41 protein-coding genes, 1 rRNA gene, 1 pseudogene and 2 riboswitches are annotated in these 41,733 nt (G+C 44.1%); of the genes and pseudogenes, 10 read left to right on the forward strand and 33 right to left on the reverse strand.

Features of this window, described 5'->3' with window-relative positions; all coding sequences use genetic code 11:
* Window positions 1-269: 269 nt before the first annotated feature.
* A complete protein-coding gene (locus tag AC1U9Z_RS15430; protein WP_479958241.1) occupies window positions 270-446 on the forward strand; it encodes a transposase domain-containing protein in 177 nt (58 codons plus the stop codon).
* A gap of 1 nt (window position 447) precedes the next feature.
* Window positions 448-729, forward strand: coding sequence for a hypothetical protein (locus AC1U9Z_RS15435; protein WP_479958242.1), 282 nt, complete (start codon window positions 448-450; stop codon window positions 727-729).
* Between the two features lie 324 nt (window positions 730-1,053).
* On the opposite strand, the gene AC1U9Z_RS15440 is transcribed toward AC1U9Z_RS15435, so the two are convergent.
* The 17 genes from AC1U9Z_RS15440 to menG form a co-directional block, all read right to left on the reverse strand.
* Window positions 1,054-3,426 carry an ATP-dependent nuclease gene (locus AC1U9Z_RS15440; protein ID WP_479958243.1) on the reverse strand — a complete coding sequence of 791 codons (2,373 nt, stop codon included), beginning with the start codon at window positions 3,424-3,426 and terminating at the stop codon, window positions 1,054-1,056.
* A gap of 301 nt (window positions 3,427-3,727) precedes the next feature.
* Window positions 3,728-4,396, reverse strand: a complete 669-nt coding sequence (locus AC1U9Z_RS15445) for an ABC transporter ATP-binding protein (RefSeq protein WP_479958244.1) — start codon at window positions 4,394-4,396, stop codon at window positions 3,728-3,730.
* Window positions 4,397-4,407: 11 nt separating this feature from the next.
* The gene (modB, locus tag AC1U9Z_RS15450; RefSeq protein ID WP_479958245.1) at window positions 4,408-5,076 is read right to left on the reverse strand and encodes a molybdate ABC transporter permease subunit; all 669 of its coding nucleotides are present in this window, start codon (window positions 5,074-5,076) and stop codon (window positions 4,408-4,410) included.
* 11 nt (window positions 5,077-5,087) lie between these two features.
* A complete protein-coding gene (gene modA / locus AC1U9Z_RS15455; protein ID WP_479958246.1) occupies window positions 5,088-5,885 on the reverse strand; it encodes a molybdate ABC transporter substrate-binding protein in 798 nt (265 codons plus the stop codon).
* A gap of 227 nt (window positions 5,886-6,112) precedes the next feature.
* Window positions 6,113-6,727: an alpha-ribazole phosphatase gene (cobC, locus tag AC1U9Z_RS15460; protein ID WP_479958247.1), complete on the reverse strand. Its 615-nt coding sequence runs from the start codon at window positions 6,725-6,727 to the stop codon at window positions 6,113-6,115.
* 19 nt (window positions 6,728-6,746) lie between these two features.
* Window positions 6,747-7,856 carry a DVU_1551 family NTP transferase gene (locus AC1U9Z_RS15465; protein ID WP_479958248.1) on the reverse strand — a complete coding sequence of 370 codons (1,110 nt, stop codon included), beginning with the start codon at window positions 7,854-7,856 and terminating at the stop codon, window positions 6,747-6,749.
* Window positions 7,856-8,896, reverse strand: coding sequence for an XdhC family aldehyde oxidoreductase maturation factor (locus AC1U9Z_RS15470; protein WP_479958249.1), 1,041 nt, complete (start codon window positions 8,894-8,896; stop codon window positions 7,856-7,858). Before AC1U9Z_RS15470 ends, AC1U9Z_RS15465 begins: the two co-directional genes overlap by 1 nt.
* 11 nt (window positions 8,897-8,907) lie before the next feature.
* On the reverse strand, window positions 8,908-10,221 hold the full coding sequence (locus tag AC1U9Z_RS15475; RefSeq protein WP_479958250.1) for a DVU_1553 family AMP-dependent CoA ligase: 1,314 nt from the start codon (window positions 10,219-10,221) through the stop codon (window positions 8,908-8,910).
* Window positions 10,212-11,582 (reverse strand): radical SAM (seleno)protein TrsS, encoded by a 1,371-nt coding sequence (gene trsS / locus AC1U9Z_RS15480; RefSeq protein WP_479958251.1) that lies wholly within the window; start codon window positions 11,580-11,582, stop codon window positions 10,212-10,214. Before trsS ends, AC1U9Z_RS15475 begins: the two co-directional genes overlap by 10 nt.
* Entirely contained in the window at window positions 11,579-12,031 is a 453-nt protein-coding gene (locus tag AC1U9Z_RS15485) for a DVU_1555 family C-GCAxxG-C-C protein (protein WP_479958252.1), read from the reverse strand. Before AC1U9Z_RS15485 ends, trsS begins: the two co-directional genes overlap by 4 nt.
* Window positions 12,032-12,050: 19 nt before the next feature.
* A complete protein-coding gene (trsM, locus tag AC1U9Z_RS15490) occupies window positions 12,051-12,794 on the reverse strand; it encodes a DVU_1556 family methyltransferase (RefSeq protein WP_479958253.1) in 744 nt (247 codons plus the stop codon).
* 24 nt (window positions 12,795-12,818) lie between these two features.
* The gene (locus tag AC1U9Z_RS15495) at window positions 12,819-13,007 is read right to left on the reverse strand and encodes a DVU_1557 family redox protein (RefSeq protein WP_479958254.1); all 189 of its coding nucleotides are present in this window, start codon (window positions 13,005-13,007) and stop codon (window positions 12,819-12,821) included.
* Window positions 13,004-15,331, reverse strand: a complete 2,328-nt coding sequence (locus AC1U9Z_RS15500) for a pyridine nucleotide-disulfide oxidoreductase/dicluster-binding protein (RefSeq protein WP_479958255.1) — start codon at window positions 15,329-15,331, stop codon at window positions 13,004-13,006. The genes AC1U9Z_RS15495 and AC1U9Z_RS15500 overlap by 4 nt, the downstream gene beginning before the upstream one ends.
* A 111-nt stretch (window positions 15,332-15,442) precedes the next feature.
* Window positions 15,443-18,220 carry a molybdopterin-dependent aldehyde oxidoreductase gene (locus AC1U9Z_RS15505; protein ID WP_479958256.1) on the reverse strand — a complete coding sequence of 926 codons (2,778 nt, stop codon included), beginning with the start codon at window positions 18,218-18,220 and terminating at the stop codon, window positions 15,443-15,445.
* A 24-nt stretch (window positions 18,221-18,244) separates the two neighbouring features.
* A complete protein-coding gene (locus AC1U9Z_RS15510; RefSeq protein WP_479958257.1) occupies window positions 18,245-19,270 on the reverse strand; it encodes a molybdopterin-binding protein in 1,026 nt (341 codons plus the stop codon).
* 70 nt (window positions 19,271-19,340) lie between these two features.
* Window positions 19,341-19,461, reverse strand: a riboswitch (molybdenum cofactor riboswitch).
* Between the two features lie 18 nt (window positions 19,462-19,479).
* Window positions 19,480-19,803 (reverse strand): hypothetical protein, encoded by a 324-nt coding sequence (locus AC1U9Z_RS15515; RefSeq protein ID WP_479958258.1) that lies wholly within the window; start codon window positions 19,801-19,803, stop codon window positions 19,480-19,482.
* A 77-nt stretch (window positions 19,804-19,880) separates the two neighbouring features.
* A riboswitch (molybdenum cofactor riboswitch) is annotated at window positions 19,881-19,995 on the reverse strand.
* A gap of 220 nt (window positions 19,996-20,215) precedes the next feature.
* A complete protein-coding gene (menG, locus tag AC1U9Z_RS15520) occupies window positions 20,216-20,932 on the reverse strand; it encodes a demethylmenaquinone methyltransferase (RefSeq protein WP_479958259.1) in 717 nt (238 codons plus the stop codon).
* Window positions 20,933-21,145: 213 nt separating this feature from the next.
* Between menG and AC1U9Z_RS15525 the strand changes: the two genes are divergently transcribed.
* Window positions 21,146-22,330 (forward strand): HD domain-containing phosphohydrolase, encoded by a 1,185-nt coding sequence (locus AC1U9Z_RS15525; RefSeq protein ID WP_479958260.1) that lies wholly within the window; start codon window positions 21,146-21,148, stop codon window positions 22,328-22,330.
* 75 nt (window positions 22,331-22,405) lie between these two features.
* On the opposite strand, the gene AC1U9Z_RS15530 is transcribed toward AC1U9Z_RS15525, so the two are convergent.
* The 6 genes from AC1U9Z_RS15530 to AC1U9Z_RS15555 all read right to left on the reverse strand — a co-directional run bounded on the left by AC1U9Z_RS15530 (window position 22,406) and on the right by AC1U9Z_RS15555 (window position 26,583).
* Window positions 22,406-23,263, reverse strand: a complete 858-nt coding sequence (locus AC1U9Z_RS15530; RefSeq protein ID WP_479958261.1) for a GGDEF domain-containing protein — start codon at window positions 23,261-23,263, stop codon at window positions 22,406-22,408.
* A gap of 245 nt (window positions 23,264-23,508) precedes the next feature.
* Entirely contained in the window at window positions 23,509-23,679 is a 171-nt protein-coding gene (locus tag AC1U9Z_RS15535) for a hypothetical protein (RefSeq protein WP_479958262.1), read from the reverse strand.
* Between the two features lie 151 nt (window positions 23,680-23,830).
* Window positions 23,831-24,724 (reverse strand): anti-sigma-V factor RsiV, encoded by an 894-nt coding sequence (gene rsiV / locus AC1U9Z_RS15540; RefSeq protein ID WP_479958263.1) that lies wholly within the window; start codon window positions 24,722-24,724, stop codon window positions 23,831-23,833.
* Window positions 24,721-25,224 carry an RNA polymerase sigma factor gene (locus AC1U9Z_RS15545; RefSeq protein WP_479958264.1) on the reverse strand — a complete coding sequence of 168 codons (504 nt, stop codon included), beginning with the start codon at window positions 25,222-25,224 and terminating at the stop codon, window positions 24,721-24,723. The genes rsiV and AC1U9Z_RS15545 overlap by 4 nt, the downstream gene beginning before the upstream one ends.
* Window positions 25,225-25,389: 165 nt before the next feature.
* Window positions 25,390-25,812 carry a universal stress protein gene (locus AC1U9Z_RS15550; RefSeq protein WP_479958265.1) on the reverse strand — a complete coding sequence of 141 codons (423 nt, stop codon included), beginning with the start codon at window positions 25,810-25,812 and terminating at the stop codon, window positions 25,390-25,392.
* Between the two features lie 105 nt (window positions 25,813-25,917).
* Window positions 25,918-26,583, reverse strand: coding sequence for an NAD(P)/FAD-dependent oxidoreductase (locus AC1U9Z_RS15555; protein ID WP_479958266.1), 666 nt, complete (start codon window positions 26,581-26,583; stop codon window positions 25,918-25,920).
* Between the two features lie 155 nt (window positions 26,584-26,738).
* Here AC1U9Z_RS15555 and AC1U9Z_RS15560 point away from each other — a divergent pair, with 155 nt between their 5' ends.
* Complete coding sequence (locus tag AC1U9Z_RS15560) at window positions 26,739-28,028, forward strand: amino acid permease (RefSeq protein ID WP_479958267.1); 1,290 nt, start codon at window positions 26,739-26,741, stop codon at window positions 28,026-28,028.
* Window positions 28,029-28,125: 97 nt separating this feature from the next.
* On the opposite strand, the gene tsaA is transcribed toward AC1U9Z_RS15560, so the two are convergent.
* On the reverse strand, window positions 28,126-28,620 hold the full coding sequence (gene tsaA / locus AC1U9Z_RS15565; RefSeq protein WP_479958268.1) for a tRNA (N6-threonylcarbamoyladenosine(37)-N6)-methyltransferase TrmO: 495 nt from the start codon (window positions 28,618-28,620) through the stop codon (window positions 28,126-28,128).
* 156 nt (window positions 28,621-28,776) lie between these two features.
* On the opposite strand from tsaA, the gene AC1U9Z_RS15570 reads away from it, so the two are divergent.
* The 4 genes from AC1U9Z_RS15570 to AC1U9Z_RS15585 all read left to right on the forward strand — a co-directional run bounded on the left by AC1U9Z_RS15570 (window position 28,777) and on the right by AC1U9Z_RS15585 (window position 31,364).
* Window positions 28,777-29,556: a hypothetical protein gene (locus AC1U9Z_RS15570; RefSeq protein ID WP_479958269.1), complete on the forward strand. Its 780-nt coding sequence runs from the start codon at window positions 28,777-28,779 to the stop codon at window positions 29,554-29,556.
* 3 nt (window positions 29,557-29,559) lie between these two features.
* Window positions 29,560-29,925: a GntR family transcriptional regulator gene (locus AC1U9Z_RS15575; RefSeq protein WP_479958270.1), complete on the forward strand. Its 366-nt coding sequence runs from the start codon at window positions 29,560-29,562 to the stop codon at window positions 29,923-29,925.
* A 13-nt stretch (window positions 29,926-29,938) separates the two neighbouring features.
* A complete protein-coding gene (locus tag AC1U9Z_RS15580) occupies window positions 29,939-30,637 on the forward strand; it encodes an ABC transporter ATP-binding protein (RefSeq protein WP_479958271.1) in 699 nt (232 codons plus the stop codon).
* 259 nt (window positions 30,638-30,896) lie between these two features.
* Window positions 30,897-31,364, forward strand: coding sequence for a hypothetical protein (locus tag AC1U9Z_RS15585; RefSeq protein WP_479958272.1), 468 nt, complete (start codon window positions 30,897-30,899; stop codon window positions 31,362-31,364).
* 275 nt (window positions 31,365-31,639) lie between these two features.
* Here the strand turns inward: AC1U9Z_RS15585 and AC1U9Z_RS15590 are convergent, their stop codons facing one another.
* From AC1U9Z_RS15590 to AC1U9Z_RS15600, 3 genes are all read right to left on the reverse strand, one after another.
* Window positions 31,640-32,419: an ABC transporter ATP-binding protein gene (locus tag AC1U9Z_RS15590; protein ID WP_479958273.1), complete on the reverse strand. Its 780-nt coding sequence runs from the start codon at window positions 32,417-32,419 to the stop codon at window positions 31,640-31,642.
* The gene (locus AC1U9Z_RS15595; RefSeq protein WP_333532520.1) at window positions 32,416-33,024 is read right to left on the reverse strand and encodes an ABC transporter permease; all 609 of its coding nucleotides are present in this window, start codon (window positions 33,022-33,024) and stop codon (window positions 32,416-32,418) included. The genes AC1U9Z_RS15590 and AC1U9Z_RS15595 overlap by 4 nt, the downstream gene beginning before the upstream one ends.
* A gap of 186 nt (window positions 33,025-33,210) precedes the next feature.
* Window positions 33,211-34,236, reverse strand: coding sequence for an ABC transporter substrate-binding protein (locus AC1U9Z_RS15600; RefSeq protein WP_333532521.1), 1,026 nt, complete (start codon window positions 34,234-34,236; stop codon window positions 33,211-33,213).
* A 224-nt stretch (window positions 34,237-34,460) separates the two neighbouring features.
* Here AC1U9Z_RS15600 and AC1U9Z_RS15605 point away from each other — a divergent pair, with 224 nt between their 5' ends.
* Entirely contained in the window at window positions 34,461-35,303 is an 843-nt protein-coding gene (locus AC1U9Z_RS15605; RefSeq protein ID WP_333532522.1) for a DMT family transporter, read from the forward strand.
* Window positions 35,304-35,387: 84 nt separating this feature from the next.
* Here the strand turns inward: AC1U9Z_RS15605 and AC1U9Z_RS15610 are convergent.
* A pseudogene (locus AC1U9Z_RS15610) lies at window positions 35,388-35,696 on the reverse strand (transposase); the annotation flags it as partial.
* A gap of 128 nt (window positions 35,697-35,824) precedes the next feature.
* Between AC1U9Z_RS15610 and AC1U9Z_RS15615 the strand changes: the two are divergent.
* Window positions 35,825-36,025, forward strand: a complete 201-nt coding sequence (locus tag AC1U9Z_RS15615; protein ID WP_479958274.1) for a hypothetical protein — start codon at window positions 35,825-35,827, stop codon at window positions 36,023-36,025.
* Window positions 36,026-36,277: 252 nt separating this feature from the next.
* Here AC1U9Z_RS15615 and mscL read toward each other — a convergent pair whose 3' ends face one another.
* From mscL to rrf, 5 genes are all read right to left on the reverse strand, one after another.
* Window positions 36,278-36,676 (reverse strand): large-conductance mechanosensitive channel protein MscL, encoded by a 399-nt coding sequence (mscL, locus tag AC1U9Z_RS15620; protein ID WP_479958275.1) that lies wholly within the window; start codon window positions 36,674-36,676, stop codon window positions 36,278-36,280.
* Window positions 36,677-37,218: 542 nt separating this feature from the next.
* Entirely contained in the window at window positions 37,219-38,997 is a 1,779-nt protein-coding gene (locus AC1U9Z_RS15625) for an NADH-dependent [FeFe] hydrogenase, group A6 (protein ID WP_333532531.1), read from the reverse strand.
* Window positions 38,998-39,013: 16 nt separating this feature from the next.
* The gene (locus AC1U9Z_RS15630; RefSeq protein WP_479958276.1) at window positions 39,014-40,741 is read right to left on the reverse strand and encodes an NADH-ubiquinone oxidoreductase-F iron-sulfur binding region domain-containing protein; all 1,728 of its coding nucleotides are present in this window, start codon (window positions 40,739-40,741) and stop codon (window positions 39,014-39,016) included.
* A complete protein-coding gene (locus tag AC1U9Z_RS15635; protein ID WP_333532526.1) occupies window positions 40,732-41,265 on the reverse strand; it encodes an NADH-quinone oxidoreductase subunit NuoE family protein in 534 nt (177 codons plus the stop codon). Before AC1U9Z_RS15635 ends, AC1U9Z_RS15630 begins: the two co-directional genes overlap by 10 nt.
* A 349-nt stretch (window positions 41,266-41,614) precedes the next feature.
* Window positions 41,615-41,731, reverse strand: a 5S ribosomal RNA gene (gene rrf, locus AC1U9Z_RS15640).
* Window positions 41,732-41,733 lie beyond the last annotated feature (2 nt).

Here is a 41,733-nt window from a genome sequence, read left to right on the forward strand (position 1 = left end):
ATGAAGCGTCAAACACTTGAAAAAATGAGTGAACCGGGTCAATCAACCTATCGTTTTGTCCCAAAAAATTCTGTCTTGGCGTTTCTTGATTCACTGTGACTGATCGCTTTATGTGCTGACTTTTTATGGAGAAGCTTCATGATGCAACTCGCTCCGCTTCGCCCCAGCACATAAATATACTCAGCACATAATTACGTTTATGTGTTCAAGAACATAAACGTAAAAATTGGTTGTTCTGCAATACTGTCAAAGGCGCTGCATCAAGCTCGGTGGTTTATTCAATCATAGAAACTGCCAAAGCAAACGGGTTGTTGCCCTTTGAATACATGAAATTCCTACTTGAAGCCGTTCCATCCGCATCAGTTGGGGAATTGGATGCCCTATTACCGTGGGGCGAAGCCATCCCCGAAAGATGCCGAATGCCATTGAAAAAGGAGAATGCCTAAGATGTCCTATGGCACCGCATCTAAATTTATGATGACCTTTGTCCAGGAATATCTGGACGGAAAGCGTAGCCGCTTAGATTTTGATCTTGATTTCAACCATTACCTGATAAAGCACTATGCAAAAATGGAACGAGAAAATCCCGATCTTGCGGAATGCTTTAATTTTTACCTAGCAGAGGAAGGATTTGACCAAGCGGTGGGCCTGTCGGATGACCGGCACAGAAGGCTAATTCAAAAACAATTTAACAAATTCAAAGCGGCCCTGCATGATGGATTTTTCTAGGGGGAGAAAGTTATCCATATCCCCTTCATCCATTCCCGGGCGCTTTTTTTATATGTTAGCATACCCGTGGTGCTGAAAACAGGTGATGTAGGGTTTGACGCTTACAAAACTCTGATAATTTTTAAATACATCGGGAAAGAAATGATTCAATCCCCATAGACATTGCATCTCTTCTGCGGTTTCGTGCTATCGAAATTATCCAAAGTTAGGCAAGATCGATTTTAAATGTAAACCCAAGCTTCTGAGCAGCTTGGGTTTTTTACGGCCTAACTTCGGATAATTTGCTATGGATAATGCGAACCATAGTAAAAAGCATACGGCATTTTAATCTGAAGCAATATCTTTTATACATTTCAATAGTTTCTTTATATCTTCATGTAGTTCATTTGTCATTATTTCATCAATCAAACTTAGAATAAAATTTTCTCGATTAGGCGTATTCCTCTTTATTGCATTTATTCTTATTTCATCAAGAATATCTTTCCCACACAATATATCTCTCTTTGAAGAGTTCTTAATGTATTCTTCTGCTTCCTTACGAACTTCAGCTTCGTCTTTTTTTACCATTTCAATATCTTCAAAGTTTAGCCCCGTTTCTTCTTTCATCTTCTGCATTTTTTTGCGTTGAAGTTCTTTTTCAAATTCAATTGTTATATTGTATTTCATTTTAGAATAATATTTTAGTATTACGTCTTCAATTATTTTACTATCTATGTCAGCATTGTATTTTTTCTTCAGCACTCTAATCAATAACGAATCAACTAATAAATAGTTTTCAAATTCCTTCTTTTGCCATTCAACAACCTTAAAACCTTTTTTAATAAGTTTTTTAGCTTCACTCTTTTGATCTTGTGGAAACCTATAATCCCTATCAAAAATGGCAAGCTTTTGTACGCTTTCCCACTCAGATGGAATATATTTTTCTAAGCGATTGGTCAATACACCAGTTCTTCCATCAAAATCAATGAAGTTTATCATTTCATAATATTTACTTTTATTTATCCCTACGTTTTCACATAACCTTTTTATATATTTAACATCATCATCACCTTCAACTAAAATAATTCTTTTGCCAATTCCAATGCCCACTAGTTCTTCCGTTGTTGCACCTATCGTTCTAAACAATTCAATAATCTCATCCGTTTGGTTGATTCTACCCAAATTACCATCTTTCAATGATAATACTTGACTTGGTGATACGCAATTTATAATATCCTTAGAGTGAGTTGCTATTAATAATGTAACATTATACTTTTCTGCTAGTTCATTAAAGAAAAGTATTACATCTTTTTGGAGTTTTGCATTTAAATGTGCATCTGGTTCGTCTAGTAATATTAAAAAGGGTTCCCCTATTAATGTTTGTGCAACTACTTGAATAAATTGAAGTGTACCCATCCCCAAGCTAGATATATCTAATGAGTATCCTTTATTATTACTATCAACAGTTTCATATTTTACACTGATATATTCATCTAAATCCTCAATAAAATTAACCCTAAGATTTTTAACACCAAATATCCGATCTAAATTGTCTTTTAATATATCATATTTATTTTCTTTAATGGTACTTTCCTTTTTTTCTTCAGTTTTATTTTTATTACTGATTTCCAAATCCTCTTCATGTGAATTTTTATCTGAGTTTTTCAAATCAAGTAGTATATTTCTAAATAACATATTATAGTTTCCGGACTTCATTAAACTATTATATCTTCCTTTATATTTTCTTTCTTCGTTTAGCGTAACTGTAAAAAAAGTTGGAATTAAAGTTACTGATTTTTTTAAGAACTTGTTTATTTTTTCTTTACTTATTCCATTAGAACAAGACCTGAGCCTTACTGAGAAATATTCACCTACTATACGCATGTCTAATTCTATAAAGATTTCATTTTGAAATTCGAATTTAGCAAATTTTACACCTTTACTATGTTCACTGGGAAATGTATTTATATTAAATAATTCCTTAAAATTATCAATAATAAACGGAACATTTTCCATCCTAGTACCTTCAACATTTTCTTTGTCTGCCATCATGAATCCATTTTTATTAAATTTAATTTTCTTCTCATTAATTAGCCTATATAATGCTCTATATGCGAATAATATTCCTTGAATCAAAGATGTTTTACCAGCATTATTGGCTCCAACTAAAACTTGTAATGGGTAGTTAAATTCAATTTTTGCATTTTTAATACTTTTAAAATGTTCTATTTCCATAGCTTTTAATTGTAAATCCTCTTTACAGCTAATAAAGTTCTCAATTTCTAAATATCTTTTAACGCAACCTATTAATAATTGGAAATTTTCTTTAAAGTCCTCAAATCCATTAAATTGAAAAATTTTATATGGAGAATAATTTAATAATAATCGCCAATCGCTATCTAACAAATAGCCAATATCTTGAATTTTCTTCATATTGTTTTCTGTACGTCTAATTAATTCAACTTGGGTATAACAAGTATCATGTGTCGTATCACAAATTATTATTAGTTTGAATAATCCAATTCCTTTATAATATACCAATCTTCTTGTATCAACTTTATCATGTTTACCATTATAGTGATAAAACGCAGCATTAGTACCCAGTGTCAAGTCAAACTCTGATAAATAATTAAAAATTATTTCTATCCATTTATTATCCTTAAAAGCTGCATACGTAAATTCACACTCATTTTTCCATTTTTTGAATTGTTCTTGCATTATTTCTTATCCTCCAACTTCCAATTATAGATATATTCGCCATTACTAAAAAAGAAACAACATAATAAATCTAATAATAGAATTTTATCATCCCAGGTATGAAAATGTTTAAGAAATATGTCGAATAATATTAACGCAACTCTGTATAGTACCTATCCTAATAATAACGAATGACCTCCAATCTTTCTTAAGGATGGAGGTCATTCTAAATGTATAGATACATTTTATTTTATTTAATATGATTGGTTTTTAGTACCCGCTTTATTTGCTAGTATACAACTGGATTTTTTAGTATCGAGCTTTATTTTCCAACAACATGGCTCACGGCTATTTCTTGCACTCTTCCTTTTTCTATAACGATTAGTTGGTCACCCAAATACTCTGCTTCTTCCTCATCATGTGTTACTAAGACAAAGGGAACCTGCCAGCTTTTGTGCAGGTTTTTTAGTTCTTGCCTTAGGGCAAGCCTGGTGTTCCTATCTAAAGCACTTAAGGGTTCATCCAGCAGGAGCAGCTTAGGCCGGGTGGCCAAGGCCCTGGCCAGGGCCACCCTTTGTTTTTCACCGCCGGAGAGCTGCCGGGGGTAACGGTTTAGCAAATGGCCTACCCCAAAGGAATCAAGCAATTCCACTGGGTTTACTTCCAGATCCGTCCCTGCCCGGCGGCTCTTGGGACCGTATAGTACATTGTCTTTCACCGTCAGATGAGGAAAGAGGGCATAGTCTTGAAACAGGTAACCAATGTCCCTGTGACGGGTGGGCACATTAATATTCTGTTCTGCTGAAAAAACTAGCTTGTCGTCAATTTTTATACTGCCTGCGCTTGGCTTTAGTAACCCGGCCAAGCATTGTAAGACCGTTGTTTTCCCGGAGCCAGAAGGCCCTAAGAGCACCACAATTTCATTGGCTGCCTTTAGCTTTAGCTCCAGGTTGAAATGCCATAGGTTTTTGACCAAATTTACTTCTAACAAAGACCCACCCCTTAGTATGTCTGCCGCCTAGCCCAGCGGTTAACCCAGAAAATGACTAGAAAACTGAAAACCGTAACAATCGCCACAAGGGTTCTGGCAGTCGTGTTGTCCCCAGCATCCACAGCAAAGAAAATAGCCACGGGTATCGTTTGGGTCTGCCCTGGTATATTGCCCGCCACCATTAAGGTAGCACCAAATTCCCCCAAGGCCCTGGCAAAGGCTAACACCAGGCCGGCTAACAGCCCCGGCCAGGCCAAGGGCAGACTGATGGTAAAGAATATTCTAAGCTCACTGGCCCCTAAAGTTCTGGCCGCCTTCTCAAAGCTTATATCGACACTTTTAAAGGCTGCCTTGGCACTCTGATACATCAAGGGAAAGGACACCACCGTGGCTGCCAGCACAGCGGACCACCAGGTAAAAATAACGGTTATGCCAGCTTCAGCCAATGCTCGGCCCACCATGCCGTTTTTGCCTATCAGTATCAGCAAACCATAGCCAATCACCGAGGGGGGCAACACCAAGGGCAACGTTATGCATGATTCCACCAAATCTTTGCCAGCAAACTCACCCCTGGCCATGAACCTAGCCAGAGGCACCCCCAAGCAGGTAACAATAACTACCGCAATGATTGCCACCCGCAGTGAAATAATTACTGGCGACCAGTCGTTAAGTGCAAACATAGGACTTCCCTTTACTTTTTAGCTATTTTAAAACCGTATTTTTCAAATATCCCTTGGGCCTCAGCACTGGCCAGAAAATCTGCATAGGCTTCTACGGCCGCTTGCTGTTTCGTATCCTTGATGATGGCCATGGGATAGACAATGGGTTTGTGGGATGCAGCCGGAGCGGTTGCCACGATTTTACTCTCTTTCGCAATCAAAGCATCCGAGCGATAAACCAGTCCCGCATCAACATTGCCGGTCTCCACATAATTTAATACCTGACGGACATCCTTGGCCAAAACCAGTTTGGGTTGCAGCTTATCCCATAAATTAAGAGAGGTTAGTGCTTCCTGGGCATATTTCCCTGCCGGAACAGACTCGGGCGTACCAATACTAATCTTACCAATCTCTGCTCCAGCCAGGTCGGTAAAATCCTGGATGGTACTATCCTTGGGAGCTACCAGTACCAATTCATTCTCTAACAGGTCCTGCCGGGAATTTTCAATAATTAGACCCTTTGCGGCCAAGTCATCCATTTGTTTCTTCCCTGCCGAAATAAAAAGATCCACCGGTGCCCCTTCTTCTATTTGCTTTTGCAGAGTCCCGGAGGCGCCGAAGTTATAGGCAATTTTTACCTCGGGCTGCTGCTTGGTATAGAGCACTTTTAATTCTTCCGCCGCTTCCTTTAAGCTCGCCGCTGCGGAGACGGTAAGCTCAACCTGTTCAACCTTAGCCAGGCTTTTTTCTTTGGCAGAATCATTGACACAACCAGCTAAACCAAACACCATAACCAATAACAGACTAAGTAGAACCAGCATTTTTTTCATTATTTTATCCTCCCCTAATAAAATTAAAACCGCTGCCCAAGGCAACGGTTTTAATTCATTACTTTATTTACTTGTTCACCTTGCCCTTGCGGACAGGTGTCCTTTCGTGCCCGAGCTAAAGCCTGCCATAGCACAGCGGCCAAGCCTCGTGACTGAGCAATGAATCCATCACACAGTCCTATACATATATTTACAAGGATACTAATTTTTTGATTAAAGGTCAATACCTAAACAGGCATCATCCGGTATAGTTTGTTCATTACGGTTACTCGGTACTTCTCGTTGCTATAACTAATCAAATTCAAGCAGCCGTAATCCTGGCTAATCCGAAACATATTTTCTATTGGCATGCCCAATACATGACAGAGGATGAGGCGGTTTACTCCCGCATGACCAACAATGAGGATATTGCCTGTGGTGGTCCTTAATATCTCTGCAAGCTTAGCTAGGACCCGCTGGTTACACTGATTAAAGCTTTCTCCCCCCGGGGTACAGAAATTGGCAATATCCTTACCCCTTTGAATAAACTCAGAAGGAAACCTGCGGCGGATTTCTTCAAAATACCTGCCTTCCCATTCCCCCAGATGTATTTCCCGTAATTCTGGACAAACATTCGGTGCCAGCTTGTGTTTAGCTGCAATCATTTCCGCCGTTTGACGAGATCTTTGTAAATCACTGCAAAAGATTTGTCTGAAACGAACATAACTAAGTTCTTGTCCCAAACGTTTCACTTGGGTAAGGCCATCTGCACTCATGGGCAAATCAATTTGCCCGATGAACCTTTTTCCCCCTTTCGTTTCCAGGGCCCCATGCCTAATTAAATAGATATATCTTTGTTCCATCTTTTATACCCCTTAAGTTTCATATGATGTTTGCCAATGGAACGGTCAGCACCTTCTCTATCTCCTGCTCAATCCTTTGGGCCTGCTGCAATCTCCGGATTACTGTATTTAAGGCAGCGTCCTCCGAACCATACTTTTGCAGACTATCTCGAAATCTTCGGGCTAGGGAAACAGGTCGATCCTCTTGCACTAACTTATCCGCTAGATAAACAACGGAGGTTTCGTTGATGTTGTCCTCACCTAAACTGAGTTCCATATGCTGCAGCACGATTTCTGCCACCCTGGGGTAACCCAGTTGTTGCAACAGCTGGGAGCCTGCCTGGGCATGACCCTTTTGGCCCCTGGCAATGTCGTGCAATAGGGCCGCAGCCACAATTAAATCAAGGTCAAGCTGATAGTCTGCGGCATTTAATGTCCGGGCTATTTTTTCAGCCACCTGCGCCACTGCCAGGCAGTGCCGTATCACTTGGGGGGTTACCCCGGCGTTATTAAGAATTACGAAGCATTCATCCTTGGAGGGAAGGTCACTGGCCATCATTTTACAGATCCTTTGATAATCGTCTGGGGTATCCATATCCAACAGCACCCCCTGGTCGCTGACCGCAACGTCCTTAGCAGCAGACTCAAACTCTGCCAACAAAGCCCTTAGCCCCCCCTCCCCTGACCAAGCTGCAATATTATCTTGATAGCTGGCCGAAATAAGGGGCGGGTGACCTCGTTCACCCTTTAAACAGGGATAAACAATACCTGCTGACTGGGCCTGATAGGCAGCCACCAGTTTGGCCACGGTGGTTGCTTGAACCAAAGGAATATCCCCTGGCAATAAAAAGAAGGCTTGGGTAAAAGGTTTAAGTCTGCTCACCCCTGCCTGGACTGAGGAAAACATCCCCGAGGCATAGGCATCATTAAGGACAATATTAACCCCTAGGGACTGCAGCACCTGTATCAGTTCCTGAGCCCTGTGACCTACCACCACATGGATATCCAGAATCCCAGCTTCCTTGAAAGTAGACACGGATTTCTCAATGACGGTGGTCTCTGCCAAAGGTAATAAAGGCTTAAAGGAACCCATCCGGGAGGAAAAACCTGCCGCCAAAATAATTGCCGCAATATTTCTTACTTCTTCCATTAGCCTTGTGCCGCCCGAACCTGAATTAATTCTGCGACGATGCTGACAGCAATCTCCTCCGGTGTCTCTGCCTTGATCTCTAATCCGATGGGGGAATAAACCCTTTTGATATCCTCCTCGGTGAAGCCTTCCTCCCGCAGGGCACGGTAAGTGGCATTCCGCTTGCTCTTACTGCCAATCATACCGATATACCGAGCCTTGGTGCCTAAAGCTTGGGCCAGCACAGTTTTGTCAAAGGCATGTCCCCTGGTTACAATGACCAAGTAGCTATCCTGATCAATGGTCAAATCTTTCAGGCACTGTTCAAAGCCAGCCAAAACCACAACCTCATCGGCGGTGGTAAAACGCTGCCGGTTAGCAAACTCGGACCGATCATCCAGTACGATGGTTCTGAAGTCCACCAGGGACGTTAGGGCCGCAAGTTTCTGTGAAACGTGCCCTGCACCAAAAATATAAACCGTGCCGTAGGTACTAATGGGCTCCACCAGGAAGCTCTGACCTTCCAGGCTGATCACCTGTGGATATCTGGCAGCGGTTAGGTTGACAAAGTGACCTAACCATGCCGACGGCCCGTTAAAGGTTCCCCTAAGGGATTGATCCTCCCTAACCAAAAAGGAGAGATTATGCTCCCCTGGGCCGATGGCCAAGGGGGTTACTAAAACAGCCCTTTGCCGTTTTTCGATGGCTTCTACAAGCTCTTGATAGATTTGCCGCAAGGGACCGTATGCAGCATCCATATATTCCACCAGAACCTCTAATCTTCCGCCACAGATCATATCCATCTGGCCCGCTGCACCACCGGCAAGGTTGTATTCCCTGATAACTGCTTGCTTACTTGTAAATACCTCAGCTGCCAGCTTTTGTACCATGGCCTCCACCTGGCCTCCCCCGATGGTCCCCAGGAAAGAATGATCCGCTCGCATTATCATTTTAGCCCCGGCGGTACGGGGGGCCGAGCCGGATTGAGTTAAGATCGTGGCCTGGACAAAGCTTTCTCCCTGTTCCAAAAGTTTTAACATCTCTTGGTATAATTTTTTCACTGTGTTCCCCCTCATTTCCTCAGGTCATTGAGACACCGTTTGGCGGTACTGACCGCCATCTGGTCAGGCAAGATAGATAAGTGCAGTTCTAAACTCCCCTGGCTGATTGACCTTTCAATAACAGGCAGTTTTGTCAAAGCATTTTTAATCTCTGACAACCCACGGTCATCTACCCCGCCAACCATTTTTAGCCCAATGGCTAACCGATCCGTCCCCTCAAAACAAGTCAGGCTGGCTTCATAGTTAAGCAGTCCCGGCATACCGAATAGCACCTCATCAAGTTCCGCCATCGTCAAAGCCCCGCCTGCCAACTCACAGGCCCCTTTAACACGTCCTACCACCAAGCCCATGCTTCTTAGGCTGGTACCGCAGGGACAGGGTTCCGGCAAAAACCTCGCCCAATCACCGGTACGGTAACGGATCAGAGGCATGCCCTGTCTGGTTAGGGTGGTAAACACAATTTCCCCCATTTTACCATCCGGCACTAATTCACCGGAGATCGGATCAATCATTTCAAAATATAAGTCTGCTTCTCTCAGATGATAACCAGCTAAAGCAGCACACTCAACACCACCGCCAAGTCCCATTTCAGTCATCCCATAATGGTTGAATACTGGGCAACTCCAACTTTGCTCAAGTTCTCGTCTAATGGCTTGGGGTACATAATCCGTGCTTAACAGCACACTTTTTAAGCCAAGGGGGACTCTCCTGCCCCGCTCATCCCGGTATCTTGCCAGAGCCAGCACTTGGCTAGGTATGCCCACCAGAGAATTCACCTCCGCTGCCTGGATGATGGCCAGCGTTTGGGCCGGATCAGCAACCAAACCATGGGGTATGCCCTGGGCACCCAGTCTGGTTAAGGCCCTGGCCAACAAATCCCCCACACTGCCAGTAAGTTCCCCCGGTAAAAGGATCAGCACCCGATCCCCTGGCTCCACTAGGGTGGACATGCCAATGTGAAAAAAATCAATGGTTAATTCCTGATCCGCCTTGGTGAAGAATAATCTTTTGGGTGCTCCGGTGGTTCCCGAGCTCCGTAAGGTGACCACTCTGTTTATTTGATCCTGGGAAACACACAGGAAATGCAATGGGTTGCCCCGAATGTCCCCGGCCGTGGTAAAGGGCAGGTGTTTTACATCCGCCAGACTGGTTAGCTTGGGCCAACCGGCCAGTTTTTTACGATAAAAGGGGCTATGCTGAACGGCTACAGCAAGGGTCTGCTTAAGTTTATGCAGTTGATAATTTTGGATAAGCTCTCTGGTTAAAGCACTTCCCTTAACGCCTAGCTTGGTGGCAATCCAATGATGCAGCGGGGTTATTTGCATCTTTGTGTCACCTGTCGGTACAAGGCCTGACCCTGGCTGTCTGTTAGGTTATAAGCACAGAAGGGAATCAATTTATTTTCAGGGGACATCACATGAATGCAACAATCCCTCAATCTTTCTAAATCCAAATTCCAAGCGTCTTGAAAGGCCATACCGGAGATACTGAAGGTATGGGTCTTGGCTCTTTCAATAAAGGCATCCCAAAGGGCAAAGTTCCCAGCACTGGTATTTAGGGAAACGGTTTTGACTTGGGGTGCCGTCCAGTACTTAGCCACAAAGCTCCTGGCTTTGGCCGCACCCTCCTCGGCCCTTTCGGCGGTCCCGCAGCACCCTTCATGCTTCGTCCAGGACCTCAGTTCTCCATCGGGCATCAGTAAAAAATTGCCATGAAAGGAACAAAGGGCATTTTCACAGCCGGGTGGTTTAAAACTTTCTGTTTTAATCCTACCCCCGCTTTGCTGCTCTATTTGCCGAATGATCGCGGGAATCGTGATGCGGTCACAATCCGCCGGAGGTTCGGGGTAACGTCCAAAATAACTTACAGGCTGAAAATGAACGCCCCTGACGGTGGGTAAATAACTAAGGGCCAAGTCAATGATGGCTCCAATCTGCTGGCTATTTACCCCTGGCACCAGGGTGGGTACCAACACAACACCCAGGTTGCATTGGCGGCAGTGTTCAATGGCTGCCAGTTTTTGCTTAAATAGGTCCCTGCCCCGCAGGGTCTGATAAATGTCATCTGTGGTGCCGTCAAACTGTAGAAAAACCGATGCCAGGCCCGCCTGCTGGCACCTCTTGACAAAGGAAAGATCCTCCGCCAGACGCAGGCCATTGGTATTTAGCTGAATAAAGTTAAACCCCAGGGACTTGCCCAGGCTGATTATTTCCGGCAAATCGTCCCTTAGGGTCGGCTCGCCGCCAGATAGTTGTATATTATAAGGGCCTCCAGCTAAGAGGATCTGGTCAAACCAATCTTTAATTGTGGCTCGATCAGGGTCTGCGGCGGGGCTTGTACCGGCATCGGCAAAGCAGTAGTTGCAGCCCAAGTTACACCGTTGGGTGATCTCCAACAATACCGTGCAACTATGCTGCCTGTGGTCAGGGCAAAGGCCGCAGTCAAAGGGGCAGCCCTTGCTTACTTCGGTGAAGCAGACTTTGGGCTGGGAGGGTATTTTGGGCCTGGCCCAGCTTTGATAGGCAGGGTCACCTTGCCAAAGCAGTGTTTTAACCGGGCCATGCTCCGGGCAGTCCTTGACAAGATAAACCCGATCACCCTGCCTCAGTCTATGGGCCGGCAATCTCCTTAAACAATGGGGGCAAACACTTTCCGTGCTGCTTAAAATCAGGTCCTGTTCACTCATGACCTTACCTCGGTGAGCTCAATACCATGGGCTAAAAGAAGTTCCTTGACCTTTTCATAGACTTCGCTGACAATATTGCCGCATTTCATAGACACCAGCTTGTATTGCAATTCATCACCTAAAATATCACTGCAGTTATAGCCCCCATACTCAGACGTGTGCTTATCCTTAAACCAATCAACCAGTTCAGAAACCATTAAATCAAACTTCTCATGGGGCTGTTCTTCAGCCGTGCCTTTACCGGCATAAAGACCTAGTAAGCAGGCTCCTCCGGTTAAGGCCCCACAGGTCTCACCGGAAAATCCCAAACCACCTGCTAAACCCGCCATGGCCCTGATAAGATCCGGGTCACTTTTGCCTTGGGCCTCCAGCCCCAACTGCAATAAAATCTGGCTGCAGGAAAAACCCTGTTGGGCCAGTTCAAACATGCGAAACATCGCTTCTGACATGGTGCTAACCCCTCCCCGTTCAATCACAAAGGTGATCTACCTTCTGGGCAACTAGTAAATAGTAACCCGGTTTAGCTTTTTTAATGGCTGACTGGGCACAGGCACCGCCACAGGTCACCGGACCATACTGTTGCCAAAATTGATCCATTGACCCGTGGGTCATGATTAACTGGATCATCAGTTCTTTCAAAAGCTCAGAATGGTCTTCCCAAAGGATAATCCGGAAGCCGGCCGCCCTAAGCTTTGCTGCCAACTCCGTTTGTCCCATGGCGCCGGTTAGGCAACTGGCCAAAGGCAGATTTCGCAATTCTGCTGTGGCAGCAGGATTTTTAGCGTAAATATCCGATGCCATGAGGTAACCGCCGACCTTCAAAACCCGCCAGCACTCCCCCAGAGCCTGATCTAAATTATCCATGAGCGACAGGGTACACTCGGCAAAGACACCCCCCATCTCGCCATCCGAAACAGGCAGGCATTCACCCACGCCCTGCAATAAGGGTAAATCCGGTCTCCTTTGGCGACCATTTTGCAAAAGAACCTCTGAGGGATCAATGCCCAGGGCATTAAAATGGTATTTTTCTATCAAATATTCAACTGTCGCACCTGTGCCACAGCCAACGTCCAGGATTTTGGCCCCCGGTGCTAAGTTGCAAAACGCAATGGCCCGATCCGTTAGCCTAAAGCCACCGGGCCTAATGCTGGGGCCCGTGACCTGCCTTAGGGCAGTTCCTTCATAGATACTGCATACTTTTTTACTCGACACGATCTTCCTCCGGCTACTGAAACCTTATTTGTCCTCCAAAGCCTTTTCCACCTCTAGCATTTTGCCCCTGGCTAACTCTTCCGATATATAAACCAGGCCACATTTGGGGCACTTAAGCAACTGGACGGGAAATTTGCTATTTAGATAAGTGGCCTCCACCGGACCCAGTTTCATCTCCACATTGCATTTTAGACATTGGATCTGCTGGCTCATTCCTTCACTTCCTCAATAATCTCCATCCGATGGGAGTAGGTGTTATAAATCATAAAGCCATCCCCTTGGGGCAGGTACTCTACCCAGTAGGTTACACTGACCGGCCTAAAACGTGCCAGATAATGTCCGGTATTGCCATCTAACATTTTATTCCCTGTTCTTTCGGCATAATCAATGACCCTTTGGACATCCTCTACCAAGATCAAACGATTTTCCATCTGTTCCTGAATGTCCTCGGGAATCATTAATTTTATTTTTTCATAGGAATCTCTTTCTTCAGTCATCTTGTCTCCCCATCGGTTTTTTATTAGTTTGTTTTTCAACCTAACTCTGTTTTCCCGCCGCTGGGAATAGCCTGGGCCACGTTTAACAGGGGCCAGTGGATCTCCCTCACCATAAATCAAATCTAATAGATGATAGGTTTTTTTACCTTTGGCAGCAAAATTATCCCGGCAAATGGCACAGTAAACAAGATAATCTGCCTCACTCTCATCAATGCGTCTCTTGATCACTGCATCTGCCAGATCACGGTTGGCAAATTGCATCAGCCCGCCATAACCACAGCATTCCGTTTTATCCCGACTGGTGGGCAGTTCTTCAATTTGGCAGCCCAACTTCAAAATTATTTCCCTGACCTGCCCGTGCATCTGCCCTTCCCGTCGGGAGGTGCAAGCATCATGCACAGCCACTAAGGCTGGTCTTTGGGCCTGACTAACCTGGGGCAAACCATATTGGTGGTATAACTGCCACAGGGAAATAAGCTCCATCTCGGACAGATACTTTTTAAACATCTGGTGGCAGGTGGAACAAGCGAGAATTACCTTTGGTTTACCCAGCTCCTCCCACTGATCCTTCATTTTCTTAAGTTCCGCCTCAAATAATTCCTGACGTCCCGACCACTCCGCCGGTGCACCACAGCAGCGTAACATCAAGCCAACGCCGCCGTTAAGCTGTTTCATCAAATAATCATAGACCTTTTCCACGTGACCGGGGGCACAGGCACTGAGCTGACAGCCGGGGAAAAATAGATAACTGCTTGTTTGATAGCCCGGTTGGTGGCGGGTCAAAACACATTGCTCGCCGTTGCTAAACGCCATGTCCCGGAGGGGAAAATCGTGGGCCGATGGGGGCATTTTCCCTTTTTTAACCATCTCACCCCGGGCCTCTTGGCAAAGCTCACCCAAATTAAGCCCCTCCGGACAGACCGCTTCACAAAGGCCGCATAGGCTGCAGGAATTGATCAGGGTGTTGGCTTCCCGCCTGCCCATAACCATTTTTAAGTTGTGGTTAATTTGGCGGATATACTGCTTAGGATAACCCTTAAAATGAGCCAAATATTCGCAGGATTTGATACATTCCAGGCATTCACACTGCAGACATCGGCTGGCCTCCTGGCTAGCTTCCTCTTCATTATAGAAGTTGCTGTTATGCCCCAAAGGTACCACTGGCAGCGGCTTTACTCCTTGGGTGCTGGTAAAAAGTCTCGTCTCAAAGGGCCCCTCGTTGGCACGGACAGCCGTCAGGGAAACCCCTTGCAGAAAACGGTCAATGGATATGGCAGCTCTTCTGCCATCGGCCACCGAGCCAATGGGTGAATAGCTCCCGCCCCTGCCTAAGGTGCCGCCCGCAAAAACACCTTCCTGTACCGTGGCAAAGGTAAGGGGATCAATCATCAACTGACCCTGCTGATCCAAGGGCAGCTTAAACTCAGGTATCACAATACCTGTTCCCAGATATACGGCATCATAATCCTGACAAAGGGCGGCAAAAGAGATATCCCGACCTACGGTGGTATGCAGTTGCAGGACGACCCCTAATTTATCCAAAACAGCCAAATCATCGCTGATCATCTGCGGTGGTAATTCCTCTGCGCGAAACTCCTTCAGTCTGCCTCCCAAGCTGCTGCCGGTTTCAAATATGGTAACCGGATATCCCTTTTTGGCCAAGTCATGGGCAGCGGTTAAGCCGCTGAGCCCTGCTCCCACCACTGCCACCCTCTGTTCTTTACGTGACGGGGCGGTCACCTTAGCATCCGTTGCCGGAACCACCTGGACACAAGCCCTTTCCAACCTGGCTATGGCAAGGACCTCCCCCGCCTCCCCCCTTTTGCAAGCTTTCTGGCAGGGATGATCGCAAATACTGCCAATAATCCTTGGAAAGGGAACCGACTTGCTATAAATGTTAAATGCCTCAGTAAAACGCCCATCCTTTATGGCCGCCAGCATAGCCCTAACATCCACATGAACCGGACAGGCTGCGCTGCAAGCCGCCGGTTGATCCCTCGTGCATTTCCCTTCAAGTTCAACAATTCTCTTATGCTCCATTTTATCCCACCATTCCCTTATTTAGAAAAGCACCCTAAAACGAACTAAAAAGTACCGGCTTTAGTTCGTTTTAGGGAATAATCAATTCTTCAAACCAGAGTCACCTGTGATCTAGTAAGCAGGGTTTTTAATGGGACGCTTGACAATGGGAATTTCTTTACCCTGCAGTCCGGCCAGAACTTTCTCTGGCAATGCCGGAAGTTGGGTAATACGAACCCCACAGGCATTGTAAATAGCATTTCCAATGGCGGCATGGGGTGCAGTCAGGGGCAGTTCCCCAACACCGGAGGCACCATGGGGACCGGCTTTACGTGGGAAATTAACATAGATAATTTCCAGATCGTCCGGAACATCCTTTGGATAGGGCATACCACAGGCACGCATGGTGGTATGCTTCTTGAGATCCTCAAAGTTTTCGGTTAGGGCTAAGCCAATACCCTGGGCTAAGCCGCCATAGATCTGACCATCCACCACGGTTTTGTTGATAATTTCCCCTACGTCAGCAGCCAAGGTCATTTTGGTTACTTGAACCTTACCTGTTTTGGTATCCACCGCCACTTCAGCTAAGAAAACGCCATACATATAGAAAGCAAAGGGTTTACCTTGTCCATTTTCATCGCAAGCGGTGCAGTTTTCAGCTGCTGTACTCCATTGTCCAACATACTTAAGGGGGATATTGTTGGCCACTGCCTCATCATAGGTCAGGTAGGTTCCATCGGCCTTCTTCAGAGCATTGACCAATTGTTCGCAAGCATTCACAGCGGCATTGCCCACAACCACCTGGGAACGGCTGCCGCCGGCAGGGCCGCCAGCGGGGGCCACGTTCATATCATTCGTAACTAACTTAATCTGTTCCGGCTTAATGCCCATCTGACGCAATACTTCATGGGAGGTAGCCAACAGACCCATATCAGCACCCTGGCCATGATCCTGCCAGTTCGTGCTTACCTGTACTCTGCCATCCGCTAACAGCTCTGCCCAAACCTCAGACCCGTCTATACCGTCCAGGCCGCAGCCGTAAACACCCACGGATATACCAACACCATGTTTCTTCTCCGGCGTAGAGAGTTCCTTAGCCTTCTCCTTGGCTGCCTGGTACTTGGGCCGGATGGCCTCAATTAACGCCGTCAGAGAGTATACTTCCGGTTCATGACCCGAGGGGTTCGTGTCGCCGGGTCGGTAAGCATTAAGATAACGCAGCTCCAGCGGGTCCATACCCAGCTTCTCTGCCAGGATATCCATCAAAGTCTCGGAAGCAAAGAAGCTCTGGGGTGAACCATAACCACGGAAGGCAGAACCCCAGCCATGGTTGGTGCATACGGTGTAACCAGTACCGTTGATATTGGGAATATTATAGCCGGCGCCAATGAACTGGGCCCCACGCAGGGTCAGCAGGTCACCAAACTCAGAGTAGGGACCGTGATCCACTGCATAGTTGCTTTCTAGGGCAATAACCTTACCCTCTTTCGTAGCACCGAACTTCACGTCCATAAAGAAGGGAGACCTTTTGCCGGTGTAGGTAATTTGTTGATAGTAATTGAAGTTTAAGAAAACCGGCTTGCCGGTGGCCATGCAGGCAACACCCACCAACGCTTCAATGGTGGGACTGAACTTGTAACCAAAGGTCCCGCCCACGCCGGGGAACTGTGACAGAAATAGGTTTTTACCGGCCTCTAAACCAAGACCCTCGGCAATCATCGCTGCATGCAGGTCCAAACCGATACTCTTAGACAGTATCTGTAAATTTCCGTTTTCATCATAGTAGGCGGCAGCAACGTCTGGCTCCAGGGGCAAGTGGGGCTGACGACCAACAAACAGATCTTCCATGGAAACCACCACATCTGCCTGCTCCATCAGAGGTGCTGTGTCCTCGCCTTTAACAACCCTTTGTTTATAATAAACGTTGGGGGTGCCTGGGTGAATTTCAATGGCATCCGGCTCCATGGCAGCGGGAGCACTCATATAGGCAGGCAGTATTTCCAGCTCCACTTTAACCTTCTCCACCGCAGCCTGGGCATTGGCCTCTGTGTCAGCGCAAACAATGGCCAGGGCATCACCAAACTGGAAGACCTTTTCGTCACAGAGAATGGGCCGATCATAGCTGTCCCCTTTGTTGCTGGGGAAATTCAGACCATTGACGCGGTTTTTCCCCTGGACATCCTGATGGGTAACCACTTTATAAACACCGGGCATTTTTTCCGCTTCGGAGGTGTCGATGGATAAAATTTTGGCATGGGAAACCTGGGCTTGGACAAGTTTAAGCTGCAGGGTGCCAGCAGGCATCTCTAGGCCAAAATCAGAACCATATTCGATCGTGCCGGTAACCTTGGCCACTGCCGATGGGCGAGGATAATCGGTGCCTAGGATCTTACCATCAGCGGGCATCTTAAAGCCCAGCTCATCCACAGTGATTTCACCACGCATAAATTGGGCCGCTGCCATGACCGCGTCAACTAAGGGCTTATAACCCGTGCAGCGACAGACGTTATTATGTTTCTGGAACCAGTCACGAACCTCTTCCCTGGTGGGATTACTATTTTCGTCTAACAGTACTTTGGAGGAAACGATGAAACCAGGGGAACAATAGCCGCACTGGGCTGCACCGTATTTCACCCAAGCCAGTTGTAAGGCATGCAGGTTCGTTGGGGTACCGATACCTTCAATGGTAGTAATGATGGCGTCATCCGGGATACGCTTCATCCTGGTGGCACAGGCTAAGGTAACCTTACCGTTCATAATCACAGAGCAAGCTCCGCATTGGGCTTTACCACAGGCAACCTTGGTGCCTGTTAGATGCAATTGGCCACGTAGGACATCCACCAATAATGCTTCCGGTTCCACAAGCACAGTTGTGTAATTACCGTTAATATTTAACTTCTTTTTAATCAAATCGAGACACTCCTTTTTCGTCAATTAAATGCCTTTGCCAAAGCCACAGTCAGGATACCTACACTCCTTACAATTAACACAGAGACCACCATGACCCAAAGCAACAATATCTTTGCGGCTAATTTCCTCCCCCGCCAAAATGCGCGGCACCACCAGGTCAAATATACTGCTGCGGCTGTACATTACACAACCTGGCAAGCCCAATACAGGAATCTTTCCTATATAGGCCACCATAAACATGGCCCCTGGCAGTGTGGGTGCACCATAGGTAACAATACGTCCCCCGGCAGCCTTGATTCCGGCAGGAGTTAAGTCATCGGGGTCCACAGACATGCCCCCGGTAACGGTAATCATCTCAGCCCCCTCTCTTAGCAATTGATGGATTGCCTCAACAATCATATCGATACGATCAGACACAAATATCTGTCTGAAAACATTGCTCCCCAATGCTTCAATTTTTTGGCTCACCACCGGACCAAACTTATCCTGAATACGTCCGTGGTAGACCTCGCTGCCAGTGGTTACAACACCAACCTTGATGGATCGAAAGGGCTTAATCTCAACTAAGGGGTAATTGTTTTGACATATATTTTCAACATTATGAATTTTACTGTTGCTAATCACCAACGGAATAACCCTTGTGCCAGCTACCACTTTATCCTGAACCACTATTTGGTTGGTGTGTAAGGTGGCAAACATCACTTCCTCAATTTCATTAATCTGATACAGGGCCTCTGTATTTATCTTTAGCAAACCCATCTGATTGGCCACCAGATTGACCTTCCCTTCTTTGGGATCGGTTAAAGTAATCCCACTGCCGGCAGCAGCACTGGCAATTCTTCGGGCTGCATCATCCTCATGGAGCTGTTCCTGGTTAATTTCCCAAACATATAGGTTTTCTTTGCCAATATCCAGCAATTTGGGAATATCTTCTTTTTTCACCACATGCCCTTTTTTAAAGGCCCTGCCTTTAAATTTGCCTGGAATAATTTGCGTGATATCGTGGCAAAGAACCATGCCTACTGCTTCTTGTACCGGCACAACTTTCATAAATATCCCCCTTTAAACAAATATGGCACCAGGGTGCTGTAGAAAGGTCAACAACACCCTGGTGCCATATTTGTCCCAGGCGAGTGTACTCCTTTCCACACGGGAGGCTCAAAGGTTTCCCCTTAAACCCTAACGGCCTGGCTATCATAGCATCCGCCTTAGAACTACCAAGCTCGGAGTCTGCTTTTGAATTTTAAATTCCTTTATTATCAGAAAACTAAATCTAATTTTTGGGCTAATCCAGCAACTCTTTCGTGATTAATGTTATAAATAACCATCACATCATCTGCCAATTCTATTTTAAGCTTAATCGAATCATCATTAGCTGAATCAAACCCCATATAATATAACAAATTGGTATAGTTGCTTTTACTTGTAAATACCACTAGATCACCATTTGCATTAAGGCTATACTCAAATAAATAAAGCTTGCAATTATAATTGTTTTTTAGTCTGACCTTTTGTTCCGCCGTAAGCGGTTGTAAGGCCACCCCTTTGAGGTACTGATTTACGGTTTCCATGAACCTATGCATTGGTTACCTCCTCTGCCTGAACATACTAAAAGGCCAGGATCTCCGCAAAGAAGCAGGCAGACCCAGGCCTTAGCATAGCCAAGTATACCGTACTCCTTTCCACACGGGAGGCCTGCGGATTTCTCAGCAAACCCTCGACCGGGAGGTCATAGTCTAACCCTTAGACCCAACGGCTCGGAGACATTATCAAAAATACTATTGCAAAAATCGTACCGATACGAAATGTTCCCATTTGAAACAATTTATCTGGGATAGACAATCCTTTAGCTAGTTTGCTGTTCTAAAATGATCTGTTCTGTTCCGAAATGATCTTGTGCAAATATTTAAATTATATAGTTGTAATTCTATAACTTTTATTCAATTCCTTTATGTACGTTTGCATATTATCAAATATTACAACACGTTGTCGACATCACTCATTCTGTGGCTTTACTCCCATATGCATAGCCGCCACACCACCATCATAGGCTTTTACCTTTATATCTACCAGCCCCGCTCGACGAAACATTGTGGCAAGTTCTTCGCGACCTGGAAAATCCTTTGCTGATTCCTGCAGCCAAGAATAATGCCCATACTTCTTAGCTAATAATTTGCCTAACAGCGGCATTACATAACTGAAATAGGCATAATATACCTGTCTAAAACCAGGCATCGTTGGTTGAGATGTCTCTAAACAAACCACCTTACCGCCGGGCTTAGCGACCCTGCGCATTTCATTTAGCACCTGCATGTAGTCGGGAACATTGCGCAGTCCAAAACCAATGGTCACAAAGTCAAAACTATTATCTGCAAAGGGTAATTCCATGGCATTGCCCTGAACTAACCGGACATTGCTTAGACCCTTGGCACGCACCTTTTCCTGCCCTACTTTAAGCATATTCTCGCTAAAGTCCAGTCCATATACTTTCCCTGCAACGCCAACCTCTTCCCCTAAAAAAATAGCCCAATCAGCGGTACCACAGCAAACATCCAGGGCTTGCTGTCCCTTTTGCACATTCATTCTCTGCATGGTGTCTTTACGCCATGCTTTATGCCGCTTAAAGCTAATCACAGAATTCATCACATCATACTTACCAGCGATATCTTGAAAAACCCTGTGCACCCGTTCCTCTTTAGATTGCTTTGCCATAAAATACCTCTTTCATGCCTGGATTCTTGTTACTATTATAGCATTTTTAATGCTCAAAAAATCAAAGGGACTGACCAAAAGCACACTTGATGTAACTTTTTCGGCCAGCCCCTTTGTCTAATAATAACTTATAATGGATTCACAGAAAAATTGTTCCAAATAAACCTACCCCTAAGGTAAGATTAGTATATAACACATGAGGGGGAGATCTTGTTGCTACCGAATAGGATTGAGCTAGCTAACTTAATTGAAGGACTTTCTTTGGCAGTGGACCTAGCTGAGGGAAGGCCCTTGCAGCATTCCAAAGATGTGGCTTACCTGACCCTAAGCATTGGTAAGGCTGTGGGATTGCCTGCTCACCAAATGGACATTTTATATTTTGCAGGCCTACTCCATGACATAACCATTACCTCCCAGGAAGGTTTTTGCCCCCTTTGTGATACCGTGCGGCAATATGGCATGGAGCATTTAATACCTGTTCTTCTGGAAACAGATAACGTTATTCACACCAGTAGAGAGTTATGGGACTGCAGCGGTCCTCAGGGATGGTGTGCCCAGGAAATCCCCCTAAACTCACGCATACTAGCCTTGGCTGTGGCTATCGATAAGGTCGGAGAAAATAAGCAGGATTTCTGGAACTGGCGGGAACGTATTCAAGACTATCTGAAACATCCAGCCGAAATCCCCCATGATCCCGAACTTGTTAAATTAGTGAAGACTTTATTAAAGGATCGGAGGTTCACCTCAGGACTCTTTAACCTTAACAGAGATAAAGAGCTAGAGAAGTATCGACCTAGACATAGCATCCCGGTAAATAGCATTATGCTAGAGATTCTGGGTAAAGCCTTTGCCCTGTTTATAGACCAAAAAACTCCCTATACGGCGAACCATAGCTGGGATGTGGCAAAGGTTGCCCAAAGGATAGCCGACCATTTGGGGTTTGATGCCCAAACCAAAAGAAATATCCTGATAGCCAGTTTACTGCATGATCTGGGTAAAATAACGGTTCCTAATTCTATTCTTGAAAAGTCTGGACCTTTAACCCCTCAGGAGTTTGCCATCATTAAAAATCACCCTTATTACTCTGCTCTCATCTTAGACCGGATTCCCGAATTGAAGTTAATTAGCCTTTGGGCATCGGCACACCACGAAAGATTAGATGGCAGCGGCTACCATCGAGGAACTAAAGGTGACTCACTGCCCCCGGAAGCCAAGCTTATTGCCGTAGCCGATGTCTACGCTTCCCTGGCTGTGAACCGGCCATATCGAAAGTGCATGGAGCTAAGGGAACTTGTCAATACCATGAATAGTATGACTAAAAACAATCACTTAGATAGCAAATATGTCAATGTGATTCTTGAATTATTAACAGAACATCCCTGTGATTTACTTAAATAAAAGTAAGCACAGAAAAAAGCAGTACCAGTAGGAATTCCTTCGGCACTGCTTTACCCCGTTGGAAAAGAAAATGTATCACCTGTTGTTTCCATTTCTTACCGCCAAGTGTCTCCCTTCATTTTCATAGAATTGCCGCTTATCCAGATACATTCTTTGATCAGCCCGAGGTATGATTTCCCCTGCATTATTTACTTCCTCAGACAAACATATACCAATGCTCAGGTTAACACTAATCGGTTGCTCTTGCGTCGGAACCTGGTTTTGGGCCTTAATCCTTTGTTTAATTAACGCTAGGGTCTTTTCATCTACTTCGGGCAACAAAACTAAAAACTCGTCTCCGCCAAATCTAAAAACATAATCCGTCCGCCTAACACTTTTGCAAATTATATTTGCGGCATTCATTAGCAGCTTATCCCCCGCTTCATGGCCATGGTTATCATTTACATATTTAAGGGCGTTCACATCCAGCATAATGACGCCAAAGGGTTTGTTCCCAATAACCAGGTCACTCCACACCTGTTCAAAATACTTCCTATTATAAAGTCCTGTTAGGTTATCCGTAATCGCTGCTTTCCTAATTACTTTCAGCATCTTTTCTCTTTCTGTAACATTCCTCGTTATAATCATTACGCCTGTAATAAAATCGGGTATTTGGATTGGGCTATAGGTGTTTTCAATAAATCTACCCCTGATTTTAATGGTTCTGTGCCATTCTTTACCCTCTTTACAATGATTGATCTTATGTATAACTTTGTCGCGTAAATTAGGCGCATGACAATTCAAAACGGAAGCATCTTTTTTATCCCAGCCTAACAATTCCTCCGCCAACTTGTTACTCCAAACAACCTTTCCTTCCGTATCCACCAGTGTTAGGCCAACACGGATTTCTTCTAATATTTTTTCAATGACTTCAGTTGGAAAAATTCTTATCATATTGTCCTCCTGAAAATTACCTTATATAGAAATATAATCTAGAAAAACTTGGCTCGTTTATGCCCTTGGTGCGCCATACCCTAAAGGCATGAGAGTCTTATACGATCATCCTTAAAATTTGATACTTTTTGTTAGTATAATAAATCCAAGGTCATTTTACCAGTATTAACCATTAGATACCCAAAAAACACCCTCTATCATTAGAAATGTCTAGAGGGTGGTCAAAAAATACGGAATATATGAATTTAATGGCCATAATTAATGTGCTTTTTTCTGCTCTGGGGTACCTCATTAATCAAATCCCCCATACGACGCTTATAATTTATCACCTCCCGGGAATCACTTCCATATTGCTTAGTTAGATCTGCTAACCTCATTCTAGCAATTTCTTGTCTCAAATTAACGATGTTCTTCAATTTATGCACCTCCGTTTTGGCTTGAAAATAACAAATCAGGCAGTGGTATTACCTTTCTTTGTAATTATTTTAACAAGCTTGTCTAAAAATGTCGATAGCATAAACTACAACTTTGTTCTTTGTAACTATTTTTCACTTATGAAAACCCCACTTATTTAATGTACTGGTGCCCAACCAAAATGTCAGCTATAACCTCCGTAGGAATGATAAATTCTGGTGTCCCCATATAGCCCGGAGCTACCTCATATTTATTAAAGGAAATGACCAAATTGCCCACTTCATTAATATAGAAATTCTGATCCTTGGCTATTTTGTCAAAGGGTTCAAAAGACAATTCCCGACCCGGAAACTCAATCCAATAAATCTTATTCTCATCGGATTTCATTTGCTCACTCATCTGCTGCTTGATATTTTCACTGATAATAGCCACATAACGATCCTCCTTAAACAAACTGGGCAGTGTGATGAGGGTTTGTTTTTGTTTGTCAATGGTATCGTATTTAATGGTTGTGGATGAGGAGGCTGCGGTATTTACTACATAACGGGCCACAGCAAGGATTACTTCATTATCGGTTTTCACTTCATAGCCGCTATAGATACCGATATGACCGCCCCCGTTTTTCTTGATCTCCTCCATATCAGTCATAAATTGATCATATAGTTTCTTGTTTTCCAGCAAATATTTTTCATTTAAGCTATTTTCCAAATCCTTATTGGCCAACCCTTGAATTTGAGGCACACTAATATCCGCCTGAAAAGTATCCTCATTAATAATATAGTTGCTGAAAGTCAACACTTTGACGATATTGCCCACAAAGGGTACTTCTGCTACGGTTTTGGCAAAGGCTGGACTAACATTTAATACCGCAGTGAACAAAGCGACCGATGCCGCCAGGGAAGCAATAACCTTACCAACCCTTCTAAGCATGTTACGCTGGCGCCTGCTGCCATCCTTTAATGCTTTGTTAACTACAAAGTCCAACTCCTTAGGGATAGGAATATCCAGGTATTCCCTTTTCAGTTGCTCTAGGTTTTTATCCTTCACGCTAAGCCCTCCCTAACATCATCATTCATTTGCAGCCGCAATTTTTCCAGGGACTTATATAAACGGGTTTTAACTGTGTTTACATTTTCATTGAGGATATAGGCAATTTCTTCGATCTTCAAGTCTTCAAAATATCTTAACACTACAACACTTCGGTATTTGATCGGCAAAGCATCCAATGCCCTTTGCAGATCAATATTTTGATAATGATCAACGGAACCACCCTCAAGGGTTGCTAGGAGTTCTTCGTCCATCACCCCTACTCTTTTCCTTTTACGCAGAAAATCCAAGGCGGTATTTACCACGATGCGATAGAACCATGTTTTTATGTGGTCAGAATTTTTTAAAGTATCCTTTGCAGACAGGGCCTTATAGATGGACTCTTGCACGATATCCAAGGCATCTTCTGGATTTTTCACATAACTAAAGGCCAACCTATAGTGGTTCTCTTTATATTTGGTAACATATTCTGCTATTTGCTTTTCTAAGTTGTTTTTCATCCCCCTAAGCCTCTCCCTTAAGATCAGATACGTATCTTCTTTTGTATACACTTTATAGACGCCCGAAGTAGCTTAAAAAGTTTTAGACCTAGATAATAATTTTAAAAAAACCACCCCTCTGTCGGGACTGACAGGGGGTGGTTTTTGATTCTATTCTTAATTAAATTACTTCACCAATGTTACAGGTACCTCTACATTGGCCACAATCTTAGCACTAACACTGCCAAGAACCCAGCCAGTTAGCGGGGATAGTCCCCTTCTGCCCATGATAATCTTATCAAAGCCACCTTCATTGGCTTTGCTGATAATTACTTCTGCGGGATCACCTGTTTCCATAAGGGTATTTACGTTAATCCCTTCTTGTTCAAATAAAGCCTTCGCCTTTTCCATACTTCCTCTAAAATAATCTTTGCAAGCATTAATAGCTTCCATGGGATTGGCCAGATAATCCCGGGCAAAGGGTGCATCATTGCAAGCCACGGTTAAAATTGTGATATCCGATGAACGATGGCTTTTACCAATTTTTAAGGCGTAACGAACTGCATTCTGGGATGCTTCCGAACCATCAAAGGGTATTAATATTTTCATTTTATGCCCTCCCTTTTCTTTAATATCTTAAGACATGCCCAAGGTGTTATCTATAATTTATTTGATAGTTAATAAATTAGCAAGAAATTTGTAGGAAAAATGAAACTATTCCCCTAGGACAGCCTGCTTAAATTCTTCAATGCCTATTCTCTGAATAAATCTAGCTGTCCTCTCCATGTTTTTAGCATTTTCTTTATAATAATTGAGACACTTCTGGGCCAGTTCAACAACCTGGTCATCGGTCAAACCTTCTGCCAATACATCCCCAATACGGGGTCTACCTCCGGAATTACCCCCAAATATAAAGGTCCAACCGTTTCTCCTGCCAAAGACCCCAATATCCCTGACATAACCTTCACCACAGTTAAAGGGACAACCCGATACGCCAATTTTGGTTTTTGCCGGCAGCTCCAGGCCTACAAATAGTTTTTCTAGTCGAAGGCCAAGATTCAGTGAATCAAGAACACCATATTTACAGACCGTGTTACCGGGACATGCTTGTACATAATGTACGCACTTTCCCACTGCGGGACCTATTCCTATCTCTAAATCCTGCCATATCTCATCAACTACCTCGGGTTTCATGCCCACCAAGGCCATTCTTTGGGCAGAGGTAAGCTTGATAATGGGAATATCGTATTTTCGAGCCACCCCTGCAACCTTCTCTAAAAAATCAGGTGTGACTAAGCCCACCGGGGTACGCGGTACGATGGCATAGGTTTCTTTGTCTCTTTGAATAAAAGCTCCTTTGGGTGTATTCTGTTCTGCCATTTATGGAAACCTCCTAACAATTGTTAATAGGTGTTATTCGCGACAATTATTATTAATCCTTTTCTCCTTAACTAACGGATACTGAAATCTTTCTCCCAAAGGCATATTAATCTGATACTATTAAATAGAACACACATTGACGGGAGCGATACTAGATGGAGAACCCTACTGGACTGAAAAGCACCATTGGCTTACCCCAGGCAATAGCCTTGTATATCGGAGCGGTACTTGGCTCTGGTATACTGATTGTGCCTGGACTGGCGGCAGAGATTGCTGGTCCGGCATCCCTGCTGGCATGGGGGCTTATGATTTTACTCATATTACCACTGGCACTGACCATGGGATTACTATCGGCAAAATTTCCGAACGCTGGCGGTGTATCCCATTTTGTCACCCTGGCCTTTGGTACCAGGGCAGGAACCCTGGTTGGTTGGTTTTTTCTTATGTCTGTACTGGTTGGTGCTCCGGTTGCTGCATTAACAGGTGCTGGCTATATGACAACTGCCATGGGATGGAGTGAAGGTGCCAGAGTTTTACTGGCTGCTGGTATGCTTGCAGTTGGTCTATTGACCAACCTTATGGGTATGAGGTTAGCTGGTCGGGTACAAATTTTTGTTGTATTTGCCATTGTTGCTGTACTTGTACTGGCAATCACCGGGTCCGTGCCAAATATCGAGTCCGTCAATTTTACCCCTTTTATGCCCCATGGCTGGGTAAGTGTTGGACAAGCAGCGGCTATACTGTTCTGGTGCTTTGTCGGTTGGGAAGCAGTTTCTCACTTGTCTGAAGAATTTATCGACCCCCAAAGGGCAGCTATCAAGGGTGTAACCGTTGCCGCTATTATTGTAGGGGTGTTGTATTTTCTCACCGCCCTTGCTACGGTTGGCACACACAGTTACCATGCGGCTGGTTCCGATGCTTCCTTAGTATTAGTGATCAATAAGCTACTGGGGCCCTGGGGTGCTGTGGTGGCAGGACTAACCGGTGTATTCATCTGTACTGCTACAATTATTGCCTACACCGGAGCAACTTCTCGTCTTGCCTATGCCTTAGCCCGCCAGGGGGAAGCCCCCCGTTGGCTTGGCGTCTTATCTAAACAATATGGTACACCCATTGGTGGGATTGGCTTTCTTGCCCTATGCTTTCTGGCTGTGCTATCCCTATACGCCAGTGGGATGATTTCTTTGAAAACCCTAATTCAGTTTCCTAATGCAACTTTCATTCTGACATATCTAGGAGGTTGTCTGGCAGGAATCAGACTTTTAAAGGGAAACACCTGGGGAGTGGGTATTAGCTGGACATCTTTTCTTTTAACTGCTGTTATTTTTCCCTTTGCCGGGTGGGCCATCTTATTTCCGTTGTTTATTTTTGCTGTTTTCTGGGTCACCCGATTGGTCAGGGCTAAGAAAAGATGTGGCTGCGTTACATCCGGCAGCACCCATTGAAATGATTGTACGAAATATCAAAGGAATGTTTTTAATAAAAGGGCTCGTCGGCTCAATAGCCGGCGGGCCCTTTTTAGATCTTTATAGCTTCTGTTTATTACTTTGATAAGTCAGGGGAAAACCTATTGTCGGCATAATGACGATCTTTTTTATCTATATTTCCCTCCATCCAACCTATGCGGCAGTTTTCTCGATTATCAAAGACCGGGCAAAAAGGTTTAATATCCAAAAGAGGCGTTCCATCTAAGATATCAACATCACTAATATAAATCGTGTTTTTTTCAATTCGATCTAACTGAACGATTGATAATCCTATTTGATTAACCCTCCTGGGTGCCCTTGTGGCAAACAATCCCCGGTCCGTATTATCCAAGAAGGGCTTAACCTGTAAGGACCAACCCTCTGATAAATGAAAATGATATATCAGATATATGTGTGAGAAACCAGCTAAATCTTTTAATCCCGGTTCATACTCCGGACTTAGTTCTATGTAACCCTTTGATTTCCCAGCAAAAGCCGCTTGAATTGGTGTTCCTTTAGGGTTTTTATTGTCACTAAAAATTATTCCTATGGGTTTGTATAAAAATTCCATCATAAACACCTTCTTTATAAAAAACCTACTTTTTCTTTTAGTATACTATACTAGCATTCATCTACAAAAGTATTTTATTAAAACCTTGACAGCCCTATAGCATTGGTGTACTATTTATCTATAACACTAGAACATTGATACAGGGAGGAAATAGCAATGAGCGGTTGGTTAAATCTGCTTAAAAAAGAATACCGCATGACTAAAACATCTGCCTTTGTCTTGTTAGGTATGCTTATTATCGCAGGGTTGTGGGGAGTGTATTCAAATCGGGAACACTGGGGAATTATTTTTGCACCGGCATCACTGCTACTAATTTTTGCTGTATTTTACCCAGCCTTCTATATGCTAAAAAGTGTTCACAGTGAGTTAAAGCATACACCCCACCTTTGGCTCCATTGTCCCCAGCCCGCCTGGAAACTGTTATCAGCCAAATTAACAACTGCCGTAGCTGTAATGCTAGCTATCCTGGCGGTGGGTGCTGTCTTCGTTTATATTACGATATTAAATACCCATGAGCGGATCGGTATACCCGCAGGAGATTTAGCACTTCTTGCAACTGAAGTTGGTGCTTACCTAACTGTTATTGTAGTTGGAGCTAGTATCTATATGGCCGTCTGGGGTTCCCTGATAGCTATTGCAATTGCCAGCACCCGCAATGTACTAGGCCGCTATAACTGGTTAGCGGGAATTGGCACCTTCTTTGTAGCTACCTGGGGTATGGATGCACTGTATGAGTCATGGGTCTATCAAACACTTACCCAATGGGGCAGCTTAAAGATAAACATACTTTCATTAAGTAAGGTTTTGCCATCTACGGTAAATAATCACTTTGAAGGTATCAATGTTTATGCAGGTGAGATGCTTGGCATCCTTTTGGTAACTGTTATTGTATTTGCCCTCTCAGCCTGGCTGATTGACAACAAAGTTGAGGTGTAATCGATGGGTCAAGAATTTAATACCAACCAACCTATTTATCTACAGATTGTCCAACGCCTTTGTCGTCAGATTATCAGGGGTGAACTTGGGGCTGGTGATAAGCTGCCCTCGGTGCGGGAGTTAGCAGTACAAATGGGAGTAAACCCTAATACTGTGCAAAGGGTCTATAGTGAAATGGAAAAATTAAGGGTAGCTGAAACCAGGCGTGGTCTGGGTACCTTCATCACTGAAAAGGATGAACGACTTTGGCAACTCAGGGATGAATTGATGACGGAGCAAATCAATGGCTTTGTTGACGATATGAAAGAGATGGGCTTCACTGCCTCTGAGATCATCGACGGTGTCAGAAAAAATCTGGAAAATGTATAGGAGAGGTGTCTATATGCCTGAATGCATCGTTGAATTTAACAGTGTTAGCAAAAAATATGTTAGGCAAGTGGCTTTAGATAATGTTAGCCTTCAGTTTCCCCAAGGCAAGATCATTGGTCTGGTTGGACCTAATGGCAGCGGTAAATCAACTATCTTAAAATTGACCGCCGGGCTAGTCAGACCCAGCCGTGGTACCGTAAAGGTAAATGGTCAAGCGGCTCACCGTATGCTGGCCTCAGAAGTATCCTATCTCTCTGAATTAGATACCCTTTACCCCTTTTATACCACTTCGGAAACCATTGATTTTTATGCCGGGCAATTTGGAGATTTTGATAGGACAAAGGCCCAGGAACTGTTAACCTTTATGCAACTGGACCCTGGTAAAAAGGTAAAAGATTTATCCAAGGGAAATCGAGGGAGGTTAAAAATCCTCTTGTCACTGGCCAGAAGAGTTCCTCTTATTCTAATGGATGAACCCCTTTCAGGCCTGGACCCCTTGGTGCGGGATTCCATTATTCGGTCCTTAATATCCTATCTGGATTTGGAACAGCAAACCGTGATTATTACTACCCACGAAGTAACCGAAGTGGAGCCCATTCTGGACACTGTCGTGGCGGTTCAAAACGGCCAGATACGAGGCATTGCAGAGGTTGAAGATATTCGAATTAACCATGGCCAAAGCCTGGTGGAATGGATGAAAGAGATATATTAATTGGCCATGACCATCCATCACAAATCACGGATGAAAAAACAACGGGTCATGGACTTAAGGCCCCTGGCACAAGGCACTGCCCGCGGCTATCTTTAGCTACTATCTTGGTGACAAGAGGACACAGACTAATAAAAATGTTACCCCAAGTGTACGATTAACAGCCTTATGCTATAATGACAAATAAACATTGAAAGGTTAATTTTTTATTCTGGTAAAGTAAACTCTTACCATAAACTTTAACTATAAGGAGCGATTCATTTTGCAGGCAAGGGATTTTTGGGACATTATCAACAGAGACGACAAACCTTTTGTAGCTTTTACCGAAAAGCAACCCACTCTAACTTTTACGCAAGACATCCGGGAATACTCCACAGGACTTGAAACAGGTATGATGGCAAATCTAACACATGTGGCTGAAAAGCAAGACATGCTTCATATAGTTTGCGATTTGACCAACTTTGAGACATATAACAAAACCTTTGAACAACCAGTATATGAAGGAGAGCAGGGTAAGTTTGTTAGGTGGAGTGAGTCATTCTTCTACCCCGAGAACAAAATTGTGGAGTTTTTTATCGAAGCTAAAAATGAACTCCCCTTTGAAGTTAGCCAAGGCAATGAATTATATAAAGAATATGTAGAGAGTAATTCTGACCTTAATTATGTAAAGTGGCTAGAATCAGAAATCTTAAAACTAAGGTCTTCGGCTAAACATACTGAAAAGGAATGATTTGACAAAAATCAGACATCTAAACTATAGCGTAATTATGAACCAGGCCGAGGAAAATGCACTCTCATTAATAATGTAGAATAAAAGAAAAGGCCAGTAAGTTTATTGTCAGGGAACTGAAAAGTCATGGAGTTGAGGGCATTGTCCCTCCCACGGGGATATTTTATATGCCCATATATCTACATTCTTTTAAATATAAATCACGGGTGACCTAACCAAAATCAAAAAAGCTATCCACTTCTTGCTGAAGTGATAGCTTTTCTTACTTGCTATAACTATTTTTCATTGGCTGCTGTTTGGCTTTCTTCCCACAGCATCTCCATAATTTCTTTCTTAATTGCTGAGAACTCTGGGGAAACAGTGGCCCGATGATCCCGTGGTCTGGGGATAGGTACCTGAATCTGGGTCCTAATTCGCCCGGGTCGGCGGGACATAACATAAACATTCTCGGCAAGCAGCACCGCTTCATCAATATCGTGGGTGATAAATAATATGGTGGTACGCTCCTGTTCCCAAACCCTAAGCAACAATTCCTGCATAACCAGTCTGGTCTGGGCATCCAGGGCACCAAAGGGTTCGTCCATCAGCAACATTTCCGGTTTATTGGCTAACGCCCTGGCAATGGCCACCCGTTGTTTCATGCCACCGGACAGTTCTTTGGGAAGTGCACTGGCAAAACCGCCAAGACCCACTAAATCGATATAATGTCGGGCTATTTCCTGCCGCTCCTTGGGGTTTACCCCCTTGATCTTCAGTCCAAATTCCACATTTTGCTGCACAGTTAACCAGGGAAACAAGGTGTAAGATTGGAACACCATCCCCCGGTCGGCACCGGGTCCTTCAATGCTTTTGCCGTTCATGGCAATAACACCGCGGCTGGCTTGTTCCAAACCTGCCACAATATTTAATAAAGTAGACTTGCCGCAACCACTGGGTCCCACAATTACCGCCAGTTCATTTTCGGCAATCTTTAGATTGATATCCGACAGGGCCTCTACAACGCTGCCCCCAGTATCAAAGGTCTTCCCCACCTGCTCAACAATGAGCTTACTCATGCTTTACCACCTGCTTTCTCACTCCAGGGTACCACAACTTTGGTTAACCACTTGAAGAAAAGGTCGGTGGCCAAGCCCAACAGACCGATAATCAGCAATCCTGCAAACATACGATCCGTGGCCAAAAACCGTTGGGATTTTAATATCATATGACCAAGACCGGAGTTTGCCGCCACCAGCTCCGCCACCACCAGATAGGTCCAAGCCCAGCCTATGGTGATCCGCAAGCTGTCCATAATTCCGGGCAGTGAGGCTGGCATGAGAACAAGCCGATAAATCTGCCATCGATTGGCACCGAGAGTAGAGGCCGCTCTAAGTAAGTCCCGCTGTACATTGGCTACAACATCACTAACCATCAGTACCAGTTGAAAAAAGGTGCCAAGAAATATCACTATAAATTTTTGCAAATCGCCGATACCAAAATACAACAACGTTAAAGGCACCATCGCCACCACCGGCAAGTAGCGGGCAAATTCAATTAACGGGGTTAGCAGGGCCTCTGCCTTCTTTGAACTGGCCACTAGCAGCCCTAGGGGAACCGCTACTACCACGGCCATAAGCCATCCCACTACAACCCGGTAGGTACTGTCAAAGGTATAGCTCAACAAGATTCCTTCTTGATACATTTCCACAACAGCCTGTAATACTGATCCTGGAGGAGGTAAAAAGAGTTCTTTTACAAACCCGCTGTAACTGAGGACAAACCATAAAAGGAAAAGAAAGGTAAACGATGACAGAGTTAAGATACCATAACCCTTTCTATACACTTTAGATTTGCGTTCTTTATGCATTTACTTAGCAGCCTCGTTTACGTAAGTGTTATCGATTAATTGATCAAGATTTATTTGTTCAGTAATAATGCCTTTTTGTTGCCAAAACTTACCTGCCCGTTCAGCCAGTTGGTAAACGGTGTTATCACTCTCTTTGTTAAAGAAAGCAAGATTTTCCTCTTTGCCAAAGAAGGCTACACCTTTAGCCATATCGGCAATCTCTTCTTTCTTTAGGCCCAAGGCTTTGGCCATAATTTCGTTGCCTTCATCGGGATTCTGACGATAAAATTCAATGGCTTCAAACCAAGCCTTGGTTAGTCCAACTGCCGCCGCTGGATTCTCCTTCAAGAAATCCTGACGCATGGTAATAACATCAACGATGGTATGGGGATATTCCTTACTGTTTACCAACACATGTCCGCCTTCCCGCTGGGACGAGTTCGTTAACCAAGGTTCCCAGGAAATAGCCGCATCCAGTTTACCGGCCACAAAGGCTGCCCCGGCATCCCCGGCAGACATTTCTTGGATGGTCACATCCGCTTCTTTCAGGCCATTTTTCTCTAATACCGATAAGAAAAAGAAATAAGAGGTACTGGACTTATCCAAACCAATGGTGGCACCCTTCAGGTCTGCCACTGTGGTAATTTCTTTCTTGGCTATGATGCCATCCCCGCCCGCAGACTCGTCCATTGCTAGAATAAAGGTTTCTTCCGTACCTTTGGCAAAGTGAATAACTTCTCTATCAACAACATTACCTAGTGCTTGAATTTGTCCAGAAGCCAATGCCCCGGCATACTGGGATTCATCTTCAATTACTACCAATTCTGGATGAATGCCATACTTATCAAAAAATCCCTTTTCTTTAGCTATATATAAAGGGCCGTAACCCACCCAAGTGGCGTGGGCCAATTTAAACGACACTGGTTTGCTTTCTGATGCTTTGTTAGCACCCTCCTTACTTTCTTCCTTTTGGCCACCGCCGCAACCGGTTAATGCTACCGTTAATATCATTAGCAAGGTAACCAATAACGCAAAAGATTTTTTCACAATACCCGCCCCTTCCCAAATTATGACATTATTTTTAATTATACATAACTAATTCTACGTTAATAGTTCATTACCTGCTTATGTTAATGCTTTAATTTGTTAAATCGTTAGGGCGTAGCAATTTTTATAAATGGTCCCGCCTTTACTCTATATACTTGGATAATGTGATAAGGTATTATAAGTTATGGAAAAGTAAATAAATTTTGAAACTATTGGAGCATACAATGTGGTTTCTATATGCAATCTTAACCCTTTTGTGTTGGGGATTCTTTAATTTTTCCCTAAAAGTCTTTGCCGATAAAGAAAAATCACCCTATGTCAACATGGCCTCAATTTATCTGGTTGCCGGTAGTTTTATGTGTATCTACCTGCTTATTCGGAAAGAAACCTTTCAGCTTAGCCCCGAATTATTGCTATTCGGGATCTTTCTTGGTCTCTGTTCTGCTACGGGAAACTATTGCTTTACCAAAGCCTTTGAAACAGGAATTAGCAGCATTATTGCACCCGTTGTATCCAGTAACAGCATTATTGTCATTTTACTGGCTCTGCTCTTTTTAGGGGAGAGGGTAAATGTATTGCAAGGTATAGCCATATTGATGGCTTTTACCAGCATCCTGCTGCTCAACTATTCCCGCCAAAAAAATGAGTCAACTGAAGCAAGCTGGATGATTTATATGGCCTGGACCTTTCTAGCCTTTGGCGGCGTCAACACCATCATGAAACTTACTGTTTATTTTAATGAACCGCCCAATGTCGTATTAGCCATTGGATTTACCCTGGCCTTCTTCCTCTACCTAATTCTATGTGTCCGTAAAGAAGAACCACTTAAAGCAATCCTTTATAATAAAATTAATCTATTTGCCATCTTAAACCCTATTGGCATGATTCTTTATGGTTTAGCACTAAGAGATGGGTGGGCCAGTTTAGTCTGTCCCATCACCAGTTGTAACAGCATCATTACGGTAATCTTCGGTTTAACCATGTATAAAGAAAAATTAAATAACTATCAGTTATTTGCTATCGTGGGTGTATTTACATCGATAATTTTGTTAGGCCTGGAAGCGTGATTCGCAATAGCATCACTTACAAAATAACATTGCGGATTTTATGTTACAATTAATTAGGGCTTGCTGAACCAAACCTAATTTAAGTTAAAACACCATAATGTTTAGTTCACCAAAAGTCGGATTACACCGAAATAGCTGTTGCAGAACAAAGGACAAAAGGGTACGGAGCCGGTGCTCCAAGTTCATCACCAGGAACGGCAGACAGATCACGCTTTCGGCTGTCTCTTTCAGGCGTGCCATAATAGGCGCCAAGCCATAGCGTCGTTTACCTTCGCCGAATTTACCTTCAACAGCGTTACGTTCGCTGGCATCTTGCCGTTCTAAGCGTTTCAGCATATTCTGTTTCACTTTATTAACCAGTGGTCTTCCTAGCCATGGCCCACTGAGCCGTATGTTATATCTATAGGTATTAAAAAACTAGTATATCCTCTTAAGAAAAGATGAAATATGGGATATACTAGGGACAGATTTTTGCAGTATTGGATTTTACCATTAGCTTTTTCGAATGAGGGGTGATTTTAGTGTCTTCAACTAGGCATCAACAACCAAAATCTAAATTTCAGATTACAAAACAGTATATTAAAAAGGAGATAGATGAATACGGAGTAGAGTGGACCGATCTTATTGCAGAATATAGTGTAACTTTAAACCCTAAAAAATCGGTAAATAAATCATCTGAGGCAGTTACATTAGAAGAAAACCAAAAAACAGGTAGCTTATAAGCTAAGGTATATCACTAAATGATTTATTTAATATCTCCGACCTTCTTCTTGGTTAAGAACTCGATCGATTAGTACTGGTCAGCTGAAAACATTGCTGCTCTTGCACTCCAGGCCTATCTACTATGTAGTCCGCATGGGAGCTTATTTACATCGATAATTTTGTTAGGCCTGGAGGCGTAATTTGGACTGGCTAATGTTTCTTTAAAAGGGAAGTGCCTTAGTCAAGTCAATGACTAAAGCACTTCCTTTGTTTTATTTGGTTTTAAGTAAATCACGAATTTCTGTAAGCAATTGAATATCTGCCGGTGGTTCTGCTGGTGCAACAGGTGCTTCTGCCACAGGTTTCGTCTTGAATCTTTCTATCAAACGAATCATCAAAAATATCGCAAAGGCTACAATTAAAAAGTCCACTATATTCTGAATAAACTGTCCGTAATAAATAGCAATCTCAGGTGTATCCCCTTGTTGTTCCTCGATGACATATTTTAAATGCTTAAAATTCACCTTGCCAACGATTATACCAATAAGCGGCATTAAAACATCGTTTACCAATGAACTAACTATTTTACCAAAAGCACCGCCAATAATCACCGCAACTGCAAGATCTAAGACGTTTCCACGCATAATAAATTTTTTAAAATCTTCCAACATATTTAAATCACCACCCCGCTCTAAATATAATTGAAATTTAATCATATTTTATATTCTATAACTTTTCTTTTCACTTTACTATTTATTTTTCTTTACCTTAACAACACCCGCAAGGTTACATCCTTATGTGTGGGCACCAAACCTACAAAAAGCATAAAAAAGCACCGGATGTCGAATAACTCATATGTTGAATTACCATAACATGATAGCAATTCAACAAATCATTCATTCAACACCCGGCACCAATATAACATTCAATCGGGTAGGAGGCCCCCCATTACCTCTCAGGATATGTGTAAGGCGGATTTGCCTGCCTTACTCCCTACGGGCTTGGACCAGCTTTTCCAGCCGCTGGCTTAACTTACCCTTCCACGTCACTCCATCACTTAGAAACGGTATCTGATGGTATCGGGACTAGAAACGGGGACGGTTTTCTTGTCCTGAGACAAGAGAAGAACGAAATCGCTCCGCGATGGCTTTAGAAATAACCACCCCCGCGCATTGTGCCGGCGGGGGCATTCCATAATTAATTGGTAGTGGGCCTAAATTCTTTCTCTCTCTTCAAAATGAGTATGGAGCAGTTCGTGGGCCCTTTGGCCAAAGGGCTCTCCCAGATAATTCTTATAAAGCTCAAGAATCTCTTTATTCTCGTGGGATTTTCTTACTTTTTTCCTCCGATCCTCTTCAAATATGGCCTCCCTGCGTTTCTTAACAATTTCATCGTTACCATGGTGGTAGGGTTGTCCGCCGCCAGCAATACAACCGCCGGGGCAGGCCATAATTTCAATGGCATGGTAATCGGCTCTGCCATCCCTAATATCCTCCAAAATATGCCGTGCATTGCCCAAACCGCTGGCAATGCCGATTTTAAGTTCCTGATCACCTATTTTTACAGTGGCTCTGCGAACCCCATCCATGCCCCTAAGTTCCTCAAACTCGATCCTTTCCAAGGGTTCACCTGTCATCCATTCAGAGGCGGTTCGAAGGGCAGCTTCGATAACGCCCCCAGCAGTACCAAATATTACAGATGCGCCGGTGGTTTCCCCCAATGGACTGTCAAAATCACTATCCGGCAGCCGGTCAAATTCAATGCCTGCTTCCCTAATCATCGCACCCAGTTCACGGGTTGTAATAACAATATCTACATTATTATGTGCATCCTTGGTAAGTTCCGGCCTTTTTGCCTCTGCCTTTTTGGCAATACAGGGCATGACCGAAACCACCACAATATTATCCGGATCTAGGCCATTTTTTTCGGCATAGTAGGTTTTAACAATGGTACCGAGCATAATGTGTGGTGATTTGCAGGTAGAAGGAACATTGATCAACTCCGGAAATTGGTGCTCAATAAACTTAACCCAAGCCGGACAGCAATTGGTGAGGATTGGTAGTGTTTTATTGTTTTTTAGGCGATAAATAAGCTCCGAGGCTTCTTCCATGATGGTAAGGTCTGCGCCAAAATTGGTGTCAAATACCGCATCAAATTTCATCCGTTTGAGGGCAGAGACCATTTTACCAGTAACAATGGTTCCCGGTTCCATGCCAAAAAGTTCTCCTAGGGTTACACGGATTGCCGGAGCAGTTTGGACGATCACATACTTATCAGGATCATTGATGGCTTCCCAAACCTTGTCCGTATGATACACCTCGGTAAGGGCTGCTGTAGGACAAACCTGTACGCATTGGCCGCAGTAGGTGCAGGAAGACTCCACCATGGGGATGTTGGCAAAGGGTCCCACAAAGGTATTAAAACCACGTCCGATGCCAGAAAGAATGCCACAGGTCTGCACCTCATTGCAGGCAGTCTCGCAGCGCCGGCAAAAAATACATTTGTTAGCGTCCTTCACGATAGCATCACTGGACATATCCTTGGGATAGTCCATCCTTTCACCTTCCCAACGGATCTCCCTTATATTGAGTTCCTCTGCCAGGGCTTGTAGTTCACACTCCAGGTTTTTGGGGCAGGTAAAGCATTCATTGGGATGATTTGATAAGAGCAGTTCCACTGCCATCCTTCTGGCTGTGATCGCCCTGATCGTATCGGTCCGTACCACCATTCCCTCCTCAGCTTTGGTAACGCAGGAGGGTACCAGCTTATTTCGGTTGTTTTTGGCATCTACCAGTTCCACCATACATACTCTACAGGAAGCTGTTTTATTGTATAATTGAAAATCGTGCAAGTCCAAATGACACAGAGTGGGGATTTTGACCCCTGCTTCATGGGCTGCCTCTAGGACAGTTATTCCTTCAGGGACAGTCAATTCCTGGTCATTGATCAGGATATGTATGTTTTTTCTATCTTCATGATGATTACCCGAAATTTTGGACACCTCCCCTTTACGATTTTAAGCCAATTTTGTTTTTCGGGACATACTTCCCCTCACCCTGTGGATGGTCTATATCCTGGACAAAGGCCAAATATTCATGCCAAAAATGTTTCATGGTACTGATCACCGGGTTGGGGGCTGATTGACAGAGTCCACACAGGGAACTATCCTTTACCATGTAGGCCAATTGCTTTAAGGCATCCAAGTCGGCCACCGTAGCCTTGCCGGAAGTTATCTTTTGCAGCATTTCAAAGAGCCTCTTGGTGCCTATGCGACCTGGCACGCACCTGCCGCAAGCCTCATCCATGGTAAACTCAAGATAGAACTTAGCGATGTTGACCATATTATCATCTTCGTCCATGACAATCATGCCGCCGGAACCCATCATGGAGCCTATCTCTAAAAGGTGATCATAATCAATGGGTGTATCCAGTGCCTCCTCTGTAATTACTCCACCAGAGGGGCCTCCGGTCTGCACAGCCTTAAAGCTTTTGCCATGAGGAATACCTTCCCCAATGTCAAAAATAATTTCACGGAAGGTAGTTCCCATGGGAACCTCTACCAAGCCCACATTATTTATCTTACCAGCTAGGGCAAAGACCTTGGTACCCTTACTGCTCTCCGACCCGATTGCTGCAAACCACTCTGCCCCCTTGGACATAATCGCCGGAATATTAGCAAAGGTCTCCACATTGTTTACACAGGTCGGATGTCCCCAATAACCCTCTTCAGCCGGGTAGGGCGGTTTGTAATTGGGTTCGCCCCTTTTACCTTCGCAGGAATTAATTAAAGCGGTTTCTTCCCCACAGACAAAGGCCCCAGCCCCGTATTTTAAACGAATATCAAAATCAAAGTTTGTGCCAAAAATTTCTTTACCCAACAGGCCCATTTCCCTGGCCTGCTGCATGGCTGTGTTCAAGCGGGAAATTGCCAGAGGGTATTCAGCCCGTATGTAGATAATCCCCTTAGCCGCTCCGATGGCATAGGCACCAATGGCCATGGCCTCAATTACACTGTGGGGATCCCCTTCCAGGATGCTTCGATCCATGAAAGCACCAGGATCTCCTTCATCTGCATTACAGATGATGAACTTCTCTGGAGCCTCTTGTTTCTTGGTAATCTCCCATTTCAAACCAGTGGGGAAGCCTCCGCCACCCCGCCCCCGCAGGCCGGATTTTTTTATGGTTTCAATGACTTCATCCTTGGACATTTGGGTCAGTGCTTTAGCTAAGGCTTGATAGCCATCTAAGGCTATATATTCATAAATATCCTCCGGATTGATCAAGCCGCAGTTTCTCAGGGCAATGCGAAGCTGCTTTTTATAGAAGGTCATCTCCTCCTGGGTGTGTACCTTTTCCTTCTGCTGGGGATCTTCATACAGAAGCTTCTCCACTACTTTGCCCTTGATAATATGCTCATCTACAATACTCTTTACATCCTTTAATCCTACACGGACATAAAATACATTATCCGGCTCAATTTTTACGATGGGTCCTTGTTCACAAAAGCCAAAACAGCCTGTCCGAATCACCTTAACCTGCTCTGCCATCCCCCGGGATTTTAAAAGGTTATTCAGTAAAGTTATAATTTTATCACTATCATTGGCCAGGCACCCTGTACCGCCACAGACTAAAATATTTTTCTCGGTTGCTGTATTATCCCGGTGAAGTCTGAGGGCGACTTGACCCACCGATTTTTGCTTTAGTTTAATTAACTCCTCCAGGGATTTTATCTGCATGCTATTGCTCCCTCCCGGCGATAGGCATTAATGATATAGTCAACATCCTCTACCTTAACTCTGCCGTAAACCTTGCCATCCACCATGACCACCGGCGCCAAACCGCAAGCACCGATACAGCGGACATCTTTAATCGTAAAAAGTCCGTCCTCTGTGGTCTCATTGGACTCAATACCCAGCCTTTCTTTAAAGGCTGCAATGATTTTATCTGCTCCCCGCACAAAGCAGGCAGTTCCCATACAAACACTGATCGTGTGTTTGCCACTGGGCTTTGTACTAAAGTAAGAATAAAAGCTTACTACGCCATAAACCTCCGCACCAGGTATACCCAGTTTGCGTGCAATAAAGAGCTGTACATCCCTTGGCAGATAACCGAAAATATGCTGTGCTTTGTGGAGGATTTCTATTAAAGCACCTTTGGTCGTCTCAAGACTATTTATAAAGGCTTCCAGTTCATCATATTTCTCCTGCGCAAATTCTTCTCCCAGGGAACTCATCACATCAATTTCTTGAGACTTCGTCATGAATATCACCAACTTTTCCAGTTTGTTAGAAAAACGTATTTCCTATATCGTTCCAAGGAAGTTCCGTTACAATACACACCTACTAGTCATCTCCTGCAGGCCATGCACAAAACGCAAAAAAGCCGCCACCCGAAGGTGAGGCTTTTTAAAAGAGAGGAATAACGTTTACAGGTATATGTCGATATAATAATTTTATCACATTGAATTTGTCGTTATCTATAGGAAGTAATAACCATTTATACTATACTTTTGTCCTATGACTTCTGACCCGTCATCGACCCAACGATAATGTTACAAAATTAATATAACAAAACCCTACAGTTATTGCAACTGTAGGGTTTTAAAAATACTCTGGCAACGACCTACTCTCCCAGGAGCGTGAGCTCCAAGTACCATCGGCCCTGAAGGGCTTAACTGCTGTGTTCGGGATGGGAACAGGTGTACCCCCTCCGGTATCGCCACCAGAAA

This window comes from Desulfotomaculum sp., assembly GCF_982386235.1.

What these genes read in the sequence shown, in the direction of transcription:
- AC1U9Z_RS15435 (WP_479958242.1), top strand. Translation starts at nt 448, where the DNA reads ATGTCCTATGGCACCGCATCTAAATTTATGATGACCTTTGTCCAGGAA.
- AC1U9Z_RS15440 (WP_479958243.1), bottom strand. Translation starts at nt 3,426, where the DNA reads ATGCAAGAACAATTCAAAAAATGGAAAAATGAGTGTGAATTTACGTAT.
- modB (WP_479958245.1), bottom strand. Translation starts at nt 5,076, where the DNA reads ATGTTTGCACTTAACGACTGGTCGCCAGTAATTATTTCACTGCGGGTG.
- modA (WP_479958246.1), bottom strand. Translation starts at nt 5,885, where the DNA reads ATGAAAAAAATGCTGGTTCTACTTAGTCTGTTATTGGTTATGGTGTTT.
- cobC (WP_479958247.1), bottom strand. Translation starts at nt 6,727, where the DNA reads ATGGAACAAAGATATATCTATTTAATTAGGCATGGGGCCCTGGAAACG.
- AC1U9Z_RS15465 (WP_479958248.1), bottom strand. Translation starts at nt 7,856, where the DNA reads ATGGAAGAAGTAAGAAATATTGCGGCAATTATTTTGGCGGCAGGTTTT.
- AC1U9Z_RS15475 (WP_479958250.1), bottom strand. Translation starts at nt 10,221, where the DNA reads ATGCAAATAACCCCGCTGCATCATTGGATTGCCACCAAGCTAGGCGTT.
- trsS (WP_479958251.1), bottom strand. Translation starts at nt 11,582, where the DNA reads ATGAGTGAACAGGACCTGATTTTAAGCAGCACGGAAAGTGTTTGCCCC.
- AC1U9Z_RS15485 (WP_479958252.1), bottom strand. Translation starts at nt 12,031, where the DNA reads ATGTCAGAAGCGATGTTTCGCATGTTTGAACTGGCCCAACAGGGTTTT.
- AC1U9Z_RS15495 (WP_479958254.1), bottom strand. Translation starts at nt 13,007, where the DNA reads ATGAGCCAGCAGATCCAATGTCTAAAATGCAATGTGGAGATGAAACTG.
- AC1U9Z_RS15500 (WP_479958255.1), bottom strand. Translation starts at nt 15,331, where the DNA reads ATGGAGCATAAGAGAATTGTTGAACTTGAAGGGAAATGCACGAGGGAT.
- AC1U9Z_RS15510 (WP_479958257.1), bottom strand. Translation starts at nt 19,270, where the DNA reads ATGAAAGTTGTGCCGGTACAAGAAGCAGTAGGCATGGTTCTTTGCCAC.
- AC1U9Z_RS15515 (WP_479958258.1), bottom strand. Translation starts at nt 19,803, where the DNA reads ATGCATAGGTTCATGGAAACCGTAAATCAGTACCTCAAAGGGGTGGCC.
- menG (WP_479958259.1), bottom strand. Translation starts at nt 20,932, where the DNA reads ATGGCAAAGCAATCTAAAGAGGAACGGGTGCACAGGGTTTTTCAAGAT.
- AC1U9Z_RS15530 (WP_479958261.1), bottom strand. Translation starts at nt 23,263, where the DNA reads ATGATAAGAATTTTTCCAACTGAAGTCATTGAAAAAATATTAGAAGAA.
- AC1U9Z_RS15545 (WP_479958264.1), bottom strand. Translation starts at nt 25,224, where the DNA reads ATGAAAAACAACTTAGAAAAGCAAATAGCAGAATATGTTACCAAATAT.
- AC1U9Z_RS15550 (WP_479958265.1), bottom strand. Translation starts at nt 25,812, where the DNA reads ATGAAAATATTAATACCCTTTGATGGTTCGGAAGCATCCCAGAATGCA.
- AC1U9Z_RS15555 (WP_479958266.1), bottom strand. Translation starts at nt 26,583, where the DNA reads ATGGCAGAACAGAATACACCCAAAGGAGCTTTTATTCAAAGAGACAAA.
- AC1U9Z_RS15560 (WP_479958267.1), top strand. Translation starts at nt 26,739, where the DNA reads ATGGAGAACCCTACTGGACTGAAAAGCACCATTGGCTTACCCCAGGCA.
- tsaA (WP_479958268.1), bottom strand. Translation starts at nt 28,620, where the DNA reads ATGGAATTTTTATACAAACCCATAGGAATAATTTTTAGTGACAATAAA.
- AC1U9Z_RS15570 (WP_479958269.1), top strand. Translation starts at nt 28,777, where the DNA reads ATGAGCGGTTGGTTAAATCTGCTTAAAAAAGAATACCGCATGACTAAA.
- AC1U9Z_RS15575 (WP_479958270.1), top strand. Translation starts at nt 29,560, where the DNA reads ATGGGTCAAGAATTTAATACCAACCAACCTATTTATCTACAGATTGTC.
- AC1U9Z_RS15580 (WP_479958271.1), top strand. Translation starts at nt 29,939, where the DNA reads ATGCCTGAATGCATCGTTGAATTTAACAGTGTTAGCAAAAAATATGTT.
- AC1U9Z_RS15590 (WP_479958273.1), bottom strand. Translation starts at nt 32,419, where the DNA reads ATGAGTAAGCTCATTGTTGAGCAGGTGGGGAAGACCTTTGATACTGGG.
- AC1U9Z_RS15605 (WP_333532522.1), top strand. Translation starts at nt 34,461, where the DNA reads ATGTGGTTTCTATATGCAATCTTAACCCTTTTGTGTTGGGGATTCTTT.
- mscL (WP_479958275.1), bottom strand. Translation starts at nt 36,676, where the DNA reads ATGTTGGAAGATTTTAAAAAATTTATTATGCGTGGAAACGTCTTAGAT.
- AC1U9Z_RS15630 (WP_479958276.1), bottom strand. Translation starts at nt 40,741, where the DNA reads ATGCAGATAAAATCCCTGGAGGAGTTAATTAAACTAAAGCAAAAATCG.
- AC1U9Z_RS15635 (WP_333532526.1), bottom strand. Translation starts at nt 41,265, where the DNA reads ATGACGAAGTCTCAAGAAATTGATGTGATGAGTTCCCTGGGAGAAGAA.